Raw genomic sequence first — 57,671 nt, 5'->3', positions numbered from 1 at the left:
TTCACGAACTTCTCGAACGGTGCGGCGTAAACTTTCATGCTTCTTGTCTGCCTTCTAAACGTTGGATGAGCGCGGCGCCTGAAGCGCCTGCAAACGGAACAGTGCGATTTTGTTGATCTCGGCCAGGGCGCAAGCGAACTCGGCCTCCGGCGAGTGGTGGAGACGTTGTTCGAACGCCGCCAGTATCTTGTGCCTGTCGCTGCCCTTGACCGCCATGATGAACGGAAAGCCGAAGCGGGCCTTGTAAGCCTCATTCAACTCGGTGAAGCGCTGAAACTCTTCCGGCGTGCAGAGGTGGATGCCTGCGCCTGCCTGTTCATTGCTGCTGGCCTCGGTCAATTCGCCCTGAACGGCGGCCTTGCCGGCCAAGTCCGGGTGAGCGTTGATCAGTGCCAGTTGTTGCGCCTGCGTGGCGCCAAGCAGGATGTCGCTCATGCGCTTATGCAGGGTTTCAATCTGATCCAGCGCCGCCAGCGTCCCTTGGTCGTAAGCCTGCTGCGCGACCCAGGGGGAATGTTCGTAAATATCGCCGAAGGCGGCGATGAACGCGTCGCGGCCCATTATCGACGGGGCAAAACCTGAAAAGTCGGTCATTGCGTCGCCTCGGCCGTGAACGGATGCTCGGCGTGCCAGTGACGGGCGATGTCGACGCGGCGCGTGAACCACACCTGCTCATGGCCTTTGACGTATTCGATGAACCGTTTGAGTGCGGCAAGGCGGGCAGGGCGGCCGATCAGGCGGCAGTGCAGACCAATGGAGAGCATTTTCGGTGCCTCTTCACCTTCAGCGTACAGCACGTCGAACGCATCCTTGAGGTACTGGAAGAACTGTTCACCGTTGTTGAAACCCTGCACTTGGGTGAAGCGCATATCGTTGGTGTCCAGCGTGTAAGGGATCACCAGATGCGGTTTGCCGGTCGGGTTGTTCGGTTCCCAGTACGGAAGATCGTCGTCGTAGGTGTCGCAGTCGTAGAGAAAACCGCCTTCCTCCATCACCAGCCGCCGGGTGTTCGGGCCGGTGCGCCCGGTGTACCAGCCCAATGGACGCTCGCCGCTGATTTCGGTGAGGATGCGGATCGCCTGGCGCATGTGTTCGCGCTCCTGGGCCTCGTCCATGTTCTGGTAGTCGATCCAGCGATAACCGTGGCTGCAGATCTCGTGGCCATCGGCGACCATGGCGCGGATCACGTCCGGGTGACGCTGCGCGGCCATCGCCACGGCAAAGATCGTCAACGGGATATCGAACTGTTTGAACAGCTTGAGAATGCGCCACACGCCCGCGCGGCTGCCATATTCGTAGAGCGATTCCATGCTCATGTTGCGCTGGCCCTGCAGCGGTTGCGCGGCGACCATTTCGGAGAGAAACGCTTCGGATTCCTTGTCACCATGCAGGATATTGCGCTCGCCGCCTTCCTCGTAGTTCAGCACGAACGACAGCGCGATACGCGCATTGCCCGGCCAGCGAGGGTGAGGCGGGTTGTTTCCATATCCGATCAGGTCGCGGGGGTAGTCGGCGCTCACTGCTGGCTTCCTTATTGGCGATAGGCGTGAAATCAGGTCGGGTGCGGGTAAAGGCAGGGCGCCCGCAGTGCAAGGATTGTATACAATTTATTTTTGAAATTGTAACCTCGCTCCCTGTCATCAACCGCGATGACTACGGTGCGAAAATCTGCAGGATCTCTACAAGCAAGAAACAAGCAAGAAACCTGCCTGACTGGTCAGCTTAATCAGAAAAACCTGATTGATTTCCTTCGCTTCACTGATTTCAAAGCAATTCGGCCGGATTGGCGCGTTCAAGGCTCTATGGTTTCGGGCCGAGCGTGTACAGGATTTTCGAAAAGTGTCTTAATCGCTGACAACAGCGCCCCGACGAGCACCTTGTTGGTGCGGTATCGTCGCAACGATCACGACAAGGAGCAGCGCCTTGGGAAAATTGACCACACACGTTCTGGATGCCGCGCATGGCTGTCCAGGTGCGTCCATCGTCATCGAGCTCTACCGCATTGAAGGTGAACAGATGCTCAAGGTTGCCAGCGCCGTCACCAACAGCGACGGTCGCTGCGACGCACCGTTGCTGCAGGACGATGAGTATCGATCCGGCGTTTACCAGCTGCATTTCCACGCGGGCGATTACTACCGGGCAAGAGGCGCGGTGCTCAACGAGCCGGCCTTTCTCGATGTGGTGGTGTTGCGCTTTGGCATTGACGCAGGTCAGGCCCACTTCCATGTGCCACTGTTAATCTCGCCCTACAGCTACTCGACGTACCGGGGCAGCTGATACTCGCTTGCCCGCGCACACTGCGGGCTTTTTTCTGGGCGCCGTTCAGTCGCCAGACGTGAGCACGCCTTTCCGGTTTTGCCCTGTGTACAATGCGCGCGTTGCGACGCCGTCATCCATCCGCGCTCGAGTGCCTATGAACGATCAGTCCCTGCCTCTCAAGAAACCGACGCGACCTGCCAAGGCTGGAAGCAGCCTGACTCAGGACGATATTGTTTACGCGCACATCTTCGACGCCATCCTTGAGCAGCGTCTGGCGCCGGGCACCCGGCTGAGCGAAGAGGCACTGGGCGAGATTTTCGGTGTGAGTCGCACCATCATCCGCCGCGCCTTGTCGCGTCTGGGTCATGAAGGCGTCGTGCTGCTGCGCCCCAATCGTGGTGCCGTGGTCGCCAGTCCCAGCGTCGAGGAAGCCCGTCAGGTGTTCTTCGCCCGGCGCCTGGTGGAAAAGGCCATCACCGAGCTGGCTGTCGAGCACGCCACGGTCGCGCAGCTCGCGCAGTTGCGCCAGATGGTGAGCGATGAGCGCGACAGTTTTTCCCGAGGGGATCGAGGTGCGGGCATTCGTCTGTCCGGCGAGTTCCACCTGCAACTGGCCGTTGCGGCCCGAAATGCGCCGCTGATCAGCTTCCAGCGCAGCCTGGTTTCCCAGACTTCACTGATCATTGCCCAATACGAAACCGGCAACCGCACGCACTGTTCCTACGATGAGCACAACCAGTTGATCGATGCGATCGAGGCGCGGGATGCGGCGCTGGCGGTCGAGTTGATGATGCACCACATGGACCACATCGACAGCAAACTCAACCTGGACGAAGACGCGAGTTCGGATGATCTGCAGGCCGTGTTCTCGCACCTGCTGGGCAAGAAGAAGCCCAAGGCCAGCTGAAGCGCAATCAATCTGCCTGTCGCTGCCTCAGGGCCTGTGCCTGACGATACATGTAAATGCTCAGGCCCAGCCCGCTCAGCGACGCGAGCGCGGCGAACAGGAAGATCGAAACAAAGCCGAAACCGGCGGCAATTGCCCCGGCCAGCGGCCCGGTGATGCCCAGCGACAGATCAATGAACAGCGAATAGGCACCCACCGCCGCGCCACGGCTGGACGCTGGCACCAGATTGACCGCCTCGACGCCCAGCGCCGGAAACACCAGCGAAAAGCCGAACCCCGTCAATGCTGCACCGGCCAGCGCCAGGCCAGGTGTGGGTGCCATCCACAGAAACAATAGGCCCAGCGTTTCGACCGACAGGCACGCAATCGCCACGCGAAAACCGCCCAGCCGATTGATCAGATTGCCGAACAGCAAACGTGCCGTGATAAAGCTGGCACCGAACAGGGTCAGGCACAGTGCGGCGTTTGGCCATTGATTGCTGGCGTAGTACAGGGTAATGAAGGTCGCGATGGTGCCGAAGCCGATCCCGCCCAGTGCCAGCCCCATGCCATGGGGAAAGACACGTCCCAGCACATGCATGAACGGCAGGCGTTCGCCGTGCACGATGGGTGCACCGGGTTTCTTCCAGGTCAACAGCAGCCCTGTCGCGCACAACAGCATGATGCTCACACCGACTGTCCACAGGCCCAGCTCTTTCACCATCCAGACGCCGAGTGGCGCACCGATAGCCAGCGCGCCATAACTGGCGATGCCGTTCCAGGAAATCACCTTGGCGGTGTTCTGTGCGCCGACTCGGCCGATGCCCCAGCCAATCGAGCCCGAACCCACCAGACTTTCCGCGCTGCCCAGAATCACCCGACCGATCAGCAGTACCACCAGACTCGCCATCGGCCACGCCTGCAGCCAGACGGGCACCAGCATGAACACACCACTCACGCCGCACCCGGCCAGGCCTATCTGCACGGCTTTCTTGCTGCCCAGGTTATCGATGATTCGGCTCGCCCAAGGGCGACTGATGACGGTGGCGAGGTACTGCACACTGATGACGAGACCGGCTATCACTGCGCCAAAACCCAGGTCGCTGTGGACATAACCGGGCAAAACCGCCAGCGGAATGCCGATGTTCAGATAGCCAATGAAGGTGAACATGACGATGGAAACCACCGTCAGCGTGATGGCCATCGGGGTTTGCGGTGCAGCAGTTTTTGTCTCGGGCATGGAGAGAGGTTTCATTCTGATCATGAAGTGGACGTGTGGCGTTCAAACGGTGCAATTGAAAAGCGTGCGCGGAAAATCCTTAGCAAGCTCTCGATGTGATCATCATACGGCGCATCGGACGATGCTGGTAACAGATTGCAATAAATCTGTAGGGCAGGGGGAGTGTGCTGCTAAATTGAAGAGCAGATCAGGCGACGGAAGGTGCAACCAAATGCGTGGTCACCAGTGCAGCCAAAGCATTTTCCTGGGTGCCGAAGCGGGCCAGCAGGGCTTGCTGCTTTTCCGGGCTCAGGCGCGACCAGATCTCGATCATTTTTTCAGCAGTGCCGATCAGTGCGCTGGCCTGTGTTTCGGTGAAATCGCTCATGGGTGTGTCCGTGTGCCTCTCGCTGGTTTTCCAGGCGTATTGAAAATCGGCAGAACCGTTTTTCGATACGCCTGAAAACAATCGCCTTCAGTCTTTGCTTCGGGCTTTCTGGCTGTCTTGAGCCGAGGGTGCAGCTTTCATTGCGGCAGGTTGACCAAGCTCCTGTTGAGCCAGAGTCGACTGCTTTGGTTCCTGTTGGCCTGGTGGGAAGTTAGGGATTTCATGCATCGTCATCGCTCCTCGCAAGGGGTTGCAGATAGAACCGTGCTTTAAAAAAGCATGCGCAGGATACCCCACTGAAAATGACAATCCCGATATTTTTTTCAACTGATTGACTGAGTGGCGAAACAAAAAAAGGATTTTACTGTCTTTGGCGAGTTGGCTGGCAATAGGCCTTTATTGGGTGGCTCACTGCTATCGATGAGGTTGGGGCGGATATCTTTCTGTCTTAGACCAGTACCTCAGTGAACGACAAATTGTGGGAGGCGGCTTGCCGGCGATGGCGTCATCAGTCGCTGATGATGCGCCTGAAAAACCGCATCGCCGGCAAGCCGCCTCCCACACTCCGGTGTTTGCAGCGCGACAGCGCCACGTCGAAGACGTGATGGCGCCTCCCGCAGGTGTTTGCCGATCAGAAGCGAGAGGCGCCCTTTACCCTTTACACACCGCCGCAATCGCCTGCGCCAGCTGATCCAGACGGCGGGCATCGATACCGGCCATGTTGGCTCGTCCGTCATTGACCATGTACACGCTTTGCTCCTCACGCAGTCTGGTGACCTGTTCGCCGGTGATGCCGGTGTAGGAAAACATTCCGCGCTGCTGTGCAATGTGAGCAAAGCGCTCGCCCAGTCCCAGCGGCGTCAGAGCTTCGACCAGTCCGCTGCGCAGTTGCGCCACGCGTTGACGCATCTCTTCAACCTCGTCGGCCCACAGGCTTTTCAGCTCGGGATCTCCCAGAATCTCGGCTACCACGGCAGCACCGTGATCGGGTGGGTTCGACCAGAGATTACGCGCGATGCTTGCCAGCTGACTGCGCACATCCAGCAGCTTTTGCGTCTCGTCGGTGCAGACGATCAACGCGCCGGTGCGCTCGCGGTACAGGCCAAAGTTCTTTGAGCACGAGCTGGTGATCAGCAGTTCCGGCAGTGCGTCGGCGAACAGACGAACCGCCCAGGCGTCTTCTTCAAGCCCGTCACCAAAGCCCTGATAAGCGAAGTCGATCAAGGGCAACAGCTCGCGGCTCTGCACGATCTTCAGCACTTCACGCCAGTCATCGTGAGACAGGTCAAAACCGGTCGGGTTGTGACAGCAGGCATGCAGCAACACCACATCGCCTTGCGGAACCTGACGCAGGGCGTCGAGCATGCCATCGACGTTCAGCCGGTTATCGCTACCCACGTAAGGGTAATGGCCGACCTTCAGGCCAACCTTGTTGAAGATCGTTTCATGCAGCGGCCATGTCGGGTCGCTCAGCCAGATACCCTTGCCGGGCAGGCACTGACCGATGAAGTCTGCTGCCAGACGCAACGCGCCGGTACCGCCCGGTGTCTGGGTAGCGCCTGCACGCTTTGCCTTGATGAGCGGTGAGTCGCCACCCAGCACCAGCTCGCTGATCAGCGTGCCGAAGTGCGGATCACCGTGGCTGCCGATGTAGGTTTTGGTCATCTGCCGGTCGACCAGCCGCTGTTCCGCCGCTTTCACGGCACGCGGCACCGGCGTCTGGCCTTGTGAATCCTTGTAGACACCCACGCCCAGGTCGAACTTGTCGGGGTTCGCATCATTGGCGTAAGCCTCGATCAGACCCAGAATCGGATCGCCCGGTACACGCTGGATGTCCCTGAAATGCATTATTTGCGTCCCTCGGCGTCTTTGGCCACCTCGTCGGTGCGGGCGGCCATGATGAAGTCATTGCGGTGCAGCCCTTTGATCGAGTGGCTCCACCAGGTTACGGTCACTTTGCCCCATTCGGTCAGCAGACCCGGATGATGACCTTCAGCTTCGGCGATTTCGCCGACAGCGTTGGTGAAGGCCAGGGCAAACTTGAAATTCTTGAACAGGAAGACTTTCTCCAGCTGCATGACGCTGTCGCGCACTTCGATGTTCCAGTCCGGAATCTGCCTGAGCAGTTCAGGCAGCTCGGCTTCGCTGACTTGTGGCGCGTCGGCACGGCAGGCTTCGCAGTGGGCTTGGTTGAGTGTAGTCATGAACAGGATCCTTATGACGCGTGGCTGCCGATCAGGCGATCAGGCCGCGTGGTTTTTAGGTTTGGGCGGAAATTTTGGCGCATGCAGACCCATCTGCATACCGCGTTCGACCAGCCCCATGATGTCTTCCTGCGCCAGATCGAACAGGCGCTTGAGGTCGGGCAGAACAAAGTACACCGGTTGCAGGATGTCGATGCGATAAGGCGTGCGCATCGCTTCGAGCGGGTCGAACGGCTGATGCTCGGGCTCCGATGACAGGCTGTACACCGCTTCCTTGGGTGAAGACAGGATGCCGCCGCCGTAGATTTTGCGTCCCTGTGGCGTGTCCACCAGGCCGAACTCGATGGTCATCCAGTACAGGCGGGCCAGATACACCCGCTGTTCCTTGGTCGCGCTCAGGCCGAGCTTGCCGTAGGTGTGGGTGAATTCGGCGAACCAGGGATTGGTCAGCAGCGGGCAGTGACCGAAGATCTCGTGAAAGATGTCGGGTTCCTGCAGGTAGTCCAGTTCTTCTTCAGTGCGAATGAACGTCGCGACAGGGAAGCGCTTGCTGGCCAGCAGTTCGAAAAAGGTCTGGAACGGAATCAGCGCGGGCACGCGTTCGACCTGCCAGCCGGTAGTCGCTTCCAGCACCTTGTTGATTTCGCCCAGTTGTGGAATCCGGTCGTGGGGCAGGCCAAGCTGCTCGATGCCATCCAGATATTCCTGACAGGCACGGCCTTCGATGACTTTCATCTGGCGAGTGATCAGCGTGTTCCACACCGCGTGTTCGGCGGCCGGGTAATCGATGAAGCCCTCTGCGTCGGGCTCACGCGCTACGTAGTGCGTCTGGGCCATGCTGGTCTCCTGAAGAGCGCTGTTGTTGTTATGGGGCTGCTTTCTGTGCAAAGCGCGATGACCCAGAAATAGCGCGAATCTTGCGCAAGGTCATCGGGCTGCTTCGTGCGGCCTCGGTAATTTGCGCGCTCAAGCGTAACGAAAACTTTACGAATGCTTTGTCGGTCAAGCGAATCGTGGTCCTGAGAGCCCTTCATTGCGCTGGGCTGTCACGTATTCTTGACGGTAGACTTCGTGCTACGACAAAAAACACGCCCCGAGGAACGAGCATCCATGCGCATCAAGGTCCATTGTCAGAATCGCATCGGCATTCTTCGCGACATTCTCGACCTGCTGGTTGCCTACGGGGTCAACGTGGCCAGGGGCGAGGTGGGCGGTGAGCATGGCGATGCGATTTACCTGCACTGCCCGAACCTGATCAACATGCAGTTCCAGGCCTTGCGTCCCCGGTTCGAGGCGATTACCGGGGTATTCGGCGTCAAACGCGTCGGATTGATGCCCAGCGAACGACGCCATATGGAGCTGAATGCCTTGCTGGGCGCGCTGGAATTTCCGGTGCTGTCCATCGACATGGCCGGTGCCATTGTGGCTGCGAACCGGGCAGCGGCCCAGTTGCTGGGCGTGCGGGTCGATGAAGTGCCGGGCATTCCGCTGTCGCGCTATGCCGAGGATTTCGACCTGCCCGCGCTGGTGCGCGCCAACAAGTCGCGGATCAATGGATTGCGCATCAAGGTGCGCGGTGATGTGTTTCTGGCGGACATCGCGCCGTTGCAGTCGGAGCATGATGACAGCGAGGCGATGGCGGGCGCAGTGTTGACGCTGCACCGGGCGGACCGGGTAGGCGAGCGCATCTATCACGTGCGCAAGCAGGAGCTGCGCGGCTTCGACAGTATCTTTCAGAGTTCGAAGGTCATGGCCGCCGTGGTGCGTGAAGCGCGCCGCATGGCGCCGCTGGATGCACCGCTGTTGATCGAAGGCGAGACCGGAACCGGCAAGGAACTGCTGGCCCGCGCCTGTCATCTGTCGAGCCCACGCGGCCAGTCGCCGATGATGGCGCTGAATTGCGCGGGACTGTCCGAATCCATGGCCGAGACCGAATTGTTCGGCTACGACCCCGGTGCGTTCGAAGGCGCGCGCGTGGAAGGGCGGCTGGGTCTGCTGGAACTGACGGCGGGCGGCACGCTGTTTCTCGATGGCGTCGGCGAACTGAGCGCCCGTATGCAGGCCAAGTTGCTGCGCTTCATTCAGGATGGCTGCTTTCGCCGCGTGGGCAGCGATGAGGACATGTATCTGGATGTACGCGTGATGTGCTCGACGCAAGTCGATCTGTCCGAACTCTGCGCCCAGGGTGTTTTTCGGCAGGACCTTTACCACCGGCTCAACGTGCTGACCCTGCACATCCCGCCGCTGCGCGAGTGCCTGGATGGCCTGACGCCTCTGGTCGAGCACTTTCTCGATCAGGCCAGTCGCCAGATTGGTTGCGCTTTGCCGGGAATTGCGCCTGCCGCCATGAAACGACTCAGCCAGTATCACTGGCCGGGCAATGTGCGGCAGCTGGAGAATGTGTTGTTTCAGGCTGTTTCGTTGTGCGAAGGCGGTCAGGTGCAGGCCGAACATATCCGGCTGCCCGATTACGGCGTGCGGCAGACACTGACCGATGTTTCTCTGGATGGGGGACTTGAAGCCATTGTCGGGCGTTTCGAGAAGTCGGTGCTCGAGCAACTTTACGCGCACTATCCCAGCAGCCGGCAATTGGGTAAAAGACTGGGTGTTTCACATACAACCATTGCCAACAAGTTGCGTGAATATGAAGTGGGCAAGCACAGTGAATAGCGCGAGTGTTGTTTGAAAGCCCTGCGCCTCATGTAAGCGTTTCAGGAGGCGCCTCGCATCGTTATCTGCACAATAATCTGCGAGGCGTCGCGCCAATCAAGCCTGTGTCAGCCGTTGCTGCACCCGTTACCCATCACCTGATAACTCATGATGTGCTGCTTGCCCTGCGAGTCTTCATAGACCATGCGGGCCGGGACGACCTGACAGACATTGGGGATCTGGCTGGTGGAAATGACCCTGGCGATATCCAGGTGAGTGCCGTATTTATATTCCTCGACGCGTGCCTGTTGCGCGGCGACCTTGGTTTGCGATTCTTCGGCCATGGCCAATGTGCTGAGACCGCAAAGTGCCAGAATCGCGAATGAAGCTTTCATTGCTGTTTACCTTCTTGAGTGCGAGCGAATGCGCCTGACGAATAATTGAATTCAGGAAACATTGTGAGTGATTTGAACCGTGCCTGTGTGGGGGCTGTTGGTGTTTGCCATGTTGGCGAAAGTGATTCTAGGCTTCTCGCCGCTCGACATATATAAAGGCTTTTGATAAGCCTTTTTATCGAAACGGTAACAATCCGTTTATGGCGCCTGCGGTCATGGCATGTGTGCAGGCGTGGACGAAGCGGCCCCGGCCGGTAAGACCAACGTCGAATGGTCCTGTAAGGTAGGTCGGGATACAACGGACTCATAAAACAACAACTATCCACCGAGGTAACCAAGATGAGTGCAGCTTCCCTGTACCCCGTCCGCCCAGAAGTCGCAGCGAACACGCTGACGGATGAGGCAACCTACAAGGCCATGTACCAGCAGTCGGTGGTCAACCCCGATGGTTTCTGGCGTGAGCAGGCCAAGCGCCTCGACTGGATCAAACCCTTCACAAACGTCAAACAGACTTCCTTCGACGATCACCGCGTCGACATCAAATGGTTCGCCGACGGCACGCTGAACGTGGCCTACAACTGCCTGGACCGTCATCTGGAAGAGCGCGGCGACAGCATTGCGATCATCTGGGAAGGTGACGATCCTTCCGAACACCGTGAAATCACCTACCGCGAACTGCACGCCGAAGTCTGCAAGTTCGCCAACGCCCTGCGCGGTCAGGACGTGCACCGTGGTGACGTCGTGACTATCTATATGCCCATGATCCCCGAGGCTGTGGTCGCCATGCTGGCGTGCGCCCGGATCGGAGCGATCCACTCGGTGGTGTTCGGCGGCTTCTCGCCGGAAGCGCTGGCCGGCCGCATCATCGATTGCAGTTCCAAGGTTGTCATCACCGCTGACGAAGGTCTGCGTGGCGGCAAGAAAACCCCGCTCAAGGCCAACGTCGACCGTGCGCTGACCAACCCTGAAACCAGCAGCGTGCAGAAAGTCATTGTCTGCAAGCGCACTGGCGGTGAGATCGAGTGGAACCGTCACCGCGACATCTGGTACCACGCGTTGCTGGAAGTGGCATCAAGCACCTGCGCGCCGAAGGAAATGGGCGCTGAAGAATCCCTGTTCATCCTTTACACCTCCGGTTCCACCGGCAAGCCCAAGGGCGTGCTGCACACGACCGCCGGTTATTTGCTCTACGCGGCACTGACTCACGAACGCGTGTTCGACTACAAACCGGGCGAGATCTACTGGTGCACGGCAGACGTGGGCTGGGTCACCGGCCACAGCTACATCGTCTACGGCCCGCTGGCCAACGGCGCGACCACGCTGCTGTTCGAAGGTGTGCCGAACTACCCGGACATCACCCGCGTGTCGAAGATCATCGACAAGCACAAGGTCAACATCCTCTACACCGCACCGACCGCCATTCGCGCCATGATGGCCGAGGGTACGCGTTCGGTTGAGGGCGCTGACGGTTCCAGCCTGCGTCTGCTGGGTTCGGTCGGCGAGCCGATCAACCCTGAGGCCTGGGGCTGGTACTACGACACCGTGGGCAAGAAAAACTGCCCGATCGTCGACACCTGGTGGCAGACCGAAACCGGCGGCATTCTGATCAGCCCGCTGCCGGGTGCGACCGCGCTCAAACCGGGTTCGGCAACACGTCCGTTCTTCGGCGTGATTCCGGCGCTGGTGGACAATCTGGGCAACCTGATCGAGGGCGCGGCCGAAGGTAATCTGGTGATTCTCGATTCCTGGCCGGGTCAGTCGCGTTCGCTGTATGGCGATCACGACCGCTTCGTCGACACCTACTTCAAGACGTTTCGTGGCATGTACTTCACCGGTGACGGTGCGCGTCGCGACGAAGACGGTTACTACTGGATCACCGGTCGCGTGGACGACGTGCTCAACGTGTCCGGCCACCGCATGGGGACTGCCGAGATCGAAAGCGCGATGGTCGCGCACCCGAAAGTCGCCGAAGCGGCTGTGGTCGGTGTGCCGCATGATCTGAAAGGGCAGGGCATCTACGTGTACGTCACGCTCAACGCCGGTGAAACGGCAGATGAAGCGCTGCGCATCGAACTGCGCAACTGGGTGCGCAAGGAGATCGGTCCGATTGCCTCGCCTGACTTCATCCAGTGGGCGCCGGGCCTGCCGAAAACCCGCTCGGGCAAGATCATGCGCCGCATCCTGCGCAAGATCGCAACCGGTGAGTACGACGCTTTGGGCGACATCTCCACCCTGGCTGATCCAGGTGTTGTCCAGCACTTGATCGAAACCCACAAGACCATGAGCGCTGCCTGATAACTCGCTGCCTGATGCCCCACCGATCATTCCCACGCTCCGGCGTGGGAATGCCTCTCGGGACGCTCCGCGTCCGCCACGCCTGCGTCAACCGCACGATCATCACTGTCTGATACCCCGCTGATCGTTCCTCACGCTCCGCGCTCGGCGTCATACACAAGTCCTCCTGGAGGAATACGATGATGATTGTTCCTACGCTCTGCGTGGGAATGCCTCCCAGGACGCTCCGCGTCCGCTCTGGAATGTGGCGCAGATGTGTGCCCAAGCTCCAGCGTTATCCACGTCATGCGCTCGGCTTACTGAATTCTCAGTCTGTGCCATTTGTGACGCGGAGCGTCACGGGAGGCATGCCCACGCGCAGCGATGGGCACGATCAGTGTCGAGACGGACTTGTGTATAACGATGAGTGCTCCGCGTGGGAATGCCTCTCGGGACGCTCTGCGTCCCGGCTGCATGCGGTCGCTGAGCATCTGCACGATCAGCTTCTTGCTTTCCGGCCGGGATATATCGACCTGTTACGCGTCTACCCGCTGTTTCTCCCGCCTGCTTCCTTGTGGGACACTCGTCCCGTTATCTGTAGGAATAAGCAGTGCCTGAATACGATTCTCCAGGCCGATCACACGCTGGGCTTGCCGGATTAGAAGGCTTTGCCAATAATGGGCGCGCTTTTTGCTGTATTGATCGGTTGGATATGATCCGCTGGATCACGTGATTTCAGCTTCGTCAACAGGGTCAAGGTGCTTTTCAGGCGCTTCTGTAACTTGTTGTCGCATTGAAGAAATATCGACTTCGAGCCTGTCGTTAAAATGCCCCTCACTCGTCAGAGGCCGGTGAACCGAAACACGGTATCGGATGCCTGATGTCGCTCTCTCTGGATGGTCCTTTCGCATAATGGGCGCTGCCCACTCTGCCACTTGTCGTGCTTTACCGATGGAGTTCTGTAAATGAAAAAGCTCATGCTTATTGGCGCGCTGGCGTTGTCCGTGCTTGCCCAGCCGACATTCGCTGACGAAAAGCCGCTGAAAATCGGTATTGAAGCCGCGTACCCTCCGTTCGCCTCCAAGGCTCCGGACGGCAGCATCGTCGGTTTCGACTACGACATCGGCAATGCGCTGTGTGAAGAAATGAAAGCCAAGTGCACGTGGGTCGAACAGGAATTCGACGGCCTGATCCCTGCGCTGAAAGTACGCAAGATCGACGCGATCCTGTCTTCGATGTCCATCACCGAAGACCGCAAGAAGTCCGTGGACTTCACCGGCAAGTACTACAATTCCCCGGCCCGTCTGGTCATGAAGGAAGGCACTACGGTCAGCGACAACCTGGCTGAGCTCAAGGGCAAGAAGATCGGCGTGCAGCGTGGTTCGATCCACGAGCGTTTCGCCCGTGAAACGCTGGCGCCTCTGGGTGTCGAAGTAACGCCATACGGTTCGCAGAACGAAATCTACCTGGACATCGGCGCCGGTCGCCTGGACGGTACCGTGGCTGATGCCACCCTGCTGCAGGACGGTTTCCTGAAGACCGACGCTGGCAAGGGTTACGCATTCGTCGGCCCGTCGTTCACCGACCCGAAATACTTCGGTGACGGCATCGGCATCGCGGTGCGCAAGGGCGACAAGGCCAACCTTGACCGTCTCAACGCCGCCATCGCTGCAATCCGTGCCAATGGCAAGTACAAGGCAATCCAGGACAAGTACTTCGATTTCGACATCTACGGCAAATAAAAACCGCCGCAAGGTACTGACCGAAATGGCGCAAACAGACTCGCTGGCTTGCGCCATTTTTTATTCCACGCTTGAGGACCGCACATGATGTTGAAAGGCTACGGGGCTGTGATCCTCGAAGGTGCCTGGCTGACGTTGCAGTTGGCGCTGTCATCGATGGCTCTGGCGATCGTTCTCGGTCTGATCGGCGTGGCGCTTCGTCTGTCGCCGGTGCGCTGGCTGGCCTGGCTGGGCGATCTGTACAGCACCGTGATTCGCGGTATCCCCGATCTGGTTCTGATCCTGCTGATCTTTTATGGCGGTCAGGACCTGCTCAATCGTGTCGCACCGATGCTGGGTTTTGAGGATTACATCGATCTCGACCCGTTCGCGGCCGGCATCTGCACGCTGGGCTTCATCTTTGGCGCCTACCTGTCCGAGACCTTCCGCGGTGCGTTCATGGCCATCCCCAAGGGCCAGGCCGAGGCGGGCATGGCGTATGGCATGAGCAGCGGTAAAGTGTTTTTCCGCATCCTGGTGCCGCAGATGATCCGTCTGGCGATCCCCGGTTTCACCAACAACTGGCTGGTCCTGACCAAGGCCACCGCGCTGATTTCCGTGGTCGGTCTGCAGGACATGATGTTCAAGGCCAAGCAGGCGGCGGATGCCACCCGCGAACCCTTCACTTTCTTTCTCGCGGTCGCGGCGATGTATCTGGTGATTACCAGTGTTTCGCTGCTGGCCCTGCGTTATCTGGAAAAACGCTACTCCGTGGGCGTCAGGGCGGCTGACCTATGATTTTCGACTACAACGTCATCTGGGAAAGCCTGCCGCTGTACTTCGGCGGCCTGTTGGTGACCCTCAAGCTGCTGGCGATTTCCCTGGGTTTCGGTCTGCTCGCAGCGCTGCCTCTGGGGCTGATGCGGGTCTCGAAAAACCCATGGGTGAACATGCCGGCCTGGTTGTACACCTACGTGATTCGCGGCACGCCGATGCTGGTGCAACTCTTCCTGATCTATTACGGACTGGCCCAGTTTGAAGCCGTGCGTGAAAGCGTGCTGTGGCCATGGCTGTCCAGCGCAACGTTTTGCGCCTGTCTGGCCTTCGCCGTGAACACCAGCGCCTACACCGCGGAAATCATCGCAGGCAGCCTCAAGGCAACGCCTGCCGGGGAAATCGAAGCGGCGCGGGCGATGGGTATGTCGCGCTCGAAAATGTACCGTCGCATCCTGCTGCCTTCGGCCCTGCGCCGGGCGCTGCCGCAGTACAGCAACGAAGTGATCATGATGCTGCAGACCACCAGTCTGGCGTCCATCGTGACCCTCATCGATATCACCGGCGCGGCCCGTACGGTCAACGCCCAGTTCTACCTGCCTTTCGAGGCGTACATCACCGCAGGCGTTTTCTATCTGTGCCTGACATTCATTCTGGTGCGACTGTTCAAGATGGCCGAACGTCGCTGGCTGGGCTACATGGCCCCACGGAAGGTCTGAAATGCAAAGAGTCGATCATGTATTGCCGTGGAGCACCCTCGGCACCCAGCGCCAGTTGAGCGTATTCAGTTTCGGTTCCGGCGAGCGCAAGGCCTACATTCAGGCCAGCCTGCACGCCGATGAACTGCCGGGCATGCGCACTGCGTGGGAGTTGAAGAAACGCCTCGCCGAGCTTGAGCAACAGGGCGCGTTGAAAGGCATCATCGAACTGGTGCCGGTCGCCAACCCGCTGGGCCTCGGCCAACTGCTGCAAGGCGCGCATCAAGGGCGGTTCGAATTCGGCAGCGGCAAGAATTTCAACCGCGACTTCACTGAATTGAGCGAACCGGTTGCCGAGTTGCTGGAAGGGCAATTGGGCGACGATCCGCGCGCCAATACTCAGTTGATTCGTCAGGCCATGAGCACCGTGCTCGAGCGTCTGCCTGCGCCGCAATGCGAGCTGCAGGGCATGCAGCGGATTCTGCTCAAGCACGCCTGCGTCGCCGACGTGGTGCTCGATCTGCACTGCGACGCAGATGCCGCGCTGCACATGTACGCGCTGCCCCAGCATTGGCCGCAGTGGCGTTCGTTGTCGGCGCACCTGAACGTCAAGGTCGGGTTGCTGGCCGAAGACTCGGGCGGCAGCTCGTTCGATGAGGCCTGCTCGCTGCCATGGCTGCGACTGTCGCGAATCTTCCCGCAGGCGCAGATCCCGCTGGCCTGTCTGGCGACCACCATCGAGTTGGGCGGTCAGGCCGACACCGGCAGGCCCGAAGCCGAAGCCCATGCCGAAGGCATTCTGGCGTTTCTGGCCGAGCAGGGTTTTATCAGTGGCGACTGGCCTCAGCCCGCACACGACGCCTGCGAAGGCATGCCGTTTGAAGGCACTGAATTGCTCTACGCGCCGCACCCCGGCGTGGTGACGTTCCTGCGCGCCCCCGGTGAGTGGGTCGAGCCCGGCGAGCCGCTGTTCGAAGTCATCGATCCGCTGTCCGATCAGGTCAGCACCCTTTGCGCGAATACTGCCGGTGTGCTGTTTGCCATCGAGCGGCTTCGCTACGCTCAACCCGGTTTCTGGCTGGCCAAAGTGGCGGGGCGCACGGCGCTGCGCCAGGGACGCCTGCTCAGTGATTGATCGTTCCGAGAGAAACCAAAGCATGAACAAACTGGAAGTCCAGAACCTGCACAAGCGGTATGGCAGCCATGAAGTGATCAAGGGCGTGTCCCTGACGGCCAGCGCTGGCGATGTGATCAGCATCATCGGCTCCAGCGGCTCGGGCAAAAGCACGTTTTTGCGTTGCATCAACCTGCTTGAGCAGCCTCATGCGGGCAAGATTCTGCTTAACGGTGAAGAGCTGAAGCTGGTCCCGAACAAGGACGGCGGACTGAAGGCGGCGGACGGCAAGCAGTTGCAGCGCATGCGCTCGCGCCTGTCCATGGTGTTCCAGCATTTCAATCTGTGGTCGCACATGACTGCGCTGCAGAACATCATTGAGGCACCGGTGCATGTGCTGGGCGTTCCGAAGAAGGAAGCGCTGGAAAAGGCCGAGTATTACCTGGCCAAGGTTGGCGTCGGGCACCGCAAGGATGCCTATCCGGGGCACATGTCCGGTGGCGAGCAGCAGCGCGTGGCGATTGCCCGCGCGCTGGCGATGGAGCCTGAGGTGATGCTGTTCGATGAGCCGACGTCGGCACTCGATCCTGAGCTGGTCGGCGATGTGCTCAAGGTCATGCAGGGTCTGGCGCAGGAAGGCCGGACCATGGTGGTGGTGACCCACGAAATGGGCTTTGCCCGTGAAGTCTCCAACCAGTTGGTCTTTCTGCATCAGGGCGTGGTGCTGGAACGTGGCGACCCGCGTGAAGTGCTGGCCAATCCGCAGACCGAGCGCCTGCAGCAGTTTCTGTCCGGCAGCTTGAAGTGATGAGTGGCACCGCTTCGGCGGTGCCTTTTTGCAACAGAACAGGGCATGCTGCGCGACACGCGACATGACCTGGAGATTCCAGATCGAGCCTGTTCATGGGCTTGGCTTTTGCGGCGATACGTATCGGATGTCCCAATGACTGCCCATCGAATAGGTTTCCTTGTCTGGCCTGGCACCAAAGCCCTGACCCTGGCGCTTGCCGAGGAAGCCTTGCGCATGGCCCAGCGCGTGCACCCTGAAGTGGTCTACGACCTGTCGTTTCTGCAGGCCGAACCTGCCGATCCCGCCGCTACCGGCGGCTGGCAATTGCCGGGCGAGCCTTGGGCCGGGCGTCTGGACGGGCTGGACAAGCTGTTTCTGCTGGCGGACGAGCCACCTGCTCCTGTGGCATCGGTGCTCGGCAGTGCCCTCAAGCAATTGGTGCGTGCCGGCTGTTCGATTGGCGGTCTGTCGGCGGGCGTTTACCCGTTGGCGCAACTCGGGTTGCTCGACGGCTATCGCGCCGCTGTGCACTGGCGCTGGCAGGACGATTTCAGCGAGCGCTTCCCGAAAGTCATCGCCACCAGCCACTTGTTCGACTGGGACCGCGACCGCCTGACGGCCTGCGGCGGCATGTCGGTGCTCGATCTCTTGCTGGCAGTGCTGTCCCGTGATCATGGCGCTGAACTGGCGGGTGCGGTTTCCGAAGAGCTGGTGGTGGAGCGCATTCGCGAGGGCGGTGAGCGTCAGCGCATCCCGTTGCAGAACCGGCTGGGTTCCAGTCATCCGAAGCTCACCCAGGCGGTGCTGCTGATGGAAGCCAACATCGAAGAGCCCCTGACCACCGATGAGATTGCCCAGCATGTCTGCGTGTCGCGTCGTCAGCTGGAGCGCATCTTCAAGCAGTACCTCAATCGCGTCCCCAGCCAGTACTACCTGGAACTGCGCCTGAACAAGGCGCGCCAGATGCTGATGCAGACCAGCAAATCGATCATCCAGATCGGCCTGTCCTGTGGTTTCTCCTCCGGGCCGCACTTCTCAAGCGCTTACCGCAACTTCTTCGGCGCCACACCCCGTGAAGACCGCAACCAGCGACGCAGCAGCAGCCCGTTCGAGCTTTCACCGGTGCCGGCAGAGCGCGGCTGAACGTTCACTAAGCATGGCGTGTTGAGGACGCACTATTTTCTGTGGGCGGAGCGCCGTAGCGCACCCAACACCGGACTGTGAATTGTGTCCACGTCGAAACAGCGCCGGGCCAGACACCCGCTCTCAATCGGTTTAAACTGCGCCTTTGTGACGCAATATGTCGCATTGCCGAAAACCTTGAAAAAACACGGTTTTGCGCTGTAACAAGTTGTCGCCTGGCGGCAAGGTCGAAGCCGAATCTGTCCTTACAATCTTTCTATCGCTCGCCAGTTTCAGGCAGGCGTTCCTCATCAGGAGACTCCGATGTCCGTTGAGCATGCTGCGGTGCAACGCGCCGATTTCGACCAGGTAATGGTCCCCAACTACGCGCCGGCCGGGTTCATTCCCGTACGTGGCGCGGGCTCCCGAGTCTGGGACCAGGCGGGCCGTGAGCTGGTGGATTTTTCGGGCGGGATCGCCGTCAACGTTCTGGGCCACTGCCACCCGGCGCTGGTCGGTGCCTTGACCGAGCAGGCCAATAATCTGTGGCATGTGTCCAACGTCTTCACCAACGAGCCGACCCTGCGTCTGGCCAAAAAGCTGGTGGACGCGACCTTCGCCGATCGCGTGTTCTTCTGTAACTCCGGCGCCGAAGCCAACGAAGCGGCCTTCAAGCTGGCCCGTCGTGTGGCACATGACCTGTACGGCCCTGAGAAGTACGAAATCATCGCCGCCGTGAACAGCTTTCATGGTCGCACGCTGTTCACCGTGAGCGTCGGCGGTCAGCCGAAATACTCCGACGGTTTCGGCCCGAAGATCACCGGCATCACCCACGTGCCCTACAACGATCTTGAGGCGCTGAAAGCGGCGGTCTCCGACAAGACCTGCGCGGTGGTGCTGGAGCCGATTCAGGGCGAGGGCGGTGTGCTGCCCGGCGAGCTCGAATACCTGCAAGGCGCGCGCAAACTGTGTGACGAGCACAAGGCCCTGCTGGTGTTCGATGAAGTGCAGAGCGGCATGGGCCGTAGCGGCCATCTGTTCGCCTACATGCATTACGGCGTGACCCCGGACATTCTTTCCAGCGCCAAGAGCATTGGCGGCGGCTTCCCGCTGGCGGCCATGCTGACCACCGACAAACTGGCCAAACACCTGGCCGTCGGCGTGCACGGCACCACGTATGGCGGCAACCCGCTGGCCTGCGCAGTGGGCGAGGCGGTGATCGACGTCGTCAACACCCCAGAAGTGCTGGCGGGCGTCAAGGCCAAGCATGAGCGCTTCAAGACCCGTCTGGAAAAGATCGGTCAGCAATACGGCGTGTTCACCGAAGTGCGCGGCCTCGGTCTGTTGATCGGCTGCGTGCTGGCCGATGCCTGGAAAGGCAAGGCCAAGGACTTCTTCAATGCGGCCGAAGCCCAGGACCTGATGATTCTGCAGGCCGGCCCTGACGTGATTCGTTTCGCGCCAAGTCTGGTGATCGAAGACGCCGACATCGACGAAGGCCTGAACCGCTTCGAGCGCGCCGTCGCCAAACTGACGTCCTGAGTCAACGCGTTACCTGCCGGTGCCCGCCAGGGCGGGCACCGGCCTCTTATCTGGCACCCTGCGGGCAAGACGCCGCGTGGTGCTTTTTTTAGCGTCGGTCGTTCCGGCCTGTGGATCTACAAGGAGTGGCACCATGCTGGTGATGCGCCCCGCGCAAATGGCTGATCTGGCCGAGGTTCAACGCCTCGCCGCCGACAGCCCGATTGGTGTCACGTCCTTGCCCGACGATGCTGGCCGCCTGAGCGACAAGATCGGCTCCTCGGAGGCCTCGTTCGCTGCAGAAGTCAGCTTCAACGGCGAAGAGACCTACTTCTTCGTGCTGGAAGACAGCGAGAGCGGACAACTGGTGGGCTGTTCGGGCATCGTCGCCTCGGCGGGTTATTCGGAGCCGTTCTACAGCTTTCGCAACGAGACCTTTGTACACGCGTCTCGCGAGTTGAAAATCCACAACAAGATTCACGTGCTGTCGCAGTGTCACGACCTGACCGGTAACAGCCTGCTGACCAGCTTCTACGTCGTGCCTGAACTGGTTGGCACGCCGTGGTCTGAGCTCAACTCCCGAGGCCGCCTGCTGTTCGTCGCCAGTCATCCCGAGCGCTTTGCCGATTCGGTGGTGACAGAGATCGTCGGCTACAGCGACGAGAATGGCGACTCGCCGTTCTGGGACGCCATCGGTCGTAACTTCTTCGACCTCAACTATGCCGCCGCCGAGCGTCTGTGCGGGCTGAAAAGCCGCACCTTTCTCGCCGAGCTGATGCCGCATTACCCGATCTACGTGCCGCTGCTGCCCGATGAAGCGCAGGAAGCCATGGGACAGGTGCACCCGCGTGCGCAGATCACTTTCGACATCCTGATGCGCGAAGGCTTCGAAACCGATCATTACATCGACATTTTCGACGGCGGTCCGACCCTGCACGCACGGGTCTCCGGCATTCGTTCGATTGCCCAGAGCCGTCTGGTGCCGGTGAAGATCGAGGCGGGCGCCAACAGCGGCAATGCCAGCGATGTCGGCCGGGGCGGACGTCCGTATCTGGTCGCCAATGGTCTGCTGCAGGATTACCGCGCCGTGCTGCTGGAGCTGGACTGGGCGCCTGGTCGTCCGGTGGTGCTGAGCCTGCAGGCCGCCGAAGCGCTGGGTGTCGGCGAAGGTGCCAGTGTGCGGATCGTGGCGGTCTGAGTCAGACATGCGAAAGCTGTTAAGCGAGTTTCGAGGCTCTTGAGAGCCGCTGAGGAGATAACATGATCGTTCGTCCCGTACGCAGCAGTGATCTGCCCGCGCTGATCGAATTGGCGCGCAGCACCGGTGCCGGTCTGACGACCCTGCCAGCCAACGAACAGCGCCTGGCGCATCGCGTTGGCTGGGCTGAAAAGACCTTTCGCGGCGAAGCCGAGCGGGGCGACGCGGACTACCTGTTCGTGCTCGAAGACGATGAAGGACGCGTGGTGGGTATATCGGCTATTGCCGGTGCCGTCGGCCTGCGTGAGCCCTGGTACAACTACCGGGTCGGCCTGACTGTCAGCGCGTCGCAGGAACTGAACATCTATCGCGAGATTCCGACGCTGTTTCTGGCCAACGACCTGACCGGCAACTCGGAACTGTGTTCCCTTTTCCTGCGCAGCGACGCCCGCAATGGCCTCAACGGCCGCCTGCTGTCCAAGGCGCGCATGCTGTTCATTGCCGAGTTTCCGAAGTTGTTCGGCAACAAGATCATCGCCGAAATGCGTGGCATGTCCGACGAGAACGGACGTTCTCCCTTCTGGGAAAGCCTGGGCCGACACTTCTTCAAGATGGAATTCAGCCAGGCCGATTACCTGACAGGTGTCGGCAACAAGGCGTTCATCGCCGAACTGATGCCCAAGTTTCCGCTGTACACCTGCTTCCTGTCCGAAGATGCCCGCAGCGTGATCGGCCGTGTACACGCTGACACCGAGCCCGCGTTGACCATGCTCAAGGCCGAAGGCTTCAGTTATCAGGGCTACGTCGACATCTTCGACGCCGGGCCGGCCATCGAATGCGAAACCGGCAAGATCCGTGCGGTGCACGACAGTCAGGCGCTGGTGCTGGCCATAGGCACGCCGGGCGACGATGCGCCACAATTTCTGATCTACAACCGCAAGCGCGAGGACTGCCGCATCACGGTCGGACCGGCGCGCTTTGCCGCAGGCACCCTGGTGGTCGATCCGATGACCGCCAAACGCCTGCGCATGAGTGCTGGCGACAACGTGCGGGCAGTGCCGCTGTCGGCGGCGCGGGAGGGAGTCTGATGAGTACGCTGTATATCGCAGGTGCCTGGCAGGCCGGGCAGGGTGAGACCATCACGTCGCTGAATCCGGTGACCCAGCAGGTGCTGTGGTCCGGTCAGGGCGCGACGGCCGGGCAGGTCGATCTGGCGATGCAGGCTGCGCGACAGGCCTTTGCGGGCTGGGCGCGGCGTTCGCTGCAGGAGCGTATCGACGTGCTCGAAGCCTTCGCTGCTCGCCTGAAACATCACGCTGACGATCTGGCGCGCTGTATCGGTGAAGAAACCGGCAAGCCGCTGTGGGAGTCGGCTACCGAAGTAACCACCATGGTCAACAAGGTCGCCATCTCGGTGCAGAGCTATCGCGAGCGGACCGGCGAAAAAAGCGGCCCGCTGGGCGACGCCACTGCGGTGCTGCGCCACAAGCCGCACGGTGTGGTTGCCGTATTCGGTCCTTACAATTTCCCCGGCCACTTGCCCAACGGTCACATCGTGCCTGCGCTGCTGGCCGGTAATACCGTGCTGTTCAAACCCAGTGAACTGACCCCGAAAGTCGCCGAGCTGACCGTCAAATGCTGGATCGAAGCCGGGCTGCCAGCCGGTGTGCTCAACCTGCTGCAGGGTGATCGTGAAACCGGCATCGCGCTGGCCGCCAATCCGGGTATCGACGGGCTGTTCTTCACCGGTTCCAGTCGCACTGGCAATGCGTTGCATCAGCAGTTTGCAGGCCGACCGGACAAGATCCTCGCTCTGGAGATGGGCGGCAACAATCCGTTGGTCGTCGATGAGGTCCAGGACGTGGACGCTGCGGTGTACACCGTGATCCAGTCGGCTTTCATTTCCGCCGGTCAGCGTTGCACCTGTGCACGCAGGCTGCTAGTGCCGCAGGGCGAGTGGGGCGACGCCTTTCTGGCCCGTCTGGTGGCTGTCAGCGAAACCATCGAAGTCGGCTCGTTCGATCAGCAGCCTGCGCCGTTCATGGGCTCGGTGATTTCGCTGGACGCCGCGCTCGGCCTGTTGGACGCCCAGCGCATTCTGCTGGCCAAGGGCGCGGTGTCGCTGCTTGAAATGCGTCAGCCGCTGGCCCAGTCTGCCTTGCTGACCCCTGGCATCATCGATGTGACGGCAGTCAGCGAGCGCTCCGACGAAGAGTTGTTCGGCCCGCTGCTGCAGGTGATTCGCTACGCCGATTTCGATGCGGCCATTGCCGAAGCCAACGACACGCACTACGGCCTTGCAGCCGGTCTGCTGTCGGACTCCGAAGCGCGCTATCAGCAGTTCTGGCTGGAAAGCCGCGCCGGTATCGTCAACTGGAACAAGCAGTTGACCGGTGCAGCCAGCAGTGCGCCATTTGGTGGTGTGGGTGCGTCGGGCAATCATCGCGCCAGCGCCTATTACTCCGCCGATTACTGCGCGTACCCTGTGGCATCCCTTGAAACCGGTAGCCTGACGCTGCCGGCCACGCTGACTCCGGGCATCAGGCTGAGCTGACAGTGCGCGAACGATTGCTTATAAAAACAGATCCACGGAGCCTTGCCGATGAAATCCTGTGAAGTGAATTTTGACGGTCTGGTCGGGCCTACCCACAACTACGGCGGGTTGTCCTACGGTAACGTCGCGTCCCAGAGCAACAGCCAGCAATGCTCGAACCCACGTGAAGCAGCCTTGCAGGGGCTGGCCAAGATGAAGGCGCTCATGGATTTGGGGTTCACCCAGGGTGTGCTCGCACCCCAGGAACGGCCTGACGTGGCGGGCCTGCGTCAACTGGGTTTCACTGGCTCCGACGAACAGGTGATCGAGAAGGCCGCACGGCAGGACATGCCGTTGCTGGTCGCCAGTTGCTCGGCGTCGAGCATGTGGGTTGCCAATGCTGCGACTGTGAGCCCTAGTGCCGACACGGCCGACCGCCGCGTGCACTTCACGGCCGCTAACCTCAATTGCAAGTACCACCGCAGCATCGAGCATCCGACCACCAGCCGCGTACTGGGCGCGATGTTCGCCGATTCTCGGCACTTCGCCCATCACGCTGCCTTGCCTGCCGTCGCCCAGTTCGGTGACGAGGGCGCGGCGAACCACACGCGGTTTTGCCGGGACTATGGCGAGGCGGGTGTGGAGTTTTTCGTGTTCGGGCGCAGCGCCTTTGACACCCGCTATCCCGCGCCACAGAAATACCCGGCCCGGCAGACGCTGGAGGCCTCGAAGGCCGTTGCCCGTCTGCATGGACTGAGCGACGAAGGCGTGGTCTACGGCCAGCAGAATCCGTCGGTGATCGATCAGGGCGTGTTCCACAACGATGTGATCGCGGTCGGCAACGGCGAGGTGCTGTTCTACCACGAGGACGCATTCCTCCACACCGAATCGATGTTGAATGAACTCCGTGACAAGCTCGCCCGTGTCGGAGGCCAGTTAAGGGCGATCTGCGTGCCACGTGCCGAGGTCTCGGTGTCCGATGCGGTGCGCTCTTACCTGTTCAACAGTCAGTTGCTGTCGCGCCCCGACGGCTCGATGCTGCTGATCGTCCCGCAGGAATGCCAGGCCAACAGCAGCGTCTGGAACTACCTGCAACGCCTGATCACGGATGACAGTCCGGTGGCCGAAGTGAAGGTGTTCGACCTCAAGCAGAGCATGCAGAACGGCGGTGGTCCGGCCTGCCTGCGCTTGCGGGTGGCGCTCAATGAAACCGAGCTGGCGGCCGTCAATCCCGGCGTGATCATGACCGCGCCGCTGTACGAAACCCTGACGCAATGGGTCGACCGGCACTACCGTGACCGCATGAGCGAAAACGACCTGGCCGATCCCCGATTGCTGAGCGAATGCCGAACGGCATTGGATGAATTGACGCAAATCCTTAAACTGGGCGCCGTTTATCCTTTTCAACTCGTTTGATACCTGCGCGCCGAGCCACTGCCCGGCGCATGATTTTCCCTTTCAAGAGCATTCCGAACATGAGCGACGCCCTGCAGTTAATCCTCGAAGACACCGATGGCACCCAGCTGGAAACCTCCTGCACCCGCGTTGCCGTCATCTGGCAGGGCAAGGAATTGTGGATTCAGCAGGACGGCCGTGGCCAGCTGCTGATCGGTGTTGACGTCGAAGAAGACGACGCCGAATACGCCAACCTGCTGCTGCGCCCACTGGCCACCAATCTGGTCAGCCTGCAGCTGGAAATGGAACCGGCCGACATGGGCGCCGAAGAAGACGGCCATGTGCACGGTCCTGACTGCAACCACTGAAACAACCCGTAAGGAAGCGCCATGCTCGCTCTCGGCAAACTGCTTGATTTGACCCTGGCCGGACGTGAGCCGGCGGAAAAGACTCAACTGACCGTCGAAGGCGTGCGCATGCGCTGGCTGGGCGAGGGGTCGCTGGAAGTTCGCCCGCCCGAGGCTCGTGACAACGGCACTGACCTGCTGCTGTCAGCCGGTATCCACGGCAACGAGACAGCCCCCATCGAGCTGCTGGATCAACTGATCCGCAGCATTGCGCGTGGCGACCTGAAACCACGCGCACGTATTCTGTTCCTGTTCGGCAACCCCGAGGCCATGCGCCGCGGTACACGCTTCGTCGAGCAGGACGTCAACCGGCTGTTCAACGGCCGTCACGAACAAAGCGGCGGTTCCGAGGCCTTGCGGGCCTGTGAGCTCGAGCGGCTGGCGGCCAGCTTCTTCAAGCTGCCGGACCGCTACCGCCTGCATTACGACCTGCACACCGCGATCCGAGGCTCGAAGATCGAGCAGTTTGCGCTGTATCCCTGGAAAGAAGGCCGCAAGCATTCACGCCGCGAACTGGCCCGATTGCGCGCCGCAGGCATGAGCGCGGTGCTGTTGCAGAACAAGCCGTCGATCGTGTTCAGCGCTTACACCTACGATCAGCTGGGGGTCGAAGCCTTCACCCTTGAACTGGGCAAGGCCCGGCCGTTCGGTCAGAACCAGCAGGTCAACCTTGATCCCTTGCGCGAAAGCCTGGAGCAACTGATCGAAGGCACCGAACCGGAGCCGGATGAATCGCTCGACGGCCTGCAACTGTTCAGCGTGGCGCGGGAAGTGATCAAGCGCAGCGACGCTTTCAAGTTTCATCTGGCCGATGACGTGGAGAACTTCTCGCCGTTGAAAAAAGGCTTCGTGCTTGCTGAAGACGTGAGTGATTCACGCTGGGTGGTGCAGGAAGAGGGCGCGCGGATCATCTTCCCGAACCCGAAGGTGAAGAACGGCTTGCGGGCGGGGATTCTGGTGGTGCCGGTGGCAGCGGAAGGTTTGGGGCTGGCCTGACAGGCGTTCAAGCTTCAGTGGATAAAGCCTGCCTCGCTGAATGAACCCTATCGTGTGGGAGGCGCGATCAAGTATTCAACCTGGCGCTATAGCGCAGCAAACACGGGACTGTGGGAGGCGGCTTGCCGGCGATGGCGTCAGGCCAGTCACAGCCGCGTGGCCTGAAAAAACGCTTCGCCGGCAAGCCGCCTCCCACAGGTTGGATACCGGCTTCAAATAATGCTCGCGTCGCATTCACCCCCGCACATGCACCCGTTCACCTGCCGACCAGGTTTCCTTGACGGTCCTGTCATCGCCGAGGGTCATCAGCACGAACAGAATCTCTTCAATGTCCTTCGCCTGCTTCAAGCGGTAGGACAGCAGCGGCGTGGCGTTGTAGTCCAGCACCACGAAATCCGCTTCGTTGCCGACCTTGAAGCTGCCGACCCTGTCCTCCAGACGCAGTGCCCGTGCGCCACCGAGTGTTGCCAGGTACAGCGACTTGAGCGGACTCAACCGTGCGCCTTGCATCTGCATGACCTTGTACGCCTCGTTCAGCGTCTGCAGGATCGAAAAGCTGGTGCCGCCCCCGACATCGGTGCCCAGACCCACGTTGACCTTGTGCTTCTCGGTCATCGGCAGGTTGAACAGGCCGCTGCCCAGAAACAGGTTCGAGGTAGGGCAGAAGGCGATGGCCGAGCCGGTTTCTGCCAGTCGCGCGCACTGCGCGTCGCACAGGTGCACGCCGTGGGCAAACACCGAGCGTTCGCTCAGCAGGTTGAAGTGGTCGTAGACGTCCAGGTAGTGCTTGCGCTCCGGGAACAGCGCCTTGACCCATTCGACTTCCTGCAGGTTTTCACTGATGTGGGTCTGCATGTACAGGCCGGGGTATTCCTGCAGCAGTTTGCCCGCCAGCGCCAGTTGCTCGGGGCTGCTGGTCGGGGCGAAGCGCGGGGTAACGGCGTAGCTCAAACGACCTTGCCCATGCCAGCGCTCGATCAGCGCCTTGCTGTCTGCGTAGCCTGATTCGGGGGTGTCCACCAGATAGTCCGGCGCGTTGCGGTCCATCATCACCTTGCCGGCAATCATGCGCAGGTTGAGCTGTTGCGCGGCGCTGAAGAACGCCTCGACCGACTCCTTGTGCACGCTGCCGAACACCAGCGCCGTCGTGGTGCCGTTGCGCAGCAGTTCCTTGATGAAGATATCCGCGACCTGCGCCGAATGCTCAGGGTCGGCGAACTGGCGCTCGCAGGGGAAGGTGTAAGTGTTGAGCCAGTCCAGCAGTTGCTCGCCATACGCACCGATCATGCCGGTCTGCGGCAGGTGGATGTGGGTGTCGATGAAGCCGGGGGTGATGAGGGCGTCTGTGTATTCGATCAGCTCGACATCGTCATCCAGGTTCGCCAGCAGGTCTTCCGCGTGGCCGAGCGAAGTGATGTAGCCGTTTTCGACGACCATCAGGCCATCCGCGAAGTATTCGAACGACGCTTCCGGCCCGACCTCGGCAGGGTCGGCAATACTGTGGATGATGGCGGCGCGATAGGCTTTACGGGACGTAACTGAACTCATGGGCATCTCATGACGACCTGCTGCGACGCGAGGCGGGCAGCAGTTTGGCGATAGGTTGGGTGTTGGCGCTTTGCTGGCCGAAGTCTGCGTTGTAGGTGGCGATGACCTCGGCGGCGATGGACACGGCGATTTCAATGGGCAGCTTGCCTTTCACTTCAGCGAGCCCCATCGGGCAGCGCATGCGTTGCAGCAGGCCGGGTTCGAAACCGCGTTCACGCAGCCGGTGTTCGAACTTGACCCGCTTGGTGCGCGAACCGATCAGGCCGAAGTAGCCGAAATCGCCACGCTTGAGGATGGCGGCGGTCAATTCAAGGTCGAGCTGATGGTTGTGGGTCATGACGATGCAGTAACTGCCTGCAGGCAGATTCGCGACTTCATCGACCGGTTCGTCGTTGATGATCTTTACGACGCCATCAGGCATCGATTCCGGGAATTCGTTCTCGCGAGAATCGATCCAGCGTACGCGGCAGGGCAGGCTGGCCAGCAGCGGCACCAGTGCGCGGCCCACATGCCCGGCGCCGAATACGGCAATCTGCGCGACCGGCTCGCCCATGGGCTCGAACAGCAGCACGTTCACGCCGCCGCAGCATTGGCCCAGGCTCGCGCCCAGGTTGAAGCGCTCCAGCCGGGTCTGCCGTGTGCCGCTGGCGAGCATTTCGCGGGCGATCTCCATGGCCTTGTATTCCAGATGCCCGCCACCGATGGTGTCGTGAATCCGCTCGGCACTGACCACCATCTTCGAACCGGCATTGCGCGGCGTCGAACCCAACTCCTCGATGATTGTCACCAGAATCCCAGGCTCGCCACGGGCCTGCAGTTCGGCGAGGGCGCTTATCCAGTTATTCATGGCTGCACCACGGAGCGTGAGGAACGATCAGTAGGGATCACAGGCATGCGGTTTTCCCCAGTTCGCGCATCTGCTCGCAGCCCCACAACACTTTCTCAGGCGTCGCAGGCGCATCGATGCGGGGTTGGTGGCGGTAGTCGCCCAGGCTGGCCACAGCGTCCTTGATCGCGCACCACGCGGCAATGCCCAGCATGAACGGCGGTTCGCCCACGGCCTTGGAGTGGAATACCGTGTCTTCAGGGTTCTTGCGGTTTTCCACCAGCTTGACCCGCAGGTCCAGTGGCATGTCGGCCACGGCGGGGATCTTGTACGAGGCGGGTCCTGTGGTCAGCAGTTTGCCCGTGGCGTTCCACACCAGCTCTTCGGTGGTCAGCCAGCCCGCGCCCTGAATGTAGCCGCCTTCGACCTGACCGATGTCGATGGCCGGGTTCAGCGAGGCGCCGACGTCATGCAGGATGTCGGTGCGCAGCATCTTGTATTCGCCCGTCAGCGTGTCGACGATCACTTCCGCGCAAGCCGCGCCAAAGGCGAAGTAGTAGAACGGCCGCCCCCGCGCCTGGCTGCGGTCATAGAAAATCTTCGGTGTCTTGTAATAGCCGGTGCTGGACAGCGAAACCTGACCCATCCACGCCAATTGAGCCAGCTCCGCGAACGACAGCAGCGTCTCGCCAGCCCGCACATGGCCATTGCGAAACTCGACCTGGCTTTCCTCGATCTTGAAATGTTTCGCGGCAAACTCGACCAGTCGCTGCTTGAGGATTTCAGCCGCGTTCTGCGCGGCCTTGCCGTTGAGGTCGGTGCCGCTGGACGCAGCAGTGGGCGAGGTATTGGGCACCTTGTCGGTATTGGTGGCAGTAATCTGGATGCGCTCGATATCCACCTGAAACACCTCGGCCACCACCTGCGCCACCTTGACGTTGAGCCCTTGGCCCATCTCGGTCCCGCCGTGGTTCAGGTGAATGCTGCCGTCGGTGTAGATGTGGATCAACGCACCCGCCTGATTGAGAAAGCTGGCGGTAAACGAAATGCCGAATTTGACCGGGGTCAGCGCCAGGCCTTTCTTCAGAATCGGGCTGCTGGCGTTGAACGCGCGAATCGCTTCACGGCGCTCCGCGTACTCGCAGCTCTGCTCAAGATCGGCAGTCATTTCTTCCAGCAGGTTGTGCTCGACCGTCTGGTAATAGTGGGTGACGTTGCGCTCGGTCTTGCCGTAATAGTTGGCCTTGCGCACCGCCAGCGGGTCCTTGCCCAGGTAGCGGGCGATGCAATCCATGACCTCCTCAATGGCGACCATGCCTTGTGGGCCGCCAAAGCCACGATAGGCGGTGTTGGACGCCGTGTGGGTCTTGCAGCGATGGCCGTTGATCGTCGCTTCGCCCAAGTAATAGGCGTTGTCGGCGTGAAACATGGCGCGGTCGACGATGGAGGCCGACAAGTCAGGCGAATAACCGCAGTTGCCGGCCAGATCCAGCTCGATGCCCTGCAAACGGCCGTTGTCGTCGAAACCCACGTCGTACTCGATGTAGAACGGGTGGCGCTTGCCGGTCATGATCATGTCTTCGACACGTTGCAGGCGCATCTTGGTCGGCTGGCCCGTCAGGCGCGCCACCACGGCGCACAGGCACGCAGGGCTGGCCGCCTGGGTTTCCTTGCCACCAAAGCCGCCGCCCATACGCCGCATGTCGACCACGATCCGGTTCATCGGAACGTCCAGCACTTCGGCGACCAGTTTCTGGATTTCGGTAGGGTTCTGGGTCGAGCTGTAGACGATCATGCCGCCATCTTCGGTGGGCATCACCGAGGCGATCTGTGTCTCCAGATAGAAATGCTCCTGCCCACCGATGTGCAGGCTGCCTTGCAGGCGGTGGGTCGCGCCTTGCAGCGCGGTCGCCGAATCGCCACGCTTGTGGGTGTGGCTGTCGAGCACAAAATGCTTCTGACGCAGGGCCTGCACCACGTCCAGTACCGGTTCCAGGTCTTCGTATTCGATCACGGCGGCCATTGCGGCCTTGCGGGCGGTGTCCAGATCACGTGCAGCCACGGCCAGCACCGGCTGACCGACGAACTCGACCTTGTCGATGGCCAGCAGCGGATCGCCAGGCAACAGCGGACCGATGTCTTTCAGGCCGGGGATGTCCTCATGAGTGATGACGATCCGCACGCCTTCAATGGCATGACATGACGCGGTGTCGATGCTGATGATGCGTGCATGCGCACGATCCGAAAGCCGCGCATACACGTGCAACTGATTGGGGAACTCCAGCCGGTCGTCGATGTAAACGGCCTCGCCGGACACATGTTTGTCGGCGCTGTCGTGTTTGACGCTGCGCCCTGCGCCGGTGGTGATTCCCTGTTGAAAGAGATCGGCCATTTCGGCCTGGGTCTTTTGCGGGGCGTGATCAGACATAGTGAGTCACCCGCGTGGGTAGATGGGGCGTCTGCAGCTCGATGAAGCATTTGCGCAGCAGGTTGCGGGCGCTCAGCAGACGGTATTCCTTGCTGGCGCGAAAGTCCGACAGCGGCGTGAAGTCGTCACCCAGCGCCGCGCAGGCGTGCTCGACGGTCTCGCTGTTCCAGCGCTGACCCATCAATGCCTGCTCGCAGGCTGATGCACGTTTTGGAATCGCGGCCATGCCGCCGAATGCAACACGCGCTTGTTCGATGACACCGTCACTGATCTGCAGACGGAACGCGGCGCAGACGGCGGAGATATCGTCGTCCAGTCGTTTGGAGACCTTATAGGCCTTGAACACCTGACGGGCATTGGCAGTGGGCACGATGATTTTTTCGATGAACTCGCTTTCCTGACGCGCCGTGACCTTGTAATCGATGAAGTAATCTTCCAGCGCCAGCGTGCGCTGGGTGTCGCCTTTGCGCAGCACGATCTGCGCACCGAGGGCGATCAGCAGTGGCGGGGCGTCGCCGATGGGAGAGGCGTTGCCGATATTGCCCCCCAGCGTGCCCTGATTGCGAATCTGCAACGACGCGAAGCGCTGCAGCAGTTCGCCGAAGTCGGGGTATTCGGCTTCCAGTGCGGCATAACAATCGGTCAGCGGCGTGGCGGCTCCGATCTCCAGGCGATCTTCGAAACGCTCGACGCGCTTCATCGCCTCGATGTGTCCCACGTAGATCATTACCGGCAGTGGCTTGTGAAACTGGGTAACTTCCAGTGCCAGGTCGGTGCCGCCTGCCAACAGGCGAGCCTGAGGGTGGGCATCGTACAGGTCGGCGAGGTCGGCCACGGTCAGCGGGATCAGGCAGCGTTTTTCACCGTCGTTCAGCTCGCCGGTCTGCTGCGGGGTGATGGCGCGCAGGCGCTCGTTGGTCTGCGCCTGACGCTGGTCGAACTGATCGGGCTCACGCTGCCCGCACGCCTGTTCGGCAGCGGCCAGAATCGGGCGATAACCCGTGCAACGACACAGGTTGCCAGCCAGTGCTTCGTGGGCCTGATGCGCATCGGCCTGTTCGCTGTTCTTCTGCAGCGCAAACAGCGACATCACGAAACCCGGTGTGCAGAAGCCGCATTGCGAACCGTGGCACTCGACCATGGCCTGCTGCACGCTGTGCAGGCGGCCCTGGTGTTTGAGGTCCTCGACGCTGATCAACTGCTTGCCGTGCAGCGAAGCCACGAACGTCAGGCATGAATTCAGGCTGCGATAGCGCAGCTGTTGCTCGCCCGTTGCGTCGGTTTGCAGCTCGCCCACCACAACGGTGCAGGCGCCGCAGTCACCGCTGGCGCACCCTTCCTTGGTGCCGGGCTTGTGTGCCTGCTCGCGCAGGTAGGTCAGCACGGTCATGTTCGGATCGAGGGTTCGCTCGGTCTTTAGCTCTTGGTTCAAAAGGAACTGAATCACGGCGTAATGCCCTCAATTGGCTTCCATCGGACATGTCGATGAATCTATCAGCTTTGTTTATTGGGTCAATTTGTTTCTGACTTTCGGGTCAGGAAATCAGGTTTTCGGCACCTCTGCCGATCAAAGGCGTCACACCTGTTGAATCGCCTGTCAGGCAATGGTCGAGGTTTTGCGTGTTTCGTGCCAGATTCGAGGAATGTGGCCCTGCGCCATGCCCTTGGGTTGCGATACACTCCGCCTCTTGTACGAAGAACTGGTTTTTGAAGGATACTCATGACGTTCAAGGCACCGGACAGCCTCGCTGAGCAGATAGCCCATCACCTTGCAGAACGGATCATCCGCGGTGAACTCAAGCCTGGAGAGCGGATTCAGGAGCAAAAGGTCACGCAGGCGTTGAACGTCAGCCGTGGTTCCGTGCGCGAAGCATTGCTGATTCTGGAGCGCCGCCATCTGGTGGCAATCCTGCCGCGTCGTGGTGCGCAGGTCACGGTGCTCAATGCCCACAATGTCACCAGTCTGTGCACGCTGATGAGTGAGCTGTACATTCTGCAGGCCAATGCCGTCGCCGAGCACTGGAAGACCGAGGCGGACCTTGCGCCGTTTCTGGCCATTCAACAGCGTTTGCGGGCCAGTCTGGAGAGCCAGGACGTTAAGGCGTTCGTCGAAGAAAGCTTCAATGTCATGCGTGCGGCGTATCCATTTGCCAACAATCTGTATCTGGAGGAAACCATCGAGAATCTGCAGCCGTCCATGAGTCGCAGCTACTTCCTGGCCCTTGAGCAGCGCAAGGCGGAGATGAGCGATTACCTCGAACTGTTCGGGCAATTGCTTGAAGCCGTCGTTGCGCGCGATCTGGCGCAGATTCGTGTGGTGCTCATCAACTATGGCCAGCGCAGTTGTCAGCTGGTGCTCGCTGCATTGACGGCAGGCTGACCCCATGCGTCTGAAGTGCATCAAGCTGGCGGGGTTCAAATCCTTCGTCGACCCCACCACGGTGAACTTCCCCAGCAACATGGCGGCTGTCGTCGGCCCCAACGGTTGCGGAAAATCCAACATCATCGACGCCGTGCGCTGGGTCATGGGCGAAAGCTCGGCCAAGAACCTGCGCGGCGAGTCGATGACCGACGTCATCTTCAACGGTTCGACCAGTCGCAAGCCGGTCAGTCAGGCCAGCATCGAGCTGGTGTTCGACAACTCCGACGGCACGCTGGTGGGCGAATACGCTGCCTATGCGGAAATTTCCATTCGCCGCAAAGTGACCCGCGATAGCCAGAACAGCTATTACCTCAACGGCACCAAATGCCGTCGTCGTGACATCACCGACATCTTTCTCGGGACTGGCCTGGGGCCACGCAGCTACTCGATCATCGAGCAGGGCATGATCTCCAAACTGATCGAAGCCAAGCCCGAGGATCTGCGCAATTTCATCGAGGAAGCTGCGGGCATTTCCAAGTACAAGGAACGCCGCCGTGAAACCGAGAACCGCATTCGCCGCACCCACGAGAACCTGGCGCGCCTGACCGACCTGCGCGAAGAACTGGAGCGCCAGCTCGAGCGTTTGCATCGTCAGGCCCAGGCGGCCGAGAAGTATCAGGAATACAAGACCGAAGAACGCCAACTCAAGGCGCAGTTGTCGGCGTTGCGCTGGCAGGCGTTGAACGAACAGGTCGGTCAGCGTGAAGCCGTGATCGGTGGTCAGGAAGTCGGTTTCGAAGCACTGGTCGCTGATCAGCGCAGTGCCGATGCCAGCATCGAACGATTGCGCGACGGCCATCACGATCTCTCCGAACGCTTCAATCTGGTGCAGGGCCGCTTCTATTCGGTGGGCGGCGACATCGCCCGCGTCGAGCAAAGCATTCAGCACGGCCAGCAGCGATTGCGTCAGTTGCAGGACGACCTGCGCGAAGCCGAGCGCGCCCGCCAGGAAACCGAATCGCACCTGGGGCACGACACCACGCTGCTGGCCACGCTCAGCGAAGAGCTGGAGATGCTTGAGCCCGAGCAGGAGATGACCAGCGCGGCCGCCGAAGAGTCGGCCATCGCCCTGGAAGACGCCGAAGCCGCCATGCACGGCTGGCAGGAAAAGTGGGACGTCTTCAATCAGCAGTCCGCCGAGCCGCAGCGTCAGGCTCAGGTTCAGCAATCGCGCATCCAGCAATTGGAACAGAGCATGGAGCGGCTGGCCGAGCGCCAGCGGCGTCTGGGCGAAGAGCGTCAGTTGCTGGCTGCCGACCCTGAAGACGCGGCGATTCTGGAACTGAGCGAAGACCTCGCCACCCGGGACATGACCCTCGAAGAACTGCACATGGGCGAAGAGCAGGCAGTCGAGCGTCTTGAACAACTGCGCGAAGCCTTGCAGCGCGCCAATCAGGACCAGCAGCAGGCGCAAGGCGAGTTGCAGCGCCTCAATGGCCGACTGGCCTCGCTGGAAGCCCTGCAACAGGCCGCCCTCGACCCTGACACCGGCACCGCCGAATGGCTGCGCGATCAGCACCTGGATCAGCGCCCGCGTCTGGCGGAAAGCCTCAAGGTAGACGCCGGTTGGGAAATGGCGGTCGAGACGGTGCTTGGCGCTGATCTGCAGGCCGTACTGGTCGATGATTTCGACGGGCTGGACGTGGCGAACTTCCAGCAGGGCGATCTGCGCCTGCTGAGCGCTGGAGCCGATACCCAACGCGTGGCAGGCAGTCTGCTCGACAAGGTGGAAAGCGATATCGACCTGTCGGCCTGGCTGGGGCAGGTGATCCCGGTCAGCGACCTGGACGAGGCGCTCGCCCGGCGTGGTCAACTGGCGGCGGGGCAGAGCCTGATCAGTCGCGACGGCTACTGGGTCGGGCGACACTTCCTGCGCGTACGACGTGCCAGCGAAGCGCAGAGCGGTGTGCTGGCCCGTGGTCAGGAATTGCAGCAGCTCGGTCTGGAGCGTGACGAACGCGAAGCGACGCTGGCTGCTTTGGAAGAACAACTGTTGAGCCTGCGCGAGCAGCAATCGCAACAGGAAGAATCAAGAGAGCAACTGCGCCGTCGCGTGCAGGACGAGACGCGTCAGCAGAGCGAGCTCAAGGCGCAGCTGTCGGCAGCCAGGGCCAAGGTCGAACAGCTGACTCTGCGCCGTACCCGTCTGGATGAAGAGCTGGCCGAGCTGGGCGAGCAACGCGCGCTTGAACATGAACATCTGGGTGAGTCACGTCTGGAATTGCAGGACGCGCTCTACGCCATGGCGCTGGACACCGAGCAGCGCGAAGTGCTCCAGGCCCAGCGTGACAGCCTGCGCGAGCGGCTTGACCGTGTGCGTCAGGAAGCCCGCCTGCACAAGGACCGCAGCCATCAACTGGCGGTACGTCTGGGGTCGCTCAAGGCGCAGCATGACTCGACCCGTCAGGCGCTTGAACGTCTGCAGATGCAGTCCGAGCGCCTGACGGAAAAGCGCGAACAATTGAGCCTCAACCTGGAAGAGGGTGAGGCGCCGCTGGAAGAACTGCGGCTCAAACTGGAAGAATTGCTTGAGCGGCGCATGGTGGTCGATGACGAGATGCGCATCGCCAAGAACGCGCTGGAGGACGCTGACCGCGAACTGCGTGACGCCGAGAAACGCCGCACCCAGGCTGAACAGCAATCGCAGTTGCTGCGGGGTCAACTCGAGCAGCAGCGTCTGGAATGGCAGGCCTTGACAGTACGCCGCAAGGCCTTGCAGGACCAGTTGCATGAAGACGGCTACGACCTGCACGGCGTCCTCGCCACGCTGACCCCGGAAGCCAGCGAACAGGCCGCCGAGTTGCAACTGGAGAGTCTTGCCGGACGTATTCAGCGCCTCGGCGCGATCAACCTGGCGGCCATCGACGAGTACCAGCAGCAGTCCGAGCGCAAGCGCTATCTGGATGCCCAGGACGCCGATCTGGTGGAGGCGCTGGAGACGCTGGAGAACGTGATCCGCAAGATCGACAAGGAGACGCGAAATCGCTTCAAAGAGACCTTCGATCAGATAAATAGCGGAATTCAGGCACTTTTCCCAAAAGTTTTCGGTGGCGGCTCCGCTTATTTGGAACTGACGGGCGAAGATTTACTCGATACAGGGGTGACAATCATGGCGCGTCCCCCCGGCAAGAAGAACAGCACCATTCATCTGCTGTCCGGCGGGGAAAAGGCACTGACTGCACTGGCATTGGTTTTTGCCATTTTCAAACTCAATCCGGCACCGTTCTGCATGCTCGACGAGGTCGATGCACCACTGGACGATGCCAACGTCGGTCGATATGCCCGGCTCGTGAAGGAAATGTCACAAACCGTACAATTCATCTACATCACCCACAACAAGATCGCCATGGAAATGGCTGATCAACTGATGGGCGTCACCATGCATGAGCCGGGCTGTTCGCGGCTGGTTGCGGTGGATGTGGAAGAGGCCATGGCGCTGGTGGATGCCTAGGTCGGGACCTGTGTTTTTCCGGGGAAAACGGCTTGTGGATGCCTGAAAGTGTGACGGTCGTGCGGTAGATATCAATTTGCGCACCAAAGAGGTGTAACAGACGGTGTAAAGTTACCTTTGGTCGTGCTAGTTTAGCGGCTACTTTTTATTTTTCCGTGGGCAAAATGCCAGTCAGAACATAGACTTGGCACCACGTATTAAAGGGGTTTAGGCCCTCATTTTCAGAATTCTTCATTAGAGGCACTGGATTACATGGAAATCGGTCTGCGCGAGTGGCTGATCGTCATCGGCATAATTGTCATTGCCGGTATTCTCTTCGATGGCTGGCGCCGTATGCGCGGCGGCAAGGGAAAACTGAAATTCAGGCTGGACCGGAGCTTTTCCAACCTTCCGGACGACGAGGAACCGAGCTCGGCCGAAGTGCTGGGGCCGCCCCGTGTGCTGGATACGCATAAAGAGCCGCAACTGGACGAGCACGACCTGCCGTCGATGAGCGCCAGCCCGCGAGACAACGTTCGTGAGAACGCTCGCGAGGCCAAGCGCAGCAACAGCGACAAGAAACGCAAGGGCGAGCCGCAGCAGGGCGACCTGAATCTGGACATGGGCGGTCCGAGCCTGTTCACCGGCCGTGACGACGACTTCCCGGACGACAAGCCGACCCACATCATCACTGAGGAAAAGGACCTGCCTCCGGTCGAGGAAGTGCTGGTCATCAGCGTGATCTCGCGCAGCGAAAGCGGCTTCAAGGGTCCGGCCTTGCTGCAGAACATTCTGGAAAGCGGCCTGCGTTTCGGCGAAATGGACATCTTCCATCGTCACGAAAGCATGGCGGGCAACGGCGAAGTTCTGTTCTCCATGGCCAATGCGGTCAAGCCGGGCGTGTTCGATCTGGACGACATCGACCATTTCAGCACCCGTGCGGTGAGCTTCTTCCTGGGTCTGCCGGGTCCTCGTCATCCGAAGCAGGCGTTCGACGTCATGGTCGCGGCAGCACGCAAGCTGGCTCATGAGCTGGACGGCGAGCTCAAAGATGACCAGCGCAGCGTAATGACCGCGCAGACCATCGAGCACTACCGCCAGCGCATCGTCGAATTCGAACGCCGCGCCCTGACTCAGCGTCGCGGCTGAGTCTGCTGTGCCAGCCCTTGTTGAACCGCATTCGCTGCGTTCGGCAAGGGCTGGAGAGCGGTACAACAGAACCACCCGATCGAGCAGCCCAGGCTGCTCTTTTGCTTTTTGAGAGAACACCGTATGAAGGCCGTCGAAACCCGAATCCTGGAACTGCGCGCAGAGCTGGATCAGCATAACTACCGCTACCACGTTCTGGATGAGCCCAGCATTCCCGATGTCGAGTACGACCGCCTGTTCCACGAGCTGAAAGCGCTGGAAGCCGAGAACCCGCATCTGGTCACGCCTGATTCGCCCACGCAGCGGGTCGGCAGTGCGGCCCTGTCGGCGTTTACCCAGGTGCGTCATGAAATGCCCATGCTCAGCCTGGGCAACGCCTTCGAAGAAAACGACATGCACGAGTTCGACCGTCGGGTGACCGAAGGTCTGGACCTGCCCGAAGGCAGTCGCAAGGTTCAGTACAGCTGCGAACCCAAGCTCGACGGTCTGGCGGTGAGTCTGCTGTACCGCGACGGCGCGCTGGTGCGTGGCGCGACGCGGGGCGACGGGGCAACCGGCGAAGACATCAGCGTCAACGTGCGCACCGTGCGCAATATCCCGCTCAAGCTGCATGGCTCCGGCTGGCCTGAAGTGCTGGAAGTGCGGGGCGAAGTGTTCATGTCCAAAGCCGGTTTCGAACGGCTCAACGCCAGCCAGCTGGAAATCGGCGGCAAGACCTTTGCCAATCCACGCAACGCCGCAGCAGGTAGCCTGCGTCAGCTGGACTCAAAGATCACTGCCAACCGCCCGCTGGAATTCTGCGGTTACGGTCTGGGGCAGATCTCCGCTGAAGTGGCCGACACCCATGTCGGCGTACTCAATCAGCTCAAGGAATGGGGCGTGCCGGTCAGTCGCGAGCTCAAGCTCGCCAACGGCATTGAAGAGTGTCTGGCCTACTACCACGACATCGGCGAGCGACGCCTGTCGCTGAGCTACGAGATAGACGGCGTGGTGTTCAAGGTCAACAAGCTCGCCGATCAGCGTGAACTGGGTTTCCGTGCCCGCGAACCGCGCTGGGCGATTGCCCACAAATTTCCGGCCATGGAAGAACTGACCGAGCTGCTGGACGTTGAATTCCAGGTCGGACGCACTGGCGCAGTGACGCCGGTTGCGCGCCTCAAGCCGGTCAAGGTCGCCGGTGTGACGGTTGCCAATGCGACGCTGCACAACATGGACGAAGTGGCGCGCCTGGGTCTGATGGTCGGCGACACGGTGATCATTCGCCGGGCCGGTGATGTGATTCCGCAGGTTGTGCAAGTGGTGATGGAACGCCGTCCCGATAATGCCAAGCCTGTGGAGGTCCCGCAGACCTGCCCGGTGTGTGGCTCGCATGTCGAACGCACCCAGTTGGTCAAGCGCAGCAAGGGCAAGGAAACCGTCAGCGAAGGCGCGGTATACCGCTGCGTCGGTCGTCTGGCCTGCGGCGCGCAGCTCAAGCAGGCGATCATCCATTACGTGTCGCGTCGTGCCATGGACATCGAAGGTCTGGGTGACAAGACCATCGAGCAACTGGTGGACGAAAAACTCATCGGCTCGCCGGCCGATCTGTACAAGCTAGAGTACGAACAGATCATTGATCTGGAGGGTTTTGCGAAAATCTCCAGCGAAAAACTGCTCAAGGCGATTGCGGACAGCCGTCAGCCGACGCTGTCGCGCTTCATCTACGCGCTGGGCATCCCCGATGTCGGCGAGGAAACGGCCAAGGTGCTGGGTCGTTCGCTGGCGTCGCTGGAGCGGGTCAAGAAGGCCTTGCCGGAGGTGCTGACCTATCTGCCGGACATCGGCATGGAAGTCGCTTACGAGATCCACAGCTTCTTTGAGGACGAGCACAACCGCAACGTGATCGACGCGCTGCTGGGCGAGTGCGGCCTGCAACTGCAGGATCAGGGCGAGTTGGGCGCCGAGTTTGCCGCCAGCACCACGCTGGATGGCCTGATCGACAAGCTGCACGTGCCTTCGGTAGGTCCGGGTGCTGCGCTGAAGCTGGCCGAGAAGTTCGGCACGCTGGACGCGATCATCGGCGCGGACTGGCTGGACATGCGCCAGGCGCTGCCCGAAAAGCAGGCCAAGGCCGTACGCGATTTCTTTGACGACACCGCCAACGCCGATCGTGCACGTGCCATCGAGGCGCAGCTCAAAGAGTTCGGCATGCACTGGCGCAGCGAGAAAAAAGCCGTGGAAGGCTTGCCGCTGGCCGGGCAGACCTGGGTGCTGACCGGTACGCTGGAGCGCATGAGCCGGGACGTCGCCAAGGAGAAGCTCGAAAGCCTAGGCGCCAAGGTGTCCGGGTCAGTGTCGGCGAAAACCCACACCGTCGTCGCAGGGCCGGGGGCGGGGTCGAAGCTGGCCAAGGCCAATGAGCTGGGCCTCACCGTTCTGGATGAGGATGCATTGCTGGTGCGCCTGACCGAGCTGGGTGTGTCGGTGGATTGAGGGGCCGGCTCTATGATCCTGCCCATCGCTACTGTGGAAGGCGGCTTGCCGGCGATGCTTTTTCTGAAGCGACCTATCAGTGACTGAACTGACGCCATCGCCGGCAAGCTGCCTCCCACGGGGTATGCATTCAGTCAGTCACTTTCGTTTTGGCCCCCGTTTTGCGCGTCTTCCCGACTTGTGTATAACGATGAGCGCAGGAGCGTGGGAACGATCGATGCGGACGCGAAAACCTGCGTCTTTCGCCTTTATTCACTGACCCGAATAATATTTTGAACCCCTGAAGCCCCCGCATGATCTAGTCCATGCAAGGCCCACGGGAGATCGCCATGTATCGCTTTTTCGAGCAACTGAGTTCACGTATCACTGCGCCTTTCGTCGGTGAGACCAAACGCAACAGTAAAGTCTGGCAGTGCCAGTGCGGACAGTCGGTGTTTTTCCCCAATACCCAATGCCTGGCGTGCTCGGCAGCGCTGGGCTATCTGCCTGAGCAGGGGCGTATTGCGGCGCTGGAGCCTGGGGCTGAGCCTACTACGTGGCGTCTGAGCGATGAGCCGGATGCAGGCGTTTATCGGCGCTGTGCCAACCTCGACACGCCCGCGGCCTGCAACTGGCTGTTTCCGGCCCACAACATGGGTGAGTTCTGCGTTGCCTGCAGCCTGAACCGTACCATTCCAGACCTTTCAGTACCGGAAAACGGCGAGCGCTGGCGCAAGGTCGAGACTGCCAAGCGGCGTCTGGTCGCACAGCTGATTTCGCTGGGGCTGCAGGTCATTCCCAAGACAGTCGATGAAGAAGCAGGGCTGGCTTTCGATTTTGTCGGCGTCGATCTGGAAGGCAATCTGCCCACCACCGGTCACGCCAACGGCCTGATCACGCTGAACATCGAAGAAGCCGACGACGCACACCGCGAAGCCATGCGCGTGCAGATGCACGAACCCTATCGCACCTTGCTCGGCCATTTTCGCCACGAAGTCGGCCACTATTACTGGGATCGATTGATAGCCAACACCTATTGGCAGGAAAGCTACCGCAACCTGTTTGGTGACGAGCGAGCCAGCTATGCCGACGCGCTGGATCACCACTACAAGAACGGCGCGCCTGACAACTGGCAGGAAAGCTTCGTCAGTGCGTACGCCACCATGCACCCGTGGGAAGACTGGGCCGAAACCTGGGCGCATTACCTGCACATGATGGATGCGGTTGACACGGCGCTGGGCTTCGGCATGAGCGCCCGCGATATGGAACTCGATTATCAGCCGTTCCCGCTGGAAACGCTGTTCGACCCACAACATCCTGGCGGCCCGGCATTCCTGTCGTTCGTCAACGCCTGGATCGAACTGGCCGGGATGCTCAACGAGCTGTCACGCAGCATGGGTCAGCCTGATTTCTACCCGTTCGTGCTGCCGCCTGCAGTCATCGCCAAACTGCACTTCATCCATCTGTTGATTCAGGATGCCGGTGGCAAGGCGGACGAGGTGTTGCAGGCGCAGTAAACAGTCTGGAAAAGACACCAGACTGTGGGAGGCGGCTTGCCGGCGATGAACGATGATGCGATTTTCCTGACACACCGCGTCGACTGCATCGTCGGCAAGCCGCCTCCCACGAAGGCATGCTTTGGCGTTCGTCAAAGCTTCAACACCAGCCGTCGCTCAAAGCCTATCCGTCCGCGATAGGCTTCGCCGGCATCAATCCAGCCTTGCCCGACATACAAACCGATAGCCGCTGCATTGTCGGCATCCACTGACAGCATCAGTTGCTGGATGTCCGGCCACTTCAGGCTCAACGCCGCTGGCAACGCCTTCAGACACACCTTGCCCAGCCCTTTGCCCTGTTCTCGACGATCAATCTGCAACGCGTGCAAGGTCGCGGTCGCGTCCTCCAATGCCCAATGCGGCAGGCAATCCCCACGCTTGAGCATGAAAAAGCCCTTGGGCACTTCATCAACCAAAAACACGAAGCCTGCGATGTCAGCGCTGGGATTGACCAGCAGGGTATTGAGCGCAGTGTGGATATCGCCCGAGAACTGGATCTGTTCTGGCGCGATCTGGAGCGTTTCGAGCTGTCGGCATTGAGTCGGCGTAAGTGCTTCGTAGCTGACCAATCGAGTCTGCATGGGCAACCTGTCGGCTGATGATGATCGGAAGGGCAGGGTACAGGATCATTCTGCCTCTCTTCCAGCGCCCGGATCTCGTCCCGGCCCCGTTACACAAGTGCTTGAGCCTGATCGAAATTTTTATCCAAACCAGTGGTTGTAAACTCGCTCCAGACCGGTACAATAGCGCGGCTCGCCAACTGGTGAGCGTCGTTATGGTGACCCCATCGGTCCCCCCGCAACGATTACCCGTGAACCTGGTCAGATCCGGAAGGAAGCAGCCACAGCGGGAACATTGTGTGCCGGGGTGTGGCTGGTGGGGGCACCACCTTAACGAACCTCTGTCGGTCCTCGACGCAGCAACATACCCAGCCTCTGTCCAAGCACTCGATCTGAATCTTCCGTTCAGTCATATCGTCGCATCAGCCATCGATATCCGTTCCCTGGATAATCGACGCCAACGCTCAGTGCATCTGTCTTCCTACAGCCCACCCTCAAGAAATATCCGGCGGCGTTCCTTGCGGCCTATGTTCTCGTGTTTGCAGACGTCATAAAGCGCTTCGAAGCGGCTTATTTCGACGTCATCACGTTGGGTCATTCGATAAACCAGGCTGTCGTAGTCCGCTTCGGTAATGAACTTGTACAAGCCGCGTCGATAGAGAAAGCCCGTTTGAAAGGCCAGCGTTTCGGCAGAGTAGGGTGTCGGCCCGACAAAGCAGTTTTCCATGTCGATGACTTTCATCGGTTCGGCGTTGTTCTCGTCGAGCATGATGTTCAGCGCGGAGAAGTCCATGTGGTAGATGCCCTTGGCATTGCTGCGTTGCAGCAGCTCAAGTGCATGTTCCACGAACCACTGAACGCGTTGCGGATGTTGCTCAAGCCAGTCCTGGCCGTCGCAATAGCCGTCCAGCAGTTCGGTCAGCAGCAGGGTTTCCTGTACCAGGCCCAGACCGCGGCGGATGTAGCCGAAGCCGATGATAGAAGGCGAGGGTATCCCGCGCTGACTGGCGGCCAGGGTGTTGTGCAGTTCTTCCACGGCCCAGTCATAACGGCCGTCGGCGGTCTGTCGCCCAAGCGTCACGCGCAAGCGGGATTTCAGGCTTTCGAGCAATTGGGATTTGGCAAACAGCCGGGTGTCGCCCGCCAGTAACGGTCCGCTGATGCGCTTGCGGGATTTGCTCTTGGGCTGGTCGAACCAGCGGCTGACGGAGTCGAGCAGTTCGGCGGAAGGTGGCTGGTTGAAGTGAAAGGTTGCGTTTTCCACCTGATGCGTATGCAAAAAGCTGGAAAGTGCTGTCGATACCGAAAGCATGATCGAGTCCATTCCGGGTGTGCGTGAAAGGCTGAGTGGTTCAGCTCATGAATATATAAAGCAGTAACTAGCGTCTTGCGATTAGTTGAAGCATTGTCTTTTTGTTCGACAATTCGGGTAGTTAATGATGATGTTCACTCTTTCAGTGCATGGGTGCGCTGAGTGCCCGCTTATGTGCCGTGAGCGCTCTAGGCTGCTCCTTACAGGACGCCTGAGCGAGGCGTATCGGCAGGTTTCAGCAGATCCTTAGTTCAAGTTTGCCTATTTGTCTGCAAATTTTCCGCCAATGTAGATAGTTGGATGAATGTACAGAAAATTGCACTGAACGCCTTGGCATCAATGCCACCTAATCCTCTACGCGTCGCTTGAAACCGTGTTACGGCAAGGGGCATATCAGGTCGCTGCGGGTGTCAAAGGCTTTTCGGTCGGGCGTCTCGCAGCTATGCAGCCGGAGGACCGAATGGAACATGACATCATCCTTTTTTTCACCGAATCGGAATTTTTAGGCATTTCACTGGCGAACTGGATTCTGGCCATCGTCGCTTCGACGCTGAGCTTCGTCCTGGTTCGCGGTGCGATTGGTTTTGTATTGCGCAAGATCCGCACGCGTTCATCTGCGCCCAACGCGCAGTTGAGTTATATCGCCGTCGAGGTGTTATCCGGCACCAGCAATACGCTGATATTGCTGGCGTCACTGCTGATCGGCGTCGGCATGCTCGATTTGCCGGAGCGTTGGCTCGGGCGCGTCAGCAGCCTGTGGTTCGTGGTCGCGGCGCTGCAGGTCGGGCTGTGGGCGAATCGGGCGATTGCGCTGGCGCTGTATCGCTACTTCGCGCGTCACAGCACCACCAGCACCTTTCAAGGCAGTGCGCTGGCGACCTTGAGCCTCTGGGGCGCGAAGGTGCTGTTGTGGGCCACGGTGCTGATGGCGATGCTGTCCAACGTCGGGGTCAACATCACGGCGTTTGTGGCCAGCCTCGGCGTGGGCGGTATCGCCGTGGCGCTGGCGGTGCAGAACATTCTCGGCGATGTCTTCGCCTCGCTGGCCATCGCGGTGGATAAACCGTTCGAGATTGGCGACTTCATTGTCGTGGGTTCGCTTTCGGGTACTGTCGAGCACGTAGGCCTGAAGACCACGCGTATTCGCAGCCTGGGCGGCGAGCAGATCGTCATGGCCAATGCCGACATGATCGGCAGCACCATTCAAAACTACAAGCGGCTGCAGGAGCGGCGTATCGTCTTCGATTTCAGGCTGACCTATGACTGTTCCGTTGACCAGGTGCGTGAAGTACCGAAGAAGGTCGAAGAGATCATTCGCCGCCTGAAAAACGCGCGTTTCGACCGTTCGCACTTCCGCAGTTTTGGCGAGACGTCGCTGGAATTCGAGACGGTCTACATCGTGCTCGACCCCAGCTACAACGTCTATATGGACGTGCAGCAGACGATCAATCTGGAAATCATGGAGGCGTTTGCCGACATGGATGTGCGTTTTGCCTTCCCGTCACGCACGGTGTACGTGGCGTCCCTGCCCGAGTCCAGAGGGTCGAAGCGGACCGCTCTGGAGCTGGACAAGGCTCAGGCCTGACAGCCGATTCAGGCTTTGTGATGGTTGCTGAATTGCAAGGCGTTGGTGAGATCGCCCATGGGCTGCTGGCCCCGGGCGACCATTGCGTCGTCGCGACGCTTGAGGCCGTCGAGCTTTTCCAGGCCGTGAACGCGAGTGATCAGGCGCAGGATCGACGCGGTGTCGTAGACGGTGTGGTCGACCGTGCCTTTGCGGGCAAACGGTGAGATGACCAGCGCCGGAACACGTGTGCCGGGGCCGAAACGGTCGCCCTTGGGCGGTGCAACGTGGTCCCACCAGCCGCCGTTCTCATCCATGGTGATCACAATCACCATATTTTCCCATTGCGGACTGTTACGCAGCACCTTGACCACACGGTCTATGTGTCGATCGCCCGACGCCACGTCGGCATAGCCTGCGTGCATGTTCAGGTTGCCCTGAGGCTTATAGAAGGTAACGGCGGGCAGCTTGCCTGCTTCGGCATCGGCCAGAAAACGATTGGTGCTCGCTTCGTCACCCAGGCCACCATCACGCAACCGGCGTTTACGCTCGGCAGGGTTCTGAGGACCTTGCTTTACGAAGTAGTTGAACGGCTGGTGATGGTATTGAAAGTTGGGGATCTTCGGGATACCGGTGGAATCCTTGAATTCATCCAGCGTGACCTGCCAGGCGCCTGCGTACCACGCCCAGTCGATGTCCTTCTTCGACAGCTTGTCGCCGATGTGCTCATGATTCTGCGGCACCAGCACGTTGGCCAGATCCGGTTTGGAATAGTCGGGGTTCTGCGGGTCGCGCAGCCAGGTCGGCCAGTAGGGCGGGGCCAGGGTGTTGACCGCATAGTTATCCGGGGTGATCGCGCTGGGGCCAAACTGCGGCGGTCCTTCCATGGCGCTGGCGGGGGACTTGTCCAGCGGCTTGAGGCGCGGGTCTTCCGGGTTGTCGCTCTGCAGCGTGGCGATCTGTGATTTGGCAGGCGAGTTGGCGGCATCGGGATAGATCGGCGCCGTTGCTGAAATCAGGTACTGGTGGTTGAGGAACGAGCCGCCGAAAGCGCCCTGAAAAAAGTTGTCGCACAGCACGAATTCTTTCGCCACGTCCCACAGTCGCAGTGAGTATTGCGTCTGCGCATATTGACCCATGGTCAGTCCGCCGGAATCGGCCCAGGCCACGAAACGGTCGTTCTTGCCTTCGTTGATCTGCATCTGGTTCTGATAGAACACATGCCACAGGTCGCGGGTGACCAGGCTCAGCGGCAAGTCTTCATTGTTCGGACCCTTGAGCGGGAAGGGCGCGTTGGGCAGGTTTTCCTGAAACTGCACGCCAGCCGGGTAGGTCACGCCATCGACGCTCTGCGGACCGACCTGCAGCACGCCGCCCCAGGCGGGCGGCAGTTTGCTCAGCAAGCTTCCATCGCGGTCGCGCTGTTCATAATCAGCGGCCTTGAGGGAAGACAGCGGCTTTTCCACGCCTGGAAAGTTGCCGAACAGGTTGTTGAAACTGCGGTTTTCCGCGTAGATCACCACGACCGTCTTGACGTTGTCGCGCAGTGCCTTGTCCAGTGCTGCGCCGGTCAGGTGCTTCTCGGCTGCAGCAGGTGGCTTTTCACCGGCGGTGACGTAACTGCTGAGCGTAACGCCTGCGCCCAATGCTGCCATGCCGCCCAGAAAGCGACGACGGCTGGGGTGGAGGGTGGACTCGTCGTCGGGTCTGTCGGTCATCGCGAATACCTGTCTGAATTATGTGTTACCAAAGATTTCAGGCGAGCGTAGCGATGGAATATGACGCTATTGCTACAGCGCGAACAGCCTCTATTGATGAAAACATGTTCACGAACCGGCAAATTCGGCCGTCAGGCCACAATAAGCAGGACACCGGATGCAATTTTGTCCCTGCTCGGCTAGCATTGGCGGTCTTCCGCTTACCAGTCGCGACGGTTTTCAATGAGTTATCAGGTTCTTGCACGTAAATGGCGTCCGCGCTCGTTCCGCGAAATGGTCGGCCAGACACATGTGTTGAAGGCCCTGATCAACGCGCTCGACAGCCAGCGCCTGCACCACGCCTATCTGTTCACCGGCACGCGCGGTGTCGGCAAGACCACCATCGCGCGCATCATTGCCAAATGCCTGAACTGCGAAACCGGCATTACCTCAACGCCCTGCGGCGTCTGTTCGGTGTGCAAGGAGATCGATGAAGGTCGTTTCGTTGACCTGATCGAGATCGACGCCGCCAGCCGTACCAAGGTCGAAGACACCCGTGAATTGCTCGACAACGTGCAGTACGCGCCGAGTCGCGGACGCTTCAAGGTCTACCTGATCGACGAAGTGCACATGCTGTCCAGCCACTCGTTCAACGCCTTGCTCAAGACGCTTGAAGAACCGCCGCCCTACGTCAAGTTCATCCTGGCGACGACCGATCCGCAAAAGCTGCCGGCGACCATTCTGTCGCGCTGCCTGCAGTTTTCCCTGAAGAACATGACGCCGGAACGTGTGGTCGAGCATTTGACCCACGTGCTGGGTGTCGAGAACGTGCCGTTCGAAGACGACGCGCTGTGGTTGCTGGGCCGCGCCGCCGATGGTTCGATGCGCGACGCCATGAGCCTGACCGATCAGGCGATTGCCTTCGGTGAAGGCAAGGTCATGGCCGCCGATGTGCGCGCCATGCTTGGCACGCTGGACCATGGTCAGGTGTTCGATGTGCTGACTGCATTGTTGGAAGGCGATGCCCGAGGCGTGCTTGAAGCCGTGCGCCATCTGGCCGAGCAGGGGCCAGACTGGAACGGTGTGCTCTCGGAAATTCTTAACGTGCTGCACCGCGTGGCGATTGCCCAGGCGCTGCCCGAGGGTGTCGACAACGGTCATGGCGACCGTGATCGCGTCCTCGCTCTGGCGCAGGCGCTGCCGGCCGAAGACGTGCAATTCTATTACCAGATGGGCCTGATCGGCCGACGTGACCTGCCTCTGGCGCCCGACCCGCGTGGCGGTTTCGAGATGGTGCTGCTGCGCATGCTGGCGTTCCGGCCGGCCGATAGCGAGAACGCGCCGAGGCAGCCGCTAAAGCCGGTGGGGATCAGCCAGGCCACGGCTGATTCCCAAAGGGCAGTGGCCGATGCGACACCTGTTGCATCGGTGCCTTCCCAACCGCCTGTGATGGCAGCGCCCGATCCTGCTTTTGAAGCGACGGTGCCCGCACCTGAACCGGCTCCGGTCAAAGCTGCGCCGGTGAAGCCTGAGCCTGAACAGGCTCAACCCGCACCGCCAGCGGCTGCCGAAGAAATCGATCTGCCGTGGAACGAGCCGAAAACGCCCGTGGCCGATGTGATACCCGAGCCTGTCGCCGAGCCCGCCGAAGCGCCGGTTGCCGATCCCGTTCTGGAAACCCTCGGCGAACAGCCTGATCTGACGCCCATGCCGACGCCTGCGCCCGCAAGTCCCGTACCGGACGCGCCGCAGGTCGAGGAGCAACAGGCGCAGGAACAGCCTGCCGAAGAACCCCAGCCGGTTGCCGAGCAGGCTGTCACGCCAGCCATGCTCGAAGCCATTCCGGATGCAGCGTATCTGTCAGCCCCCATGGACCGCGACGACGAGCCGCCACCGGACGATGACTATGTCGAGCCGGATGTGGACATCGACCCTGCGTCCTATGCTTACCTGGACGAGCTGGCGCATGAGAGCGTCGGTGACGCCGAACCGGTCGAGCCCGAGCCGACGCCTGCTGCCATGCCCGCCACGGGCCTTGCGCTGGAATGGCTGGAGATGTTTCCCGGCTTGCCAATCTCCGGCATGACCGGCAGCATCGCCGCCAACTGTACGCTGATGGGCAAGGAGGGCGATCACTGGTTGCTGCACCTGGACCCGGCGCACAGCGCACTGTTCAACTCGACCCAGCAGCGTCGCCTGAACGACGCGTTGAACCAGTTCACGGGCCGCACGATCAATCTGTCTATCGAGCTGATCAAGCCCGAGCAGGAAACCCCTGCCCAGGCCGCATCGCGTTTGCGTGCCCAGCGCCAGCGCCAGGCCGAGGCCTCGATTCATGCCGATCCGTTCATTCAGCAGATGCTGCAGCAGTTTGGCGCGATGATTCGAGAAGATACGATCAAGCCTGTGGATGCTCCGGCAGCGCAGACTCAATAACTGACAGCACGGCGCTTCGCGCGCTGCGCAAATGAACCATCCATATTCGAGGAGATATCCCATGATGAAAGGTGGCATGGCTGGCCTGATGAAGCAGGCCCAGCAAATGCAGGAAAAAATGGCCAAGATGCAGGAAGAACTTGCCAACGCGGAAGTCACCGGTCAATCGGGCGCAGGTCTGGTGAGCGTGGTGATGACCGGTCGTCATGACGTCAAGCGCATCAATCTGGATGACAGCCTGATGCAGGAAGACAAGGAAGTGCTGGAAGACCTGATCGCCGCCGCCGTCAACGACGCCGTGCGCAAGATCGAACAGGCCAGCCAGGAAAAGACCGCCTCCATGACCGCCGGCATGCAACTGCCGCCAGGCATGAAGCTGCCGTTCTGACGGTTGCTGTTGCGGGTATCAATGCCAGGCCATGTGCCTGGCATTTTTTTTGACCGCAGGACTGTGCCGGACACTGAAACTTCTGTGCGACCAGACAAATGGGACGCGGAGCGTTCCGGGCTGCATGCCCACGCAGAGCACTCATCGTTATACACAAGTCCGCCTCAACACTGATCGTGATGATCGTTCCTACGCTCTGCGTGGGAATGCCTCCCGTGACGCTCCGCGTCACAAATGGCACAGATTGCGGATTCAGTGAGCCGAGCGCATGACATGGATAACGCTGGAGCTTGTCCATGCATCTGCGCCACATTCAAGAGCGGACGCGGAGCGTCCTGGGAGGCATTACTACGCAGAGCGCTCATCGTTATACACAAGTCCNTCGACACTGATCGTGCCCATGCTCCGCGTGGGTATGCCTCCCGTGACGCTCCGCGTCACAAATGGCACAGATTGCGAATTCAGTGAGCCGAGCGCATGACGTGGATAACGCTGGAGCTTGGGCACACATCTGAGCCACATTCGAGAGCGGACACGGAGCGTCCTGGGAGGCATTCCCACGCGGAGCGTAGGAACGATCAGCGTGATCTCAAGCACGCCGATCATGCCCATGCCTGTGCTCAGCGTTATACCCGAGTCTTGCTGCGACCACGGAATACTGTGGGAGGCGGCTTGCCGGCGATGCTTTTTCTGAAGCGACCTATCAGCGACTGAACGGACGCCATCGCCGGCAAGCCGCCTCCCACGGGGCATGCATTCAGTCAGATACTTACGTTTTGGCCCCCGTTTTGCGCGTCTTGCGGACTTGTGTATAACGACGAGCGCAGAGCGTGGGCACGATCAGTGTGAAGGCGATTCCGGCTGAAACGTACGCTGGCGTGCTTACTCTGCGCCAAACCCGACAATTGCCTTGGTCTCCAGATACTCCTCAAACCCTTGCACCCCGTACTCGCGCCCGTTGCCGGAGCGTTTGTAGCCGCCGAACGGCGCCATCGGATTCCAGGCCGGGTAGTTGAGGAGCACTTGACCGGCGCGGATCCGGGAGGCCACGGCACGAGCCTGCTGCAGGTCCTGGCTTTGCACGTGCGCCCCCAGCCCATAGACCGTGTCGTTGGCGATGGCCACCGCTTCATCCACTGTCTCGTAGGCGATCAGGCACAGCACCGGGCCGAAGATTTCTTCCTGAGCGATGCGCATCGAAGTGTTCACGTTGGAGAACACGGTAGGGCGGGCATAGAAGCCTTTCTCGAAACCCTCGACACGACCCGGTCCGCCGCAGAGCAGCTTCGCGCCTTCGCCAAGTCCTGCTTCGATCATCGCCTGCACGCGATGAAACTGGGCTTCGTTGGCGATAGGTCCCAGCACTGTGTTTTCCGACTGCGGGTCGCCGACGATGATTGCGTTGGCGGTTTCGATGGCCAGCGCTTCAACTTCCGCCAGACGATTTTTCGGCACGATCATGCGCGTCGGTGCACTGCACGACTGGCCGACGTTGCGGAACGCCGCCATGACGCCCAGCGGCACGGCCTTGGCGAAATCGGCATCGGGCAACAGCACGTTGGGGGATTTGCCCCCCAGTTCCTGCGTAACACGTTTCACGGTCGGAGCGGCCGCCTGGGCGACCAGGGCACCTGCGCGATTGGAGCCGGTGATGGAAATCATGTCGATGTCAGGGTGCGCCGCCATCGCGCCACCGACTTCCGGGCCGCTGCCATTCACCAGATTGAAGACCCCGGCAGGCAGGCCCGCGTCGTGTACCAGTTGCGCGAACAGCAATGCGCTCAAGGGCGACAGTTCGCTGGGCTTGAGTACCACGGTACAACCTGCGGCAATGGCCGGAGCAACCTTGGCGGTGATCTGATACAGCGGCCAGTTCCACGGCGTAATAAGACCGCAGACTCCGATGGGCTCACGCTGAATCGCCGTGCTGCCTTCGACGGTCTGGAACGCATAAGTGCCCAGCAAATCCCGCGCAACCCGAACGTGCTCGGCCGCCAGCGGCACCTGCATCGCCCGCGCCGAGCTGATGGAGGCGCCCATTTCCAGGGACAAGGCCTGCGCCAGGTCTTCCTTGCGCTCGATGATCAGTTCATGGATGCGGCCAATCACCTGAGCCCGTACTTCTGCCGGAGTGCCGGACCAACCGGCAAAGGCCGCTCGTGCCGCTGCCACGGCGCGATCCACGTCGGCTGCGGTACCGCTGGCGACGTGTGCGACAACCTCTTCGGTGGCCGGATTGATCACCGGCAGCGTCGCCGCAACTGCGGGAGCTCGCCAGCGGCCATCGATGTAAAACTGCTGCGCCGTGTGCAGATCGACGCGATGGCTGTTCGGGGAATGTATGGTCATCCAGCGGGCTCCCTGGAGCGAGAAAAGATCGGCGGCAGCAGACGGCCCTTGAAGGCCAATCCGTTTCATATCAATAAGCTAACAAAGCGATCTGGATAAAAAGCGCCGATCTTGAAGGCTGCGAAGAATAATCTGCTGTATGCGGGCCGCTAAGCGCATGGAGCTGTTTTTGGCACGCGTACCAGCGCTTCAATCTCGATCAGATAGCCATGGTGCAGTTCCGGAACGGGAACCACGGCGCGGGCTGGGCGATGCAGGCCCAGATAGCTGGCGTAGATCCGGTCGAAGGCGGGCCAGTGTTTGACGCCTGCCACGTAGACCGTAACCTTGATCAGGTCCTCGATGCTGCATTCGGCAGCCGTGATAATCGCCAGCAGGTTGTCCAGCGCGATGGCCGTCTGTACCTCGAACGGCTCGTCGACACTGTGGCTGCCGTCAGCGCGTATCGGAAGTTGCCCCGAGACGTACAGCGTGTCCTGATGCCGCACGGCCTGTGAATAATGCCCGCCCGGCGCGGCGGCATGGGGGGTATGGATCAGCTCGAGATCACCAGCCATGCAAGCGACTCCAAGTGTGCACGCTGCCTTCGGCATCCAGCGCGTGATAGTCAGGAAACTGCGCGCCGGTGGCGCACGCGTGGTTGGGCAGGATCCGCAGCCGACTGCCAATCGGGAAGCGCTCAGTGATATCGCCGCAGTCCTCGGCCGCCAGGGTAATAATGCCGTGTTCCTGATTGGCGCCGGTCACGCGCGCGCCTTCGATCCAGTCGCCGCTTTCGGTGCAGACCTGGCCGTAGCCGAAATCCTGGCGCTGACGCTGTGTGCCGCGGTCACGGCTCATGGCCATCCAGCCCGCGTCCACGATGATCCAGCCCTTGTCCTGCTGGTGACCGATAACTGTGGTCAGTACGCTCAGCGCAAGCTCATCGGCCGCGCAGACGCCGATGTTGTGCATCACCAGATCGAAAAACACATAAACCCCGGCCCTGACCTCGGTCACGCCTTCCAGGCTCTGCGCCGAGAGGGCTGTGGGCGTGGAGCCGATACTGACCTCGGGGCAGGGCAGTCCGGCGTCACGGATGCGCCCGGCAGCACTGACGCACAGAGAGCGCTCCTGTTCGGCCATCGCCTCTAGTGCTTCGGGCGTATCCAGATCGTAGCTGGACCCGGCGTGGGTCATTACGCCACGCAATTGCATGCCGCCTTCGATCAGCAATCGCGCCACCGCTACCAGTGTCTCGTCATCGGCCGCCAGACCGGAGCGATGGCCGTCGCAGTCGATTTCGATCCACACCTCGAAACGCTCATCGTGCTCCTGCCCGAACGCGACGATGTGCTGCGCAGCAACGACGCTGTCAGTCAGGATGCTCAGGCGGTAGCCCTTGCGGCGCAGGGCCAGTGCCTGATGCAGTTTGCCGGGTGCCATGGCGACGGCGTAGAAGACGTCGTCGATCCCGTTGGCAAAACAATATTCGGCTTCTTTAAGTGTCGAGACCGTCACGCCGCAGGCACCGGCGGCCAGTTGCGCCTCAATGACCGGCAGGGATTTGCTGGTCTTGACGTGCGGCCGCAGGCGTACGCCGAGTTTATTCATGCGTTGCTGCATGCGCTGGATGTTGTGCTGCATGCGTGACACGTCGATCAGCGCGACGGGCGTATCAAGGGATGGCGGTAAGTTGGGCATCAGAGAGGCTGACATGTGTTGCGCTCGTGTGGCTGGGTACGCATTCACTCTACTGTTCGATAATGAAGCTGTGGTTCAATCAGTCTTCATCAATCCTTAAGATGAACTGAATGATTGCCATCGAAGATTTGCGTCTGGCGGTAACGCTGTCGCGTTGTGAGTCACTCAGTGCGGCGGCCAGAGTGCTTAACGTTTCGCCACCGGCGTTGTCGATGCGGCTGCGCAAGCTGGAAACGCAACTGGGTATTACGTTGGCCAACCGGGATGCCCGCCGCTTGAGCCTGACTGCCGATGGCGAGCGCTTCGCCCGGGAAAGCGCGTATTTGCTGGAACAACTGGAAGCGCTGCCGGAGTCTTTCAAACAGCGTGACGAACGCCTGGTCGGCACGCTCAGGCTGGCCGCGCCCTTCGGCTATGGCCGCCAGCGTATCGCGCCGCTGCTGGCGCGCTTCGCCAGACTGCATCCACAACTGCGCCTGCACCTCGACCTGCGTGAAACGCCCTGGCCGGATCGACACGACAGTGATGCCGTGATTCATATCGGCAGCCTCAACGACAGCCTGTGGATCGCCCGCACGCTGGCGCACAACAACCGCTGGCTGTGCGCCAGCCCTGCGTATCTGGAGCAGCACGGCATTCCTGCCTCGCCTGACGAGCTGGCAGGTCATCGCTGCATCTGTATCCGGGAAAACGACGAAGACGTGACCCTCTGGCACATGAGCAAAGGTGCGACAAAGAAAACCCTGCGCATTGAGCCAGCCCTGTTGACCAACGACGGCTCTGTGGCCCGTCGCTGGGCCGAGCAGGGGCTGGGCATCGTGCTCCGCTCGCAGTGGGACGTCAGCGACGCCATCGCCAGCGGCGCACTGGTGCGCGTGCTCGCCGACTGGCAACTGACCAGCGCCCCCATCAATCTGCTGGTGCCGGTCCGCAAACAACGCAGCGCGCGGGTGCAGGCGCTGATGGAGTTTCTGGAGATGGCGTTGAAGGTGTGATCAGCGGTTGTAATTCACTGAATCAGCTTGTGCCCGAAGGGTGTAGGAGTTCTCACAGGTTGCGACGGCAGCGATGGGCTGTGCAGCTCACCCAGGTTGTATCTGACACTCCGCATGTGCAGGTTTTGCTGCCGGTTCCCGGCAGATCGCCGGCAAGCCGCCTCCCACAGTCCGGCGTCGCAGCACCGGCTATTGGTCGCACCCCTTCAACCCCGAATTGACGCTGGCGGCAACGCGCGGGTATAAACCGCGTCTTGTGTTTTTGTCGGACTTTTCTTCATGAGCTTCAGCCCCCTGATTCGCCAGTTGATCGATGCCTTCCGCGTGCTGCCGGGCGTTGGTCAGAAAACCGCGCAGCGTATGGCGCTGCAGTTGCTGGAGCGTGATCGCAGCGGCGGTTCGCGGCTGGCGCTGGCCTTGAGTCAGGCGATGGAAGGTGTCGGCCACTGCCGCCTGTGTCGCACGCTGACCGAAGAAGAACTCTGCCCGCAATGCGCCGATGTGCGCCGTGACGATACGCTGCTGTGCGTGGTCGAAGGGCCGACCGACGTCTACGCCGTGGAGCAGACCGGCTATCGCGGTCGCTATTTCGTGCTCAAGGGCCACCTGTCGCCACTCGATGGCCTTGGCCCCGAGGCCATTGGCATTCCGCAACTGATGGAGCGCATCGCCGGGCAGGGCACGTTCACTGAAGTCATCCTGGCGACCAACCCCACCGTGGAAGGCGAGGCCACCGCTCATTACATCGCCCAGTTGCTCAACCAGAAAGGCCTGATCGCCTCGCGCATCGCCCACGGCGTGCCGCTGGGTGGCGAGCTGGACCTTGTGGACGGCGGCACGCTGGCGCATTCGTTTGCCGGACGCAAGCCGATTGCGATGTAAGCACCGTTTTGCCGCTGCGGGTCTTTGGCCTTAACGACGCGGCGTAATATCCCGCTCTACCGGCGGTGCATCCGGGTCCTGACCTTCGGGGAACTTGCCCCGCAGATGCCAGGCAAACGCGATGATTTCGGCGATGGTGCGGTACAGCGGTTCTGGGATGCTGTCGCCCAGTTCCAGGCGGGCCAGCAGTTTGACCAGTTCGGCGTTTTCGTAAATGGGGACTTCGTATTGGCGGGCGATGTCCAGAATGGCTTCGGCCAGTTGGTCGTCGCCCTTGGCGCTCAGGGTTGGGGCGCTTTGGCCGTCGTAGCTGAGTGCGATCGCCTGGCGCGGTGTGTCGTCGGTTCTGCTCATCAGGCGTTCTCGTCAATCCAGCGTTGTTCCAGAGCCGTTCGCGGACCCTGGGGTGGTGTGCCGTGGTTGCAGGCCAGTTCGCCGACGGCCAGGCCGCAGGCGATCAGCCGCTCGCGCAAATGGCCCAGTTCCTGGCCGATCAACGCTGCGCTGTCGGGCCGCTCGGCCCACAGCTGGCTTGATAACGTGCCGCGTAATAATTGGGCATGAACCTGCATCGGCCCCAGCGGTTCGAGATCGAACGCCAGATCGACCTTCCAGAGCTTCTCCCGGGTTTCCTGAACGTCGCCGTCAGCCTTTTCATGGGAGGCTTCTTCGTCCGGCTTGTCCTCGCGCTGCACTTTGACCTGCAAAGGCACGATGTCGTGGGCGTTGCGCATCGGCACTTCCATTTGCCAGGTAGTGACCTGCGTGCCGTCGGCGTTGGTGCGGGTCTGGTCCAGTCCGCCAAGTTGATGGCTTTGCACGCGTGAAACGGCGGCTGCGGCGAGCTTGAGCAGTATTTCCAGATCCTCTTCCTTCTCGCTGCCACTGACCGAACGTGATGGTAGCGGAAAGACGCTCGGCTGGGTGCGCGCTGCGACAAGACCCAAAGTGCCCAGTGCATTGCGGACGGCATTGGGCATGACCCGCGCCAGGGTGTTGGACGCTGCTGCTGCGTTATAGGTGCTGTTGTCTGGCAGGCCCGGCAGAATCTGCGCGATCAGGCGGGTCAGGCTGGCTTTCAGGTCCGGCACCTGCATTGGATTCATGCCGGCCTGCAGTTTCGCCTCAAGAAACAGGCCGCTAGCGTTGAGGGCCTGGGCGACGGTTCTGGGCGAGGTCATCTGTTCGACATCCGGGATGTCGGCCAGCAATTGGTTAATGCTGGCCTGTAGGGGCGCGCTGATTGCCGGACTGTTGCGCGGCAGGTTTTGCAGGGCGTTGAACAGGTTTTCCAGCGAGCCCTGACGGCTCTGCTGGGTGGCCAGTTGCTGTGCCACGGCCAGTTGGTCGAAACGGCCGGGCAGGGCGACGAAGTTCAGGGCCTGATTGCCCTGCACCTGAGCGCTGAGCAGGCTGCCGACTTTCAAGGGCTGCGGGCTGTCGATGGTCAGG

Annotated in this window: 48 protein-coding genes and 1 other RNA gene (2 of these 49 cut by a window edge); 28 read left to right on the top strand and 21 right to left on the bottom strand. The window is 60.7% G+C overall.

Annotated features, from left to right (window positions below; all coding sequences use genetic code 11):
* The 3 genes in view from alc to puuE are tightly spaced (at most 16 nt apart) and all read right to left on the bottom strand, a layout consistent with a single transcriptional unit that may run on beyond the window.
* A protein-coding gene (alc, locus tag AO065_RS21295) for an allantoicase (RefSeq protein ID WP_004888116.1) crosses the window boundary here: on the bottom strand, positions 1 to 38 show its start. The gene continues 958 nt to the left of window position 1, outside the view; the window shows 38 of its 996 coding nt (coding positions 1-38); it begins with the start codon at positions 36 to 38; its stop codon lies off the left edge, out of view.
* 16 nt (positions 39 to 54) lie between these two features.
* Positions 55 to 594 carry a 2-oxo-4-hydroxy-4-carboxy-5-ureidoimidazoline decarboxylase gene (gene uraD / locus AO065_RS21290; RefSeq protein ID WP_004888115.1) on the bottom strand — a complete coding sequence of 180 codons (540 nt, stop codon included), beginning with the start codon at positions 592 to 594 and terminating at the stop codon, positions 55 to 57.
* Complete coding sequence (puuE, locus tag AO065_RS21285; RefSeq protein ID WP_004888113.1) at positions 591 to 1,520, bottom strand: allantoinase PuuE; 930 nt, start codon at positions 1,518 to 1,520, stop codon at positions 591 to 593. The genes uraD and puuE overlap by 4 nt, the downstream gene beginning before the upstream one ends.
* Before the next feature lie 403 nt (positions 1,521 to 1,923).
* Here puuE and uraH point away from each other — a divergent pair, with 403 nt between their 5' ends.
* Together uraH and AO065_RS21275 are read left to right on the top strand one after the other, a co-directional pair.
* Positions 1,924 to 2,277, top strand: coding sequence for a hydroxyisourate hydrolase (gene uraH, locus AO065_RS21280; RefSeq protein WP_004888112.1), 354 nt, complete (start codon positions 1,924 to 1,926; stop codon positions 2,275 to 2,277).
* Between the two features lie 136 nt (positions 2,278 to 2,413).
* Positions 2,414 to 3,166 carry a GntR family transcriptional regulator gene (locus AO065_RS21275; protein WP_004888109.1) on the top strand — a complete coding sequence of 251 codons (753 nt, stop codon included), beginning with the start codon at positions 2,414 to 2,416 and terminating at the stop codon, positions 3,164 to 3,166.
* 7 nt (positions 3,167 to 3,173) lie between these two features.
* On the opposite strand, the gene AO065_RS21270 is transcribed toward AO065_RS21275, so the two are convergent.
* From AO065_RS21270 to phhA, 5 genes are all read right to left on the bottom strand, one after another.
* Positions 3,174 to 4,385 (bottom strand): MFS transporter, encoded by a 1,212-nt coding sequence (locus tag AO065_RS21270; RefSeq protein WP_004888108.1) that lies wholly within the window; start codon positions 4,383 to 4,385, stop codon positions 3,174 to 3,176.
* A gap of 187 nt (positions 4,386 to 4,572) precedes the next feature.
* Positions 4,573 to 4,752, bottom strand: a complete 180-nt coding sequence (locus AO065_RS21265; RefSeq protein ID WP_004888107.1) for a hypothetical protein — start codon at positions 4,750 to 4,752, stop codon at positions 4,573 to 4,575.
* 651 nt (positions 4,753 to 5,403) lie between these two features.
* Positions 5,404 to 6,600, bottom strand: a complete 1,197-nt coding sequence (locus AO065_RS21260) for an amino acid aminotransferase (RefSeq protein ID WP_004888106.1) — start codon at positions 6,598 to 6,600, stop codon at positions 5,404 to 5,406.
* Positions 6,600 to 6,956 (bottom strand): 4a-hydroxytetrahydrobiopterin dehydratase, encoded by a 357-nt coding sequence (locus tag AO065_RS21255; protein WP_004888104.1) that lies wholly within the window; start codon positions 6,954 to 6,956, stop codon positions 6,600 to 6,602. Before AO065_RS21255 ends, AO065_RS21260 begins: the two co-directional genes overlap by 1 nt.
* Before the next feature lie 39 nt (positions 6,957 to 6,995).
* Complete coding sequence (phhA, locus tag AO065_RS21250; RefSeq protein ID WP_004888099.1) at positions 6,996 to 7,793, bottom strand: phenylalanine 4-monooxygenase; 798 nt, start codon at positions 7,791 to 7,793, stop codon at positions 6,996 to 6,998.
* A 273-nt stretch (positions 7,794 to 8,066) separates the two neighbouring features.
* On the opposite strand from phhA, the gene AO065_RS21245 reads away from it, so the two are divergent.
* Positions 8,067 to 9,626, top strand: coding sequence for a sigma-54-dependent phenylalanine hydroxylase transcriptional regulator PhhR (locus AO065_RS21245; RefSeq protein WP_004888098.1), 1,560 nt, complete (start codon positions 8,067 to 8,069; stop codon positions 9,624 to 9,626).
* 107 nt (positions 9,627 to 9,733) lie between these two features.
* Here the strand turns inward: AO065_RS21245 and AO065_RS21240 are convergent, their stop codons facing one another.
* Positions 9,734 to 10,000 (bottom strand): DUF2790 domain-containing protein, encoded by a 267-nt coding sequence (locus AO065_RS21240; protein ID WP_004888097.1) that lies wholly within the window; start codon positions 9,998 to 10,000, stop codon positions 9,734 to 9,736.
* Positions 10,001 to 10,339: 339 nt separating this feature from the next.
* Here AO065_RS21240 and acs point away from each other — a divergent pair, with 339 nt between their 5' ends.
* From acs to astE, 14 genes are all read left to right on the top strand, one after another.
* The gene (gene acs, locus AO065_RS21235; protein ID WP_004888094.1) at positions 10,340 to 12,295 is read left to right on the top strand and encodes an acetate--CoA ligase; all 1,956 of its coding nucleotides are present in this window, start codon (positions 10,340 to 10,342) and stop codon (positions 12,293 to 12,295) included.
* Between the two features lie 944 nt (positions 12,296 to 13,239).
* Positions 13,240 to 14,016, top strand: coding sequence for an ABC transporter substrate-binding protein (locus AO065_RS21230; protein WP_004886149.1), 777 nt, complete (start codon positions 13,240 to 13,242; stop codon positions 14,014 to 14,016).
* Between the two features lie 87 nt (positions 14,017 to 14,103).
* Complete coding sequence (locus tag AO065_RS21225; protein WP_004886147.1) at positions 14,104 to 14,793, top strand: ABC transporter permease; 690 nt, start codon at positions 14,104 to 14,106, stop codon at positions 14,791 to 14,793.
* Complete coding sequence (locus AO065_RS21220) at positions 14,790 to 15,488, top strand: ABC transporter permease (RefSeq protein ID WP_004886146.1); 699 nt, start codon at positions 14,790 to 14,792, stop codon at positions 15,486 to 15,488. The genes AO065_RS21225 and AO065_RS21220 overlap by 4 nt, the downstream gene beginning before the upstream one ends.
* A gap of 1 nt (position 15,489) precedes the next feature.
* Positions 15,490 to 16,602: a M14 family metallopeptidase gene (locus AO065_RS21215; protein WP_004886144.1), complete on the top strand. Its 1,113-nt coding sequence runs from the start codon at positions 15,490 to 15,492 to the stop codon at positions 16,600 to 16,602.
* A gap of 22 nt (positions 16,603 to 16,624) precedes the next feature.
* The gene (locus AO065_RS21210; protein WP_004886140.1) at positions 16,625 to 17,389 is read left to right on the top strand and encodes an ABC transporter ATP-binding protein; all 765 of its coding nucleotides are present in this window, start codon (positions 16,625 to 16,627) and stop codon (positions 17,387 to 17,389) included.
* Between the two features lie 135 nt (positions 17,390 to 17,524).
* Positions 17,525 to 18,514 (top strand): transcriptional regulator ArgR, encoded by a 990-nt coding sequence (gene argR, locus AO065_RS21205; RefSeq protein WP_054540869.1) that lies wholly within the window; start codon positions 17,525 to 17,527, stop codon positions 18,512 to 18,514.
* 303 nt (positions 18,515 to 18,817) lie between these two features.
* Positions 18,818 to 20,035 (top strand): aspartate aminotransferase family protein, encoded by a 1,218-nt coding sequence (locus tag AO065_RS21200; RefSeq protein WP_004886123.1) that lies wholly within the window; start codon positions 18,818 to 18,820, stop codon positions 20,033 to 20,035.
* Between the two features lie 133 nt (positions 20,036 to 20,168).
* Complete coding sequence (gene aruF / locus AO065_RS21195) at positions 20,169 to 21,212, top strand: arginine/ornithine succinyltransferase subunit alpha (RefSeq protein ID WP_004886120.1); 1,044 nt, start codon at positions 20,169 to 20,171, stop codon at positions 21,210 to 21,212.
* Positions 21,213 to 21,274: 62 nt separating this feature from the next.
* Entirely contained in the window at positions 21,275 to 22,300 is a 1,026-nt protein-coding gene (gene astA / locus AO065_RS21190; RefSeq protein WP_004886119.1) for an arginine N-succinyltransferase, read from the top strand.
* Positions 22,297 to 23,766, top strand: a complete 1,470-nt coding sequence (gene astD / locus AO065_RS21185; protein ID WP_162234363.1) for a succinylglutamate-semialdehyde dehydrogenase — start codon at positions 22,297 to 22,299, stop codon at positions 23,764 to 23,766. Before astA ends, astD begins: the two co-directional genes overlap by 4 nt.
* Positions 23,767 to 23,814: 48 nt before the next feature.
* Positions 23,815 to 25,161 (top strand): N-succinylarginine dihydrolase, encoded by a 1,347-nt coding sequence (gene astB / locus AO065_RS21180; RefSeq protein WP_004886113.1) that lies wholly within the window; start codon positions 23,815 to 23,817, stop codon positions 25,159 to 25,161.
* Between the two features lie 59 nt (positions 25,162 to 25,220).
* Entirely contained in the window at positions 25,221 to 25,508 is a 288-nt protein-coding gene (locus tag AO065_RS21175; RefSeq protein ID WP_004886111.1) for a hypothetical protein, read from the top strand.
* 21 nt (positions 25,509 to 25,529) lie between these two features.
* Positions 25,530 to 26,543, top strand: a complete 1,014-nt coding sequence (gene astE / locus AO065_RS21170) for a succinylglutamate desuccinylase (protein WP_004886108.1) — start codon at positions 25,530 to 25,532, stop codon at positions 26,541 to 26,543.
* A gap of 234 nt (positions 26,544 to 26,777) precedes the next feature.
* Here astE and guaD read toward each other — a convergent pair whose 3' ends face one another.
* Genes guaD through xdhA form a run of 4 tightly spaced genes read right to left on the bottom strand, consistent with a single transcriptional unit; the run spans position 26,778 to position 32,792 of the window.
* Positions 26,778 to 28,091, bottom strand: a complete 1,314-nt coding sequence (gene guaD / locus AO065_RS21165; RefSeq protein ID WP_004886098.1) for a guanine deaminase — start codon at positions 28,089 to 28,091, stop codon at positions 26,778 to 26,780.
* Between the two features lie 7 nt (positions 28,092 to 28,098).
* The gene (xdhC, locus tag AO065_RS21160; protein ID WP_004886097.1) at positions 28,099 to 28,938 is read right to left on the bottom strand and encodes a xanthine dehydrogenase accessory protein XdhC; all 840 of its coding nucleotides are present in this window, start codon (positions 28,936 to 28,938) and stop codon (positions 28,099 to 28,101) included.
* Positions 28,939 to 28,975: 37 nt separating this feature from the next.
* On the bottom strand, positions 28,976 to 31,345 hold the full coding sequence (xdhB, locus tag AO065_RS21155; RefSeq protein ID WP_004886095.1) for a xanthine dehydrogenase molybdopterin binding subunit: 2,370 nt from the start codon (positions 31,343 to 31,345) through the stop codon (positions 28,976 to 28,978).
* Positions 31,338 to 32,792, bottom strand: coding sequence for a xanthine dehydrogenase small subunit (xdhA, locus tag AO065_RS21150; RefSeq protein WP_004886094.1), 1,455 nt, complete (start codon positions 32,790 to 32,792; stop codon positions 31,338 to 31,340). Before xdhA ends, xdhB begins: the two co-directional genes overlap by 8 nt.
* A gap of 273 nt (positions 32,793 to 33,065) precedes the next feature.
* On the opposite strand from xdhA, the gene AO065_RS21145 reads away from it, so the two are divergent.
* From AO065_RS21145 to AO065_RS21125, 5 genes are all read left to right on the top strand, one after another.
* Entirely contained in the window at positions 33,066 to 33,725 is a 660-nt protein-coding gene (locus AO065_RS21145) for a GntR family transcriptional regulator (protein ID WP_004886085.1), read from the top strand.
* Positions 33,726 to 33,729: 4 nt separating this feature from the next.
* Positions 33,730 to 37,218: a chromosome segregation protein SMC gene (gene smc / locus AO065_RS21140; RefSeq protein WP_004886083.1), complete on the top strand. Its 3,489-nt coding sequence runs from the start codon at positions 33,730 to 33,732 to the stop codon at positions 37,216 to 37,218.
* 252 nt (positions 37,219 to 37,470) lie between these two features.
* On the top strand, positions 37,471 to 38,346 hold the full coding sequence (gene zipA, locus AO065_RS21135; RefSeq protein ID WP_004886082.1) for a cell division protein ZipA: 876 nt from the start codon (positions 37,471 to 37,473) through the stop codon (positions 38,344 to 38,346).
* Between the two features lie 123 nt (positions 38,347 to 38,469).
* Positions 38,470 to 40,818, top strand: a complete 2,349-nt coding sequence (gene ligA, locus AO065_RS21130) for an NAD-dependent DNA ligase LigA (RefSeq protein WP_004886080.1) — start codon at positions 38,470 to 38,472, stop codon at positions 40,816 to 40,818.
* A 329-nt stretch (positions 40,819 to 41,147) separates the two neighbouring features.
* Entirely contained in the window at positions 41,148 to 42,314 is a 1,167-nt protein-coding gene (locus AO065_RS21125; RefSeq protein ID WP_004886074.1) for a zinc-binding metallopeptidase family protein, read from the top strand.
* A 131-nt stretch (positions 42,315 to 42,445) separates the two neighbouring features.
* Here the strand turns inward: AO065_RS21125 and AO065_RS21120 are convergent, their stop codons facing one another.
* Complete coding sequence (locus AO065_RS21120; protein ID WP_004886071.1) at positions 42,446 to 42,934, bottom strand: GNAT family N-acetyltransferase; 489 nt, start codon at positions 42,932 to 42,934, stop codon at positions 42,446 to 42,448.
* 204 nt (positions 42,935 to 43,138) lie between these two features.
* Between AO065_RS21120 and ffs the strand changes: the two genes are divergently transcribed.
* Positions 43,139 to 43,235, top strand: an RNA gene (gene ffs / locus AO065_RS21115) — signal recognition particle sRNA small type.
* A 159-nt stretch (positions 43,236 to 43,394) separates the two neighbouring features.
* On the opposite strand, the gene AO065_RS21110 is transcribed toward ffs, so the two are convergent.
* On the bottom strand, positions 43,395 to 44,225 hold the full coding sequence (locus tag AO065_RS21110; protein WP_004886069.1) for a lipopolysaccharide kinase InaA family protein: 831 nt from the start codon (positions 44,223 to 44,225) through the stop codon (positions 43,395 to 43,397).
* Between the two features lie 460 nt (positions 44,226 to 44,685).
* Here AO065_RS21110 and AO065_RS21105 point away from each other — a divergent pair, with 460 nt between their 5' ends.
* Positions 44,686 to 45,810, top strand: coding sequence for a mechanosensitive ion channel family protein (locus AO065_RS21105; protein ID WP_004886067.1), 1,125 nt, complete (start codon positions 44,686 to 44,688; stop codon positions 45,808 to 45,810).
* A gap of 8 nt (positions 45,811 to 45,818) precedes the next feature.
* Here AO065_RS21105 and AO065_RS21100 read toward each other — a convergent pair whose 3' ends face one another.
* Positions 45,819 to 47,507 (bottom strand): acid phosphatase, encoded by a 1,689-nt coding sequence (locus tag AO065_RS21100; protein WP_004886064.1) that lies wholly within the window; start codon positions 47,505 to 47,507, stop codon positions 45,819 to 45,821.
* A 222-nt stretch (positions 47,508 to 47,729) separates the two neighbouring features.
* On the opposite strand from AO065_RS21100, the gene dnaX reads away from it, so the two are divergent.
* Positions 47,730 to 49,922 (top strand): DNA polymerase III subunit gamma/tau, encoded by a 2,193-nt coding sequence (gene dnaX, locus AO065_RS21095; protein ID WP_054540909.1) that lies wholly within the window; start codon positions 47,730 to 47,732, stop codon positions 49,920 to 49,922.
* A 61-nt stretch (positions 49,923 to 49,983) separates the two neighbouring features.
* Positions 49,984 to 50,310 (top strand): YbaB/EbfC family nucleoid-associated protein, encoded by a 327-nt coding sequence (locus AO065_RS21090; RefSeq protein WP_004886053.1) that lies wholly within the window; start codon positions 49,984 to 49,986, stop codon positions 50,308 to 50,310.
* 882 nt (positions 50,311 to 51,192) lie between these two features.
* On the opposite strand, the gene AO065_RS21085 is transcribed toward AO065_RS21090, so the two are convergent.
* The 3 genes from AO065_RS21085 to AO065_RS21075 all read right to left on the bottom strand — a co-directional run bounded on the left by AO065_RS21085 (position 51,193) and on the right by AO065_RS21075 (position 54,342).
* Entirely contained in the window at positions 51,193 to 52,659 is a 1,467-nt protein-coding gene (locus AO065_RS21085) for an aldehyde dehydrogenase family protein (RefSeq protein WP_004888127.1), read from the bottom strand.
* A gap of 149 nt (positions 52,660 to 52,808) precedes the next feature.
* On the bottom strand, positions 52,809 to 53,216 hold the full coding sequence (locus AO065_RS21080; protein ID WP_004888129.1) for a RidA family protein: 408 nt from the start codon (positions 53,214 to 53,216) through the stop codon (positions 52,809 to 52,811).
* Positions 53,206 to 54,342: a DSD1 family PLP-dependent enzyme gene (locus tag AO065_RS21075; protein ID WP_032652535.1), complete on the bottom strand. Its 1,137-nt coding sequence runs from the start codon at positions 54,340 to 54,342 to the stop codon at positions 53,206 to 53,208. The genes AO065_RS21080 and AO065_RS21075 overlap by 11 nt, the downstream gene beginning before the upstream one ends.
* A gap of 110 nt (positions 54,343 to 54,452) precedes the next feature.
* On the opposite strand from AO065_RS21075, the gene AO065_RS21070 reads away from it, so the two are divergent.
* Complete coding sequence (locus tag AO065_RS21070; RefSeq protein WP_004888132.1) at positions 54,453 to 55,337, top strand: LysR family transcriptional regulator; 885 nt, start codon at positions 54,453 to 54,455, stop codon at positions 55,335 to 55,337.
* Between the two features lie 279 nt (positions 55,338 to 55,616).
* Positions 55,617 to 56,219, top strand: coding sequence for a recombination mediator RecR (gene recR / locus AO065_RS21065; protein WP_004888133.1), 603 nt, complete (start codon positions 55,617 to 55,619; stop codon positions 56,217 to 56,219).
* 30 nt (positions 56,220 to 56,249) lie between these two features.
* On the opposite strand, the gene AO065_RS21060 is transcribed toward recR, so the two are convergent.
* Positions 56,250 to 56,573, bottom strand: coding sequence for an EscU/YscU/HrcU family type III secretion system export apparatus switch protein (locus AO065_RS21060; RefSeq protein ID WP_004888135.1), 324 nt, complete (start codon positions 56,571 to 56,573; stop codon positions 56,250 to 56,252).
* Positions 56,573 to 57,671 carry the 3' portion of a flagellar hook-length control protein FliK gene (gene fliK, locus AO065_RS21055; RefSeq protein WP_004888137.1) on the bottom strand. It continues 521 nt past the right edge of the window, so the window shows 1,099 of its 1,620 coding nt (coding positions 522-1,620); its start codon lies beyond the right edge, outside the window; the stop codon is at positions 56,573 to 56,575. The genes AO065_RS21060 and fliK overlap by 1 nt, the downstream gene beginning before the upstream one ends.

Source organism: Pseudomonas viridiflava (genome assembly GCF_001642795.1).
GTDB classification, from domain to species: Bacteria; Pseudomonadota; Gammaproteobacteria; order Pseudomonadales; family Pseudomonadaceae; genus Aquipseudomonas; species Aquipseudomonas viridiflava.
This window is presented reverse-complemented; position numbering and strand designations above follow the sequence as displayed.

Coding starts and splice junctions, on each gene's coding strand:
- AO065_RS21075 (WP_032652535.1), bottom strand. CDS start 54,342: ATGCCCAACTTACCGCCATCCCTTGATACGCCCGTCGCGCTGATCGAC.
- astE (WP_004886108.1), top strand. CDS start 25,530: ATGCTCGCTCTCGGCAAACTGCTTGATTTGACCCTGGCCGGACGTGAG.
- dnaX (WP_054540909.1), top strand. CDS start 47,730: ATGAGTTATCAGGTTCTTGCACGTAAATGGCGTCCGCGCTCGTTCCGC.
- AO065_RS21175 (WP_004886111.1), top strand. CDS start 25,221: ATGAGCGACGCCCTGCAGTTAATCCTCGAAGACACCGATGGCACCCAG.
- xdhC (WP_004886097.1), bottom strand. CDS start 28,938: ATGAATAACTGGATAAGCGCCCTCGCCGAACTGCAGGCCCGTGGCGAG.
- AO065_RS21255 (WP_004888104.1), bottom strand. CDS start 6,956: ATGACTACACTCAACCAAGCCCACTGCGAAGCCTGCCGTGCCGACGCG.
- xdhB (WP_004886095.1), bottom strand. CDS start 31,345: ATGTCTGATCACGCCCCGCAAAAGACCCAGGCCGAAATGGCCGATCTC.
- AO065_RS21080 (WP_004888129.1), bottom strand. CDS start 53,216: ATGGCTGGTGATCTCGAGCTGATCCATACCCCCCATGCCGCCGCGCCG.
- AO065_RS21060 (WP_004888135.1), bottom strand. CDS start 56,573: ATGAGCAGAACCGACGACACACCGCGCCAGGCGATCGCACTCAGCTAC.
- AO065_RS21085 (WP_004888127.1), bottom strand. CDS start 52,659: ATGACCATACATTCCCCGAACAGCCATCGCGTCGATCTGCACACGGCG.
- astB (WP_004886113.1), top strand. CDS start 23,815: ATGAAATCCTGTGAAGTGAATTTTGACGGTCTGGTCGGGCCTACCCAC.
- AO065_RS21225 (WP_004886147.1), top strand. CDS start 14,104: ATGTTGAAAGGCTACGGGGCTGTGATCCTCGAAGGTGCCTGGCTGACG.
- AO065_RS21070 (WP_004888132.1), top strand. CDS start 54,453: ATGATTGCCATCGAAGATTTGCGTCTGGCGGTAACGCTGTCGCGTTGT.
- smc (WP_004886083.1), top strand. CDS start 33,730: ATGCGTCTGAAGTGCATCAAGCTGGCGGGGTTCAAATCCTTCGTCGAC.
- uraD (WP_004888115.1), bottom strand. CDS start 594: ATGACCGACTTTTCAGGTTTTGCCCCGTCGATAATGGGCCGCGACGCG.
- phhA (WP_004888099.1), bottom strand. CDS start 7,793: ATGGCCCAGACGCACTACGTAGCGCGTGAGCCCGACGCAGAGGGCTTC.
- zipA (WP_004886082.1), top strand. CDS start 37,471: ATGGAAATCGGTCTGCGCGAGTGGCTGATCGTCATCGGCATAATTGTC.
- guaD (WP_004886098.1), bottom strand. CDS start 28,091: ATGAGTTCAGTTACGTCCCGTAAAGCCTATCGCGCCGCCATCATCCAC.
- AO065_RS21105 (WP_004886067.1), top strand. CDS start 44,686: ATGGAACATGACATCATCCTTTTTTTCACCGAATCGGAATTTTTAGGC.
- AO065_RS21260 (WP_004888106.1), bottom strand. CDS start 6,600: ATGCATTTCAGGGACATCCAGCGTGTACCGGGCGATCCGATTCTGGGT.
- AO065_RS21090 (WP_004886053.1), top strand. CDS start 49,984: ATGATGAAAGGTGGCATGGCTGGCCTGATGAAGCAGGCCCAGCAAATG.
- AO065_RS21220 (WP_004886146.1), top strand. CDS start 14,790: ATGATTTTCGACTACAACGTCATCTGGGAAAGCCTGCCGCTGTACTTC.
- AO065_RS21275 (WP_004888109.1), top strand. CDS start 2,414: ATGAACGATCAGTCCCTGCCTCTCAAGAAACCGACGCGACCTGCCAAG.
- AO065_RS21215 (WP_004886144.1), top strand. CDS start 15,490: ATGCAAAGAGTCGATCATGTATTGCCGTGGAGCACCCTCGGCACCCAG.
- AO065_RS21120 (WP_004886071.1), bottom strand. CDS start 42,934: ATGCAGACTCGATTGGTCAGCTACGAAGCACTTACGCCGACTCAATGC.
- AO065_RS21125 (WP_004886074.1), top strand. CDS start 41,148: ATGTATCGCTTTTTCGAGCAACTGAGTTCACGTATCACTGCGCCTTTC.
- AO065_RS21230 (WP_004886149.1), top strand. CDS start 13,240: ATGAAAAAGCTCATGCTTATTGGCGCGCTGGCGTTGTCCGTGCTTGCC.
- acs (WP_004888094.1), top strand. CDS start 10,340: ATGAGTGCAGCTTCCCTGTACCCCGTCCGCCCAGAAGTCGCAGCGAAC.
- AO065_RS21145 (WP_004886085.1), top strand. CDS start 33,066: ATGACGTTCAAGGCACCGGACAGCCTCGCTGAGCAGATAGCCCATCAC.
- AO065_RS21210 (WP_004886140.1), top strand. CDS start 16,625: ATGAACAAACTGGAAGTCCAGAACCTGCACAAGCGGTATGGCAGCCAT.
- ligA (WP_004886080.1), top strand. CDS start 38,470: ATGAAGGCCGTCGAAACCCGAATCCTGGAACTGCGCGCAGAGCTGGAT.
- AO065_RS21240 (WP_004888097.1), bottom strand. CDS start 10,000: ATGAAAGCTTCATTCGCGATTCTGGCACTTTGCGGTCTCAGCACATTG.
- AO065_RS21200 (WP_004886123.1), top strand. CDS start 18,818: ATGTCCGTTGAGCATGCTGCGGTGCAACGCGCCGATTTCGACCAGGTA.
- AO065_RS21110 (WP_004886069.1), bottom strand. CDS start 44,225: ATGCTTTCGGTATCGACAGCACTTTCCAGCTTTTTGCATACGCATCAG.
- AO065_RS21245 (WP_004888098.1), top strand. CDS start 8,067: ATGCGCATCAAGGTCCATTGTCAGAATCGCATCGGCATTCTTCGCGAC.
- AO065_RS21265 (WP_004888107.1), bottom strand. CDS start 4,752: ATGAGCGATTTCACCGAAACACAGGCCAGCGCACTGATCGGCACTGCT.
- recR (WP_004888133.1), top strand. CDS start 55,617: ATGAGCTTCAGCCCCCTGATTCGCCAGTTGATCGATGCCTTCCGCGTG.
- aruF (WP_004886120.1), top strand. CDS start 20,169: ATGCTGGTGATGCGCCCCGCGCAAATGGCTGATCTGGCCGAGGTTCAA.
- AO065_RS21270 (WP_004888108.1), bottom strand. CDS start 4,385: ATGCCCGAGACAAAAACTGCTGCACCGCAAACCCCGATGGCCATCACG.
- AO065_RS21100 (WP_004886064.1), bottom strand. CDS start 47,507: ATGACCGACAGACCCGACGACGAGTCCACCCTCCACCCCAGCCGTCGT.
- astA (WP_004886119.1), top strand. CDS start 21,275: ATGATCGTTCGTCCCGTACGCAGCAGTGATCTGCCCGCGCTGATCGAA.
- argR (WP_054540869.1), top strand. CDS start 17,525: ATGACTGCCCATCGAATAGGTTTCCTTGTCTGGCCTGGCACCAAAGCC.